Origin of the sequence: Superficieibacter sp. 1612_C1, assembly GCF_015234305.1 — a bacterium.
GTDB lineage: Bacteria > Pseudomonadota > Gammaproteobacteria > Enterobacterales > Enterobacteriaceae > Superficieibacter.
Genome location: NZ_JADGMI010000010.1, coordinates 1 through 57,671, shown reverse-complemented (window position 1 = coordinate 57,671; position 57,671 = coordinate 1). Strand labels below are relative to the sequence as shown.

The window sequence follows — 57,671 nt, the reverse complement described above, 5'->3', positions numbered from 1 at the left end:
GCACTTGCCAGTCTGCCCCGATTTTTGGGTTGAGGTAGATACCCATACTCTTTGCTATGACAGGCAGATTATCACTCATGCCGTTGAACATGCGCTGAATATCGGAGATGGTAGTCGCTGATCTTACCCTGCAATAGTAAACACGCGACTAAGTGAGTAAACTCTTAACCAGAGGTGCCTCACATGACAAAGCCTGTATCGACTACCAAAAAGCCACGCAAACAGCACACGCCTGAATTTCGTCAGGAAGCCTGAAACTGGCTGAACGTATGGGTGTGGCCGCAGTCGCCCGCGAACTTAGCCTGTATGAATCACAGCTCTACAACTGGCGAAGCAAACAGCAAAGTCAGCTCTCTTCTTCTGAATGTGAACAGGAGATGTCCGCTGAGATCGCCCGTCTGAAGCGTCAACTGGCAGAACGGGATGAGGAACTGGCCATTCTCCAAAAGGCTGCGACATACTTCGCAAAGCGCCTGAAATGAAGTATGTCTTCATCGAAAAACATCAGGCTGAGTTCAGTATGAAAGCCACGTGCCGTGTACTTCAGGTTGCCCGTAGCGGGTGGTACGTCTGGCATCAGCATCGTCATCAGATAAACCAGCGTCAGCAGTTCTGCCTTGTCTGTGATAACGTCGTCCGGGAGGCATTCAGTGACACAAAACAGCGCTATGGTGCGCCACGCCTGACGGATGTCAGTGACTGGTGTATAACATATAAACCGTGGCGGCCAGCCTGCGCTGGCAGGGACTGCGGGCGAAAGCCTCCCGCCGGTTCAGCCTGGTCAGTTATCATGAGCCTGGTCTGCCAGTATCAGAGAATCTGCTGAAGCAGGACTTTTACGCCAGGGGCCCGAATCAGAAGTGGGTGGGTGATGACATCACGTATCTTCGCACTGGTGAAGGCTGGCTTTATCTGGCCGTGGTTATTGACCTGTGGTCGCGGTCAGTCATTGGCTGTTCGATGTCCTCGCGGATGACAGCACAGCTTGCCTGCGATGCGTTACAGATGGCGTTGTGGCGGCGTAAACGTCCGGAAAATGTCATCGTGCATACAGACAGAGGTGGTCAGTACTGTTCAACGGATTACCAGAGCTTAATGAAACGCCATAATCTGCAGGGCAGTATGAGCGCCAGAGGCGATTGTTACGACAATGCCTGTGCGGAAAGCTTCTTCCACACGCTGAAGGTGGAATGTATCCACGGAGAGGACTTTGCCAGCCGGGAAATAATGCGGACAGCAGTGTTTAATTATATCGAGTGCGATTACAACCGGTGGCGTCGTCACAGTGCCTGTGGCGGTCTCAGTCCGGAACAGTTTGAAAACCAGAACCTCGCTTAGGGTTGTGTCCATATTACGTGGGTAGGATCACATTTTATACGGCAATCAAAAGCCGGGAGGCTGGCAGGTAATAATTTTCCCCTTAACGTGTAATCTCCGCATCGTCTGGAAAAAACTGGAATTCCTTACAGAACACCCCAGCTACTATACACTCATTTAAAATGCTGCGATATATAACCCTTAGGATTCGTATGAATTTGGCTGATTTTTGACAAAGTTTAACAGGAAAAATTATGACAATAGTATCGCCTTGTTATTAAACACCACAGCCGCAGACAGTCTGCTTTATCTTACATTAAGAAACCACGCAGGCACAAAAAAAGCCGCCAATGGCGGCTTTCCATAGATATCAATGTGGTATCTCGGCTACTTCTCTGACGTCGGTTTTGTTAATTTGTTGTTTCACACCGTTGGCATCAGTGTATCCGAGCAGGCCAGTTTCAGACTCACTGGGTTTCCCGTCACTGATGATCGTGCGTCCGTCATTGGTATGTATCGCATAACTGGTACGTGTACAACCAGTCAGAGCAGACAGAACAATCGTTGCCGCAAAAGCCGTAAGTAAAAACTTTTTCATAGCACTTCCCCTTTAATTAGTTGTCCAGCTCACTCATATTAGTAATTTTGTCGCGGTTGATCTGCTCATTTCTGCCAGTCTGAGCATCCTTATAGGAAACCAGACCAGTATCATCGTCAATCTGAGGTTTTCCATCGGTCACGATAGTCCGCCCGTCAGTAGTTTTAATGGCCTGATTAGACGAACAGCCGGAAGCAATGATTGCTATGAATACAACCATAACTATCGCTAATGGGTTTATTCTGTTCATGGTAATTCCCTTATGTAACAATTTTAACGATAATAAACAGTAACTTTTGAATTATAGACTATTCCATTCAGTTAGCCAGATTCTTAATCAACAGGGCTTTGTTGAATAAATCGAACTTTTGCTGAGTTGAAAGATCAGATCACGCATCATCCTGACAATGCAGGCAGTTCCGTGGCAAAGCAGAAGTTCAAAATCACCAACTGGCGCAACTACAACAAGGCCCTGATTAATCGTGGCTCCATCACTTTCTGGCTGGACGACGAGGCGATTCAGGCCTGGTATGAGTCAGCAACGCCTGCATCCAGGGGACGGCCTCAGCGCTATTCAGACCTTGCCATCACAACCGTCCTGGTGATTAAACGTGTATTCCGGCTGACCCTGCGGGCCGCTCAGGGCTTTATTGATTCCATTTTTGCCCTGATGGATGTCCCGCTGCGCTGCCCGGATTACACCAGTGTCAGCAAGCGGGCAAAGTCGGTTAACGTCAGTTTTAAAACGCCCACCCGGGGTGAAATTGCGCATCTGGTGATTGATTCCACAGGACTGAAAGTCTTCGGTGAAGGTGAGTGGAAAGTCAAAAAGCACGGCAAAGAGCGCCGTCGTATCTGGCGAAAACTGCATCTGGCTGTTGATGCGAGTACGCATGAAGTCATCTGCGCGGACCTGTCACTGAACAACATCACGGACGCTGAAGCATTCCCGGGGCTTATCCGGCAGACCCACCGAAAAATCAGGTCAGCGGCGGCGGACGGCGCTTACGATACGCGGCGATGTCATGACGAACTGCGTCGCAAGAAAATTAGTGCGCTCATCCCTCCCCGAAAGGGAGCGGGCTACTGGCCAGTCGGGTATGAGGACCGAAACCGTGCCGTTGCGAATCAACGACTGAGCGGGAGCAATGCACGGTGGAAATGGACAACAGATTACAACCGTCGGTCGATAGCGGAAACGGCGATGTACAGGGTAAAGCAGTTATTTGGGGGTTCGCTGACGTTGCGTGATTACGATGGTCAGGTTGCAGAGGCTTTGGCCATGGTGCGTGCGCTGAACAAAATGACAAAGGCAGGTATGCCAGAAAGCGTGCGTATTATCTGACAGTTGCAACTTACTACGAAGATGCTTGCCCCAAATCTGATTTATTCAACAAAGCCCGTGATCGCCTGATGCTGAAATATTTTCAGTCACAGATTGTGGAAGACCATATTCTGCGTTCCCTGAAAGACTCCTGGTTAAAATACCCCGGTTCACAAATAGGCAAGGATTATATTAAGGGGATAACCATTCTTCCCTTTTCTACTTCAAGCAAAAAAAGTATGGACTCAGTTAAATTCCATATTCAGGACCATATGGGAATCAGCGATGTTAATCTTCGGCCTCTGTATTATCTGTTACGCCAACTGAAACCCGTACAGGATAAAAATGGCTCGCTTATTATTCTTCCGTCACTGGCGAAAAGTGATAACACAATAACACTACTTTCCTCAACTGACGTGATTGTCCCATGGTGGTGGACTTTCTTTTTTAAACGATGTTTTATAAAGGGTCCTCAAAATAAATGGAAAGAGTACAGACACATCACTCGTGATTTTTATGGTGAGGTTTATGATGCAATGGAAGACAGAAATATAAGTACCTTTACCAGCGCAACAGACAGGCTGATTGAAACATTTTCAACGCTAAAAAAAAGCTTCCGGTACGCTGACGGAAACTATATTGATGAATGTCTTGGATCAGGTATGGCCTTTACATTCAGCCAGTCATTCTATCATGATTTTTACACTTTCAGTCACGAGGCAGTAAAGACACTGGAAACAACGGGAGAATATTTTCGCAAAATTATTGATGTACCATTCTCTGTATATCGTTATTCAGACAGCCGTGAAATCGGCGATTTTCAGCAGTGTATTGAGTCTCTTTTCTATGTCTGGCACGCGTTGAACATCTGGAAAAGGGGGTACGCAGAAACTCTGTCGGTCAGCCAGGAGCAGCGTCACAGGGAAATTGTCAAAGATTTTATAGGAGAATGGGAAAGCTGGTACATGTGGCGACTTATTAGGGGGCGTAGCGAGAACAGGTTTGATGTTGACTCGGCTGAACTGCTTTATCATCTTTATCAGACAGCCCAGATAGTCATGGCGGCTGTGATGTCAGACGACCGCTATGCTTCAGATCACAGTACAGATATGCTTTTACTCTGGTTCAGCCGGAATCGATTTGAACAGCTCTTTGAACAATACCGCTGGCACAGCTTCTTCCTGACGCCGTCATATCTTACTCAGGCCTCTGACAAACCGGCCTGGCAGACTGTTCTTAGAGGAAATGAATATTCAGAAAAAGCTGCACAGGCAATGATTTTTTTCAATGCCCTGACAGATATTCGCCTGCTCACTGCCGGATATATTCTTTCGCATGTTCAGCAGAAAATGAATGTGCCTCTGAAAAACGTTTTAAAACGACTTCTTAATTCTGAACTTGTCTATCCGACAGGAGCACACGATCTCATGACGACCTCGTTGAGGTCTTCTACTGATATTATTGACATTATTATCAGGCTGGAATGTCGCCCGTGCGACGGTGAAGATTCCTGGTACAAAAAGCTGTCAGATCTCGTAAAGGCTTTTTCATCGTTTAATGAAACCGAGATCATATCCGGGCGTATCTATATGGGAACCTATGAAGATGCCAGGAATATTTACGCCAGTTATGCTGATATTGCTTTTTATCTTTCAGTCAAGCCCCTTCCTGTCACGCAGCGCGTAAGGATGGCACTGAACGATAACCTGTTTTCGTATCACCAAAAGGAACAAATTATTAATCAACTCCATAGAATTAAAATGCGGGAAGACAGGCCCTCGGATGGTTATTTAATGTCTGATAAATCCTTTAAAGATAAGATTGTTTGTTTTAATGAAACCCTCGACGCCTATATTCAGGCTTTCAGCCAGAGCATGCATTCCGAATTGCTTAACGCTGAGATTGATACTGAGCGGCTGAAAAATACCGAGCTTACTCTTACCAGCGAACTACCCACTATGCTTGCCCGGGATGCATTGCTTTCCCGATTTTCTTACATCATCTCAAAGTGCGGGGAGATAGCGTGGACGACCAGATCAGTTAACGGAACCATACCTAAAAATATCATTGCCCGTGGGATCAACAGCACTATTTCCGTAGAACTGACATCGATTTCTGACGTCAAATTATCTCTGCTTCGTGACGTTTATCATGGACTGACTCAGTTGCTGCCCCTCCGGACAATCAACATCCGCGACGAATACGAACTGCTGAAGCATTTACGGGAGATGACTGCCGATAACGAAGACTATACGCTTATTTTCTTTGGAACCCATCTGGGAAGCGAGTTGCGTGAACTGAGCTACCATGCAGAAAGGTTTGCGGAATTGGGGATCACACTGGACATAAAGAGTGATTCCGATGGCCTAATGCCAGTCAGGATCAACAACTGTGTTATATATGAGGTATGGGGTAAAAATGAAGGATTTTACTCTCTGCTTGTCCGGAACAGTGTCTTTGGCGTTCTTCACATGCTAAGCGATTCCGACGGGAAACTTTTCAGTTCCTCGTGGCATGCAAGTGACGAAGACCCTCTGTCGGGCAGGGTGACTACCGGCTGGAAACAGGAACTCGGGATTAATGGTTCCGTCGTGGCACGATTTAATCATCTCTGACCAGTCTGACTGAACGGCTCGGGTATGCCGTTCAGTTATTATTATTGCTGTAGTATTAATTTTAACTACTAATATAACTAAAACAGCAAAAATCTGTTTATAGCAACAATCTTCTCTTATTAATGTCTTATCAGCATCAATCTCTTGATTTTTCTGCTGAGATCCGAAAAAAGGTAAAGTCGGAACAAGTAATGTCTGCCTGTCAAAACCTCTGCTCTAGATGCCAGACTTTTTTCCTGAATTAAGGTAAAATATTTAGGATTAATTTGACTATTGGCATACAAAGGAACCGATCAGAATGGCAGCCAGGCAAAACATTCCAGCACAATTACGCTTGAAGGAAATACAGATTCAGAGCCTCAAAGGCATTTCAAACTGTACAATCACATTTCCTGCTGACAGCAAAGTTACTGCCATTATGGGGATGAACGGCTCCGGTAAATCGACGATTATTCATGCCCTTGCCTGCTGTTACAAACCCCGGGATAAAACCTCAAAGGAAAATAACAGATTTTCAGATTTCTTTACTCCTCACGATGATAACAACTGGCGTGACAGTGGCTTTACAGCCCATTTTTACGCAGGAAGCCTGAACAATCAGGGCAACAAAATTTCATTTGTCCCCACAACAGAACCGAATGATACCTTTACTCAGGTGTATGCCAAAGTCAGTCGCTGGCAGCCAGTATATGCACGACGTCCAGTCAAGGAGTCGCTCTATCTGGGTCTGCAAACGCTTGGCACTTTGTCCGACGATCTGGCTGCTTCACGTCATGCGAAATATGTAAGCCAAAGCTTCGAACCCGCAAATATTAAACAAAAAATACTGGAATCTATGTGTCGCGTGCTTGAAGCGGATTACACAGATCTGATGACCTGTACGACTAGCAGTGGCTACACATTCAGTAAATTTACCAAAAACGGAATTACCTACACTGAACACACAATGGGAGCAGGAGAGAAACGAGTTTTTGAAGTGCTGAAAGCCGCTCATGACCCCCTTCTTAGGCCCAATGGTTTACTGCTGATTGACGAACTGGATGTACTTTTGCATGAAAAGGCTTTTAAAAAGCTGATTGAAGAATTGATTTCCATAGCCGAAAACGCTCTGCTTGAAATTGTCTTCTCAACGCACAGGGAATCTATTGTTCAGTTCAGAAGGGCAATAAATATTGTTAGTATCTTCAATATGGGCTCAGGGATCTCTGCTTTTCCTGGTGTTTCAGCTGATGCACTACGACAGCTGACCGATATTCAGCCTGAAATGGTCAGTGTTTTCGTTGAAGATGAACTGGCACGCACGGCTATCAATGTGTTTCTGGAACGTGAGGCTCTGACCGATAAGGTGAATGTTGAGTTGTTCGGTGCAGCTGAAAACTCGGTGGTCGTTCTGGCAGGGCTAATGCTTGCCGGCAAGGATATTAAAAAGGTTATGTGTGTTCTTGACGGCGATGTACACCGAACTGTCTCTGAGAGACATAAAATAGTAAACAAGTGCCTGACAGGAACAGATAAAAGAGAACAACGTCGTGCGGTTATGACCCGGATTTTTGAGTTTAGTCTTGCTGATTTCCCTCAAAAAGGTGCCCCGGAATATAATCACAAACGCTGGTTTGAAGCGATAGATCCTGCCACTATTTCGGCTGAAGAGTCTGCTGAATACATCAAGCTAAGAGGGTTTTCTAGGTCGATCAACGGACTGGCAGACTGGCATGAATACTATGAAAAACTGAATCATTTTGCCAGAAAATCCAATATAGAACATACCGTCCTGAGCTATATCAGTAAATACTCACCGGCTTGGGATAATTATATTTCAGCGGTACGTCAGGAGATCATCGACCGGGCTGAAGAACTCGAATGAGAACATGCAGGGCAGCAATTCTGTTGCTCTGCTACCTAACTTCTCTGTCGGGTGGTTTTACTCTTCCTCCGGATTGCAGTTACTGCAATGCTCCTCCAGTCGATATCCTCCGCATTCGCACGGTTCCATAGGAACAAACCCGCCCTCTTTGCTGTAGTAACAGGTATGGCAAAGACAGACTCCTGCCCTATATTTAGGTACAAAGATCACTGAATACCAGTCGCATTCAGGGCACCGCTGAAATTCCCATATTTGCAAATTATTCAGACTGAAGTTACAACAGATACAATGAGAGCTGACCGGATAATTTTCACCGTCATAGACAATAAAGTGCGACCAGCTTTCGCAAACGGGACAAAGTGCAAGCACATATTCATCCGGGGTTGTAATCTCCATAAATTGAGCCTCCAGATCAATAAATTGTCTGCGTGTGGCTGAATTCCAGGAATTATGCTCTTCATCGGCCTGTAGCAGGATGAACGCTGGCCGAAAGATCAATTTGTACAATTCAGACAGTTGCATCGCCAGACTTTGCGGGCTGACTTCCAGCGCAAAATGCTGAAGATTATTCCTCATCTGTGCTACAGCACTCATCAACTTAAACCCATGATCCGAAAATTCACTACGGTGATGTGTTTTTATTAGTTCACATAATTCACTAATCTTCACAGACTGACATCGGTGCAGCTCACTTTCTGTGGGACATGCAGGATCTCTGCAATGCTTTTTTAAGGATTTTTGCGTGAAAATTCTTCCGGCATCCTGACGCGAAACGACAGCCTTCAGCAGCAATTCTGCTGCCTGGAAGAGATTCAGGAGGCATTGTTTATAATCACGCCGGCTCTGGCTTTCCCGGGATTTGCTGAAATATTCCAGTCCGATTTCTACAGAGTCCAGCGCATTTTCCAGTAAGGTAAAACGTACCATGTCAGACATCCCCGTACAGGCAGCGCAGCCCGGTCAGGGCCTCCGCCAGCGTGCCTTCCGCGCATCGCGTGCTGAGCTCTAGGACCAGTGCCTCAAAGGTCTCTGCCGGTAAAAAAATTCGTAACCCGTCGATCCCGAAAAATCCCTCTTTCGTGACGTGTCCGGGCGGAGAGAACATGATGCGCTCACCCTGATGGCCGTGCGCCAGGGCTTCCGGATGTCGGGTATACAGCGTGAACAGGCCCAGCAGTTCAGAGAACGCTTCCCAGCCATAAGGCACCACGAAGTCCTGCCCGGTGATGAGCAGATGCAGACGCGGGGTGTTGTACCAGGCTCCCGGACGCTCGCCGGGGTCCTGACCTTCAATGCGGATCTCGAGGCGCAGCGTGCCGGCTTCAATGGTCTGCGTTACGCCCGGGATCACCGGGCGCATCTCCTGAGCCAGGGTTTTGGCCTTCTCCTCGCTCCAGTCCAGCCCGCGCAGAACCAGCGGAAAAACGGCTTTCAGCCGCGGCAGGGTGAAGATTTCCGCCAGCACGGCGTCCGGCACCTCCGCAAGGTCAAAACAGTCGCTCCCGAGCGGGCGCAGCAGGTGCTCGGCATACATCTGATCCACAACGGGGCGCAGCTCCGCCAGGAAGGCGTCAAATTCCTCCGTCCAGTTTTCTCCGGCCAGGCGGAAAACTCCCTTCAGCCAAGGGCCGTCCACCTGGCGGTCATGCCCCACCTGCCAGGCCAGCAGATCGCGGGTAATGTCCAGCAGGTTACTCAGGGCCGGGAGGGTGGACAGCCTGTTATGTCCGCGCAGGAAGGCCTCCCTGGCATGAACCAGAATGAAGCGCAGCTCGTCGCGGGAGAGCGGCGACGTGCCGAAGCTCTGCCCGAGAACGATATGCCGGTACAGCAGCCGTACGGTGGCCTCCGGATCGGCGATCAGCTGAAACCAGCCGTCGCCGGCAGCAGCCGTTTTCAGTCCATCATCGAGGAAGCGCTCGGCCAGGGCGTTGACCGAAACATTTTCCTCCCCTGCCCTCACCTTGAGGGCCCCGATCAGTTTTTTATGAAAACGCAGGTTAAGCTGACTGAGCATCATCATTCCTTTCATCTTTGATTTTACTTTTATGCTAGCATAGCTACAAGAACATCACTTACTAAAGAAAATTTTTTTTATTAATTTAATGTGATGGGCAACTAATTTTTTATGTGATGTATTTGATGCTTTATCTGCATCCTTTATCTCTCCTTTCAGCGGAGATCCGAAAACCCTGAGTTCCGGATCTTCTTCCTCCCCTCCGGGGCGCAGCGGCACCAGAACACAACATATGCCACTCTTTTAGCGGCGTTTCTCCTGTATGTTGTGTTAATTATCCGTGCCGTGACCCGGCGCGCGGCGGCAGATATTGCCGCTTTGCTTATTCCGTCGCCGTGGTACACTTCCGGAAAGTCGTTATACGCTAAAAAATCGGATCTCACCGGAACGGCCATCCGGTAATTTACTGGAGTGGCTATATGGCTGCTTATTATATGTATGAAAATGATAACAGCATGGGAAAATCATTCAGGTGACAGACACAGGGTTGTGCGCAGCTGATTGTGCTGCGAGTAATATTTACTATTAGTGACTATTTTAATTAAAAGGAAGTGTCATGGACTATGAAGAACTGATAGATACGCTCATTAAGGATGGCCATCAAAAGGTGACGCTGTGCTCCAACCATCTGCGCACCGATGATGGATCTGTGGAGGTGTATTTTATTACCAGCGAAGATGGCGATATTGTTGCAAAGAATTTTCGTGAGGCGGGAGGACACAGCGGGTGGACATTGTGCTACTGGCCAGTTTCATATCCTGCAGATGCTGATTTAAAGGAAATCTGGCCGCTGGATTTGAGTAACCGTGAAGAGTCCATTGCGCAACTGTGCATTTTTATCTCACTGTAGGCGGGATTTCTCATTCACATAACCATACAGAGAGGTTCTGGGCTATGGGAATCATGAAAGACATGATGATTGATATTGAAGCTGAACGATTTAATGAATGGCTTGTGGAAAATTACCCGGATGTAGTCCCCGAGTCTGAAGAATGGGAGCAGGCCGCGAACCTGTATTACTGGGAGCAGGAGGCGCTTGCTGATCAGGCTCAGTGGGATCATGAACACGGGCTGTTCGTGATTTCCCTGAACGATGTTCATCAGCGTTACCAGCACGCAAGACAGGAGCTGAAGAAGCTATATGCCCTGCTCGATAGAGAGCAGCCTGAACTGGTGTACAGGATGTCTTTCGTCCATGCTGTGACGGTCATGGAGGCGTACCTGATGTACTGTGCCAGGGCTCTGCTGGAACATGACTGGCCCCTTAAACGCTTCAGGGATGAGTATTACCTGAAGTCCGAACGCGTCAAAAAAAACGAAAAGCAGTCAGCGCGTGAGATGGAACTTGATATGTTCAGGCCAGCCGCACGCAATTATGTTTCCCGAATGACGTTTCATAACGTTAAAACCATTGAGCGCTATTTCAGCGCCGTGCTGCGCACTCAGCCCGTCTGGCCGGTTAAGCCGCTGGGCATTATTGCAGACTGGCGAAACGACCTCGTGCACCGTAACGGCGTGAATGAGCATGATGTGCCAATAGAGATATCAGCTCAGCAGCTACAGAATGCTCTTCAGAGAGTGTCTGACCTTATAGAGGCTGCACACAGATCCCTGTGCCAGGAGGTGGACTATTTCGGAAACTGGCGTAGTGAGGAAAACCGGGAAATTATTGCTTCGGCGCTGAACATATCAACAGACAGAGATGTATCCTGATGACCGGACTCGTTACCCTGGGGCCGCAACCAGGAACTGCAGCGCAGCTGCCGGTGGCTATCGACTACCCTGCCGCCCTCGCCCTGCGTCAGATGGCCCTTGTACAGGATGAACTACCGAAATACCTGCTGGCGCCGGAAGTGAGCGCCCTGCTCCATTATGTGCCCGATCTGCACCGCAAGATGCTGCTGGCGACGCTCTGGAACACGGGCGCACGCATTAACGAGGCTCTGGCGCTCACCCGGAGTGATTTTTCCCTGGTGCCGCCCTACCCGTTCGTGCAGCTGGCCACACTCAAACAAAGGACTGAAAAAGCCGCCAGAACGGCCGGCCGTGCGCCCGCCGGCAGTCAGACTCACCGGCTGGTACCGCTTTCTGATGCGAACTATGTCGGTCAGCTGGAGATGATGGTGGCCACGTTGAAAATCCCGCTGGAGCGGCGCAATAAGCGCACCGGCAGAACCGAGAAGGCGCGAATCTGGGATATTACCGACCGTACCGTCCGTACCTGGCTCAGTGAAGCGGTGGAGGCTGCTGCAGCCGACGGGGTAACGTTCTCCGTGCCGGTGACCCCTCATACGTTCCGCCACTCCTACGCGATGCACATGCTGTATGCTGGTATACCGCTTAAGGTGCTGCAGAGCCTCATGGGGCATAAGAGCATCAGCTCGACGGAGGTTTATACCAGGGTGTTTGCACTCGATGTCGCAGCAAGGCACAGGGTACAGTTTCAGATGCCGGGGTCTGAGGCAATTGCGATGATAAAAAAAATTTAAGATAGCAGAAAGATACGGGAGATAATCGTTTGATGTTGTTTTGATATCAAAACAACATCAATGAGCAATTGCTTTAATAGTTTTTTGATGTTGTTTACTCGCTGGATTTCTTCTTGCCCGCAATTTGCAAACCATAGTCCAGTATGTTGATGCATGACATATTAATGAAAGCAGCGCGCGACTGACCATTCTCTGCAGCTGCTTCATCAATACGCTGAATCAGTTCAGGGTCCATTGTGATTGTGATCTGCTGTTTTCTACCTTTAACGACTCCCTTCGAAGCGGGGATTTTTGCATCGGGGGCTGAGTTTATGAAGTTCTCTACTGCCTCATTTTTTGAAACAGGGAGCTGAGTTTTGGGTTTTTTTTGGATTGCCATTTCATATCACCTATACATTACTTTAATATTATTTTGATTTCGTTTTACTATTTAAATAGCATTGATATGAGAGCATCTAGCTCTTGCGCTGCAATCTTTTCATGCGAACGTAATTTCAGTTCACTTACGGTTCTGCCACTACCTGCGGCATTTGCGTAAACTTTTCTTTGATAGATTATTTTGTCGAGAATTGGGATGTCCTCTTTGTACTCTTCCATCATTTCCAGCATATCTCTGTTGTCGGAAGATCTGGCTTGAGTATCTGCTTTGTTCAAAAGCGAATAACAGACCAACCCATCTCTTATGCTTCGCGCTTCTTTTATTAGATCGGCGTTGGCATCCATGGCCCAAGCTTCGAAACTCCCAGGTGCTGAAGGAACTAAAAGGACGTCTGTGATTGTCAGAGCAGCCCTCATAGCAGTGGAATCTCGGCCTCCACATTCGATGATGATATCGTCAAAGTTATCTTTTTGTTGTAGAACCTGGCTCCGTAACACCGGGCCTTCTGGGTAATGCGAGCAAGCAATACCTGGCTCAACACCGTCTTCTGAACGAACCAGAATAGCTGTTTGTGACGACCCCTGTTTGTCACCATCAACTAACCATATTTTCCTGCCTTGTCGGGCTCTTGCCACTGCGATGTTAACCGCGAGAGTAGACTTACCTACTCCTCCTTTCGTATTCGCTATTGTTAGTATCATCTTAATCTCTTTTTAATATTAAAAAACTATCAATATAGTAGTGACTGAAGTTCACTGCTGTCAAGTAAGTGTAAGTTTATTTTGAAGGTAAAGCAATATCCATATGATTGCATTTTAATATTAAAATAATATCATAATAATAGTTATGCGATAGTAATCATGAAAATGATACTTACATGGCAGCATGTGCAGAAGCCTGACGAATGCTCAACCTCATTTAAAGATAGATATGACACCGAGTTTTAAGGGAAACAGCTCAAGTTCGTATCAAGCCAAGTGATGCCCTGCAATATAGACGACGTAGATTTGTGGGAGATAGGTCAAGTATGTGCAGGGATTAGCGAGACGTGAAAGGTAGGCTGTAACTGGCGACTTATGGGAAAGAGGTCAAGTCCGTCGGATTCCCAAACTATGGGAAAGAGGTCAAGTCCGTCGGATTCCCAAACTATGGGAAAGAGGTCAAGTTCGTCGGGTCCCTAAACTGTGGGAAAGAGGTCAAGTTCGTCAGGCCCCCGAATGTGGGAAAGAGGTCAAGTTCGTCAGGCACCCGAATGTGGGAAAGAGGTCAAGTTCGTCAGGCACCCGAAATATGGGAAAGAGGTCAAGTTAGTCGGGTTCCTAAACTGTGGGAAAGAGGTCAAGTTCGTCGGGTCCCTAAACTGTGGGAAAGAGGTCAAGTTCGTCAGGCCCCCGAAATGTGGGAAACAGGTCAAGTTCATCGGGGCACGAGCTGTGGGAAAGGGGTCATGTTCATCAGGTACTGAGCCGTGAGGTAGGGAGCAAGTTCGTGGTGTGCCCCAAATGTGGGAAACAGGTCAAGTTCGTGGTATTCCCGAGTTAAGGGAAAGGGGTCAAGTTAGTCGCTTTCTCAAACTGTGGGAAAAGGGTCAAGTTGAGAGGTTTCCCAAAATGTGGGAAACAGGTCAAGTTTTTCTGAGATGCTGCTCCCCTGAGATACTTCTAAAGGAGGGGGGTATGTGTTTATTTTTTATCAAGAAAGTTAAACAATAAACGTCCATCTTCTTCGGTTTTATAATTAACCTTTAATGGCGTCTTATCGTTAATTTTCTTCAAGGCAGGTTCAAGGAAAGTACGCTTCATTTCTGCAATATTGCTTTTCTGCGAGGCAGGGAGCATAAATCTTTCACATAACCATTCGTGTGAGGTTATCCAAACGCCAGTGCTTCGGAACTGACAGAGGCTTTCATAAAGTCGGATCACTCGGACACTATTAAGCTGGCCACAGTCGTACAAAGAATATGTAGTGAACTGGGAGGTCAAGCCGACAAGAAATGGCATGACTTTGTAGTTAAATTCAATCTGCCAAGAGCCACGACCTCTCTTCATTCCCGCTTCAGCCAGCCAAGGACGTTTTACTTCTTCAAACTCACCTTCTTTTGGGTAGAAGGTTACCGTCGACTCACCCAAAGCATTTACGCCTGCCTTAACATCTCTGCTTGCTACAGAAGTTGCGACGTTGAAGTATTTGACGTAATCAGCAACGCTGATTTTGAAAAGAGGTAATACATCGGAATCATCATCTTGGGTATCACTAAAATAAGCCTGCATGAGGCATAACCACAGTACACGCTTTGCCTGAAGAGGCAGATAATACGCAGCTTCGGTCAACTCGTTAGATTGCTTGATACTGGCGCGTTTTTTGAACGTTTTAGTAGCTGGCAAAGGTGCTTGAGAGTCCATTTCAATGCCTGTGGGTAAATTAATATTCACCCATAATGACAGTAAAAGCAGAAATTGCAAGAGTATCTCGATACTTATCCAATGGGAAAATATGGAAATTATCCACAAGTGAATAAGTAACGACTGAACTTGACCTGATTCCCATAGCATGTTGATGCATATCCCATCTTATATTGTGCCCGCTCCCATACAAAAATGACGTATAACCCATAACATCTTTATCCATCTCCCATAATGAACCTTGCTGAGGCAGGTCATAGCAAGGCTTACAGGCTGACTAAAAGAAATTAAAAAGCATAAAAATCATAAAATGATCTTTGAAAAAATACGCTGTGTATAAGTGGATAAATCCTTCTGCGGTCTATGTAAGATCGGCGCGTAAGTGGATCGTATCAGCATGGGCAGTCCTGGTGCTTCCTCGACCGTTCGCGGGCTACGCCCGGTCACTTGTCTGCGGCGAGCACTGCCAGTTCCTTCTGAAAAGCAGATTTTAGCTGATTCTGGCAACAGGAATATCTTTCCAGCGGGTAGTGTAAGCCGGACTCAGCATATCGCGTTTCATCTGCCATTCAGGCGTCATGCCCCGCCCGGCAAACCAGACCTGACCCAGGCCGGACTGGTTAATCCCGTCGAGAACTTTCATCAGTTGGGTACTGTCAGGACGAGGAGCCTGTTCATCAAACAGGAGCAGCTGAGCCACGCCACTGGCGGTAAAATCATTCAGCATTACACCTGCTTTGGCGTAACGATAACCATCCAGCCAGATACGCTCCAGAGCGCGTATGGCAGCTGCAATAACATCACGGGTATCCTGGGTGGGGGTAAGCAGTTTTTCCGTTGCCACGTTGCCGTAGTACGGCTCGTTGACCGCAAACGGGGATGATTTAATAAAAACCGAGATATGCCGGCAGTACTGGCGCTCGCCACGTAACTTTTCTGCAGCCCGCTCAGCATACTGGCAGACAGCCTGACGCATTTCCTCATGAGTGGTTATGCGCTGGCCAAATGAGCGGGAGCAGACAATTTGTTGCTTTGCCGGCGGGGCTTCTTCCAGGGCAATACAACTTTCTCCGTTCAGTTCTCTTACCGTGCGCTCCAGTACTACCGAAAAATTTTTCCGGATAAAAGCGGGATTCGCCCTTGCCAGCTGCAGGGCAGTGGTGATCCCCATTGCGTTAAGTTTTTTTGCTGTACGTCTGCCCACCCCCCAGATCTCCTCCACGGGCTGCAGGGAAAGTAGCTTTTCGGTTCGCCGTGGATTTCCGGAAGTCAGTGCAAGGACTCCCCTGAACTGTGGCCACTCCTTTGAGGCCCACTGTGCCGACTTGGCCAGTGTTTTAGTCGGACCCATGCCGGTACCGATTGTCAGCCGCGTACAGGCAAAGACATGCTCCCGCAACTGGCGGCCAAAAGCCTCAAAATCCATGCAGTTGTCGATCCCGCGTATATCAAGAAACATTTCATCAATGGAATACTGCTCCACCCGTGGTGCCAGCTCTTCCAGGCAGGACATCACCCGGGCTGACATGGAAGCATAGAGCTCATAGTTGCTGGAGAAGACATGGATCTTCTCCGGAAAAAGGGCATTCTTCAGCTGAAACCACGGCACCCCCATTTTGATCCCGTATCGTTTCGCCTCCGCGGAGCGGGCAATCACGCAGCCGTCGTTGTTACTCAGTACACAGACCGGTTTTCCCCTGAGATCAGGCCTGAAGACCTTCTCACAGCTTGCATAGAAGGAGTTCACATCCGCCAGGGCAAACATCAGAGCATCTCCCGGGGACGGTGAATGATATGCGTGACCACGCCGAAGATATCCAGCTGATCCGGATCGGGATAGAAGGGCGGAAATGCCGGATTCATGGGCTGTAGCGCAAGGCGGGGACGCAACAGCAGACGTTTAACGGTAAAACCGCCATCAATACAGGCCACAACAATATCACCGTGGTCCGGCTTTTCCGCGCTGTCCACGACGAGCAGATCGCCGTTGAACAGACTGCCATCCTGCATACTGTCGCCGCTGGCCCGAAGGTAGTACGTCGCACTGCGATGACGTACACAGTAGTCGTTTAAATCAAGTTCCTGCTCAACGTAGTCCTGGGCCGGGGACGGAAACCCGCACGATGCCCTGTCGGCAAATAACGGAAATGCCTGCGGTGGACAATCACTGGCAGGCAATAACATAACCAGTTTCATCTCGTTCACTCTTATTTTAACTGTATTTATATACAGTATAAACAGGGTTTTTTCATATTGTGAAGAGTGTTTTGAGTTACTCAATCTGAGAATTACATAAAAATAGTGTGTTTTTCTCATGTTAGAGCTTTTAATATTCTCATATTGAGTATTTATGGTTGACATTTATGCGCCGAAAGATATTCTTTGTTCTCATTTTGAGATATTTAAAAGGTGCATTATGATGAATGTTTATTGCGATGACGGCTCCACTAATGTAAAACTGGCATGGTTTGATGAGAGGGTGTTACAGACTGCTGTTTCAGCAAACTCTTTCCGGCATGGCTGGAAAGTGGCTGCGTTCGGCGCGAAAGCATTTAATTACCAGGTCGGGGCGCTCAAATATACCTGGGACAGGGTCAGCCGTGATGCGGTGCCTACCACCAACGTGGAATATCAGTATGGAGATCTCAATCTCCTGGCCGTGCATCACGCCCTGCTTACAAGCGGTTTATCGCCCCGGAAGATCACCCTGACGGTGACGTTGCCCCTCAGCGAATTTTATGACCAGGACTGCCAGAAGAATGAGGTAAATATTCAGCGCAAGCGGGAAAACCTTCTGCGTACGCTGAAGGTAAACAAGCAGGAATGCTTCACCATCACGGATGTCAGGGTGATGCCTGAGTCCCTGCCGGCGGCGTTCAGCAGGCTGGCTGAGCTGAAACCGGGGCCGGAAGAAACGTCCATGATTATCGATCTCGGGGGAACGACGCTGGATGCGGGGATCATTGTGGGGCAGTTTGATGATATCAGTGCCATACACGGTAATACGGGCGTGGGTGTCTCTGTGGTGACGCGTGCCGCGCAGGCGGCCCTGCGCACAGCTGAAAGCGAAACCAGTCCGCTTATGGCAGACAATGTGATCCGCAGGCGAAAAGATCGTGCATTTCTGAACAGCATCATCAATGATGGTGACAAAATTGATTATGTAACAGACAAAATTGAGGAAGCAATATCTGCCCTGGGCGCGCTGGTTGTCAGCGAACTGGCACGTTATCGCAGCGTGAACCGGATATTTCTGGTTGGCGGAGGTGCTCCCCTGATTGAGGATGCAGTACGCCAGGCATGGCCGCTGGCAGCGGAGCGGACAGAAATCATCTGCGATCCACAGCTGGCGCTCGCCAGGGAGATTGCCCTTTATTATAACGAGGACTGACTGTGCCTTCCGGCAAATACACTTTCTATCTGCATAATGACGACCGGACGGATTTGCTGGTTGCCGCCACGTTTGATGGCATATCACAACCGCTGCGGGGAGATTTTCTGCGCACGGCAGCCATCGCCGGGGGCGTACTGTACCGGACAGACACCCGGTTGCCGGCGCTGATAACGGAGCTGTTCAGCGGGAAAATGCATGCCGCGCAGATAATTTTTCTGACGGCTGCGCTGGCCGGGGGGAGACCGGCCGTTTCATCAACGGGTGATGCCCGCTGGCCATTATGTCGCTGGCAGGAAGAAGAGCATCCGGAGCATTATGAGCGTCGCCGCATGACGCTACAGCTGCCTGCGGAGGATATCACTGTCACCCTGCTTGAAACGGTGCCCTCCCGGCTGCGCGGGCAGGTTATCCGGCAGTTTATCACCACCGGGTGCGCGCTCCATACGGTGGATCAAAGACTTCCGCGCCTGCTTGCAAATCTGCCGGTGCCTCCCGAAAGCCCGGAGGCTCTGGTCGCCCTGCTGGAGGAGATGGCCGGTCAGCCAGAGACGCAGACGCCGGCCTGTCCTTCACAGGAGGGCTCCGCTCACGTCCCCGTGAATAAGCAGGACAGCACGACAGCGTCTTCTGACAGGCTCCGGCAGAACATGAAAAAAATATTCTGAGAGGAGGAGGAATATGCAGCATTTTAAGTCACGTATTAGGCAGCTGGCTGAACAATATCTGCAGCGTGCAGGCGTGCCGCAAATGCAGATTACGACACAGCTTAAAAAAACCGGCGGCTGGCTGATTCTGGGCAGTTCGTTGCTGATAGTTCCTCTTCTGATCTTCGAACATATGCCCCTTGCCGGCAAAATACTGCTGCAGCTCGGCTATGCCGGAATGATGTGTGTGGGCGTTATTCTGGCGTTTGAGGAAGAAAATCCATCCTGATCCGGCGGCTCTTTCCATTCTGAAACCTCCCTGTGGACGGTCTTTTCGCCCCTTTTGGTTCCGCAGTTTCACATCAGAACGGCCTGTTAACCCTTGTCCGTTTAAAAACCTGCGTAATGCATCTCCCGTTTTTCAGGTGGCTCCGGTAAGGAGGTCGGTACCCTCCACGTTTATGCCGCCTCACCGGCGGCGGAATTAAACGCCGTGCCTTCACGCTAACCCGGCCGCTCCGGCCGCAAGGGTTCGCTTCGCCTCCGTCCTTGTATGTTTAGTATCACAATGAGAAACGTATACACTCATTGTGTCTTACCTGATGTTGCAGCACGTCCTTCGTCCAGGGATATGAACCCGTGGGTGAGCATCTTTGCGTAACATCAGTATCAGTATTAGCCCGAACAATTGCCGGGGCGCGCAAACAGCCCGTATCTGCAAGGATGGGAGAACTGAACATGAGTGATAAAACCACGATCGGTATAGATGTAGCCAAAAACACTCTGGAAGTATTTATCGACACTACCGGGCAGTTACTACATCTGGAAAATTCAACTACGGGAGTTCTTGAGTTGCAGGAAGCACTAAGCGGGTTTGCTGTAACTGGAATTATAATGGAAGCAACAAGCCGATATCACTGTACTGCTGAACTAATGCTAACTGCAGCGGGTTTGCCTGTTGCTGTAATTAATCCTCGTCAAATAAAGAACTTTGCCAGAGCTATGGGTAGGGTAGCAAAGAGTGACCCAATCGACGCGAGAATTATTTGCGAATATGGTCGACGCATGACGCCACAATTCAGACCGGCAAAAAGCGAGAAGCAACAATATCTTGCCGTACTTTTGACCCGTCGGCGTCAATTGATTCAAAGCCGTGTGATGGAAACCAACCGTCTCAAAGAACGATGCGGGGCTTATATTGAGCAAGGAATTAAACGCCACATCGAATGGCTCGGTGTTGAGATTGATATGCTAGATGCTGAGATCAAGCAACGGCTTCGCCAGGATGAAACTCTGGCTGAGAAACGCCGGTTGCTTGAAAAGGTAAAAGGTATAGGGCCCATAACGCAGGCCACACTTTTGATACAGCTTCCAGAACTAGGATCCCTTACACGTCGGCAGGTTTCAGCTTTGGTTGGCGTTTGTCCTTATGACAGAGACAGTGGACAACTTCGAGGGAAAAGGGCGATCTGGGGTGGAAGGTCTGGTCTGCGCGCTACCCTTTTTATGGCCATGTTGTCAGCGGTGCGCTTTAATCCACAAATAAAAGCTTTCTTTAACGGACTGTTAGCAAGGGGAAAACCAAAAAAAGTGGCTCTTACTGCCTGTATAAGAAAGTTCATTACGATACTAAATGCCATGTTTCGCGATCAAAAAGATTGGGATTATGGGGATATGAGCGATCAACACATGACCTAATTTTCAAACTTTCACGCTTGGTTGCATGACTTTATCAGAGCGCTCCCTGATAGTTTGCTTATTTTCCATCAGCAGATGTTATGGGTTGCCCCCTCTATAGTAAGCTCTAAATCCAATGTTGAACTCTTGCCATTAACGGCCGATGATAAGAAAAGAATAAAGTAAAATCGCTCAGAACCTTCGCTGTTAAATTTTATGAGCTTTTTGCCAGACAACACCTTTCCAAAGCCTATGTAATGCATTTAGAGGGAGTTTTATGTATTTATCAAAACTCGGAATCCGCAACTTTAGAAATTTTGAGGCGGCTGATATTCCCCTGGCAGGTAATGTTGTGTTATTGGGGGAAAATCGTGTCGGTAAAAGTAATCTGCTTTTCGCAATTCGACTGGTTATTGATCCCACTCTGCCTGATTCAGCCAGGCAGCTTAAGCTGTCAGATTTTTGGGATGGCTGCGACCTTGAATCAAACCCTCAAATTGAGGTGCACCTTGAATTCGCCGATTTCGACAGTAATCCTTCCCTCTCAGCTCTGTTGACCGATTTTCGCATCGCAGAGGATCCTACCGTAGCAAGGTTGAGCTACATTTTTCGTAAAAAGGAAGAAGTCGATGGGGCTCCACGTTCGGGTGAGGACTGTGAGTTTATTGTTTTTGGCGGAGGTCAGGAATCGCGAGCCATTCCTGGACGCGTCAGGCGGCGGATCTCCATTGATATGCTGGACGCGTTACGCGATGCGGAAGCACAACTTGCTTCCTGGCGAAACTCTCCGCTACGCCCCTTATTGGAAGATGCATTCTCTTCACTGAGCCGAGCCGATTTGGATCGCGTAGCAACTGAGCTTCAGGCAGCAACGGAAACCATGGAGAAGTTCCCATCAATTAAGGATCTCGAAGATTCTCTTCGTGGTGGCATTCTTGACCTGGCTGGAACTGCTCATGATTTAGATGCCCGCCTCCGTTTTGCACCTGCTGACCCGCTCAGATTGATGCGTTCTATCTCTATGTTCATTGATGATGGAAAGAGAGGCATCATTGAAGCCAGCCTGGGTTCTGCGAACGTGGCTCTGATATCACTCAAGCTAGCAGAGTTTGCATGGCGACGTGAAAAGAATGAACGTAATTTCTCCCTGCTTTGTATTGAAGAACCCGAAGCACACCTTCACCCACAGCTTCAGCGCGCTGTTTTTGACAAACTCTTCAATAATGCCGCCAAAGATCAGTCTTTGATTGTAACGAGCCATTCTCCCACGCTGGCAACCATTGCTCCTCTCCGTTCTGTTGTTCGCATTTGCAGGGATCCTGAAGGGCGATCTCGAGCTTTCTCCCTAGCCGATCTGCCAGTAACCAGTGAAGAACTCGACGACATTGAACGATATTTAACAGCAACCAGATCGGAGTTGCTTTTTGCTAACGGTGTAATATTTGTTGAAGGCGATGCTGAGGAGGTTTTACTTCCAGGTTTCGCACAGGCCATGGGGATCAATCTCGACCAGCTTGGGATTACGGTATGTAACGTAGCGGGAGTTAATTTTGAACCATACGTGAAGCTGGCAGCCAGCCTCGGACTACCTTTTTCCGTCGTAACCGACTGGGACCCACTGGATGGTACGAAACAATCGATGGGTAAAACCCGTTCAATTGGTATCTGGCAAGCATATAGTGATGTATCGGAAAAACTGGGAAAACTAACCCCTGAAAATATTAATTGGTTCAATAACAGTTCTTATGAAGTCTGTAAGCCTGTATTTGAAAGGATTGGCATTTTTTTTAACGATCAGACATTTGAAGTCGCCGTGGCCAATACGACTGGCCTCAAAGAAGCGCTGCTGGATATCCTCGATGAACAGGGATTTGGTGTGTTACGTTCATCAAGGATTGCTTCATGGCGTGCCGGTATGGTTCCAGACCCGACGCAACTTCTCGCGATGATATCTGACATAGGTAAAGGACGGTTGGCTGCCAAGCTGAAGCAAAAAGCACCTGGGCTTGCGCCGCCGGAGTATATCGCTTCAGCTATTCAATATGTGGTGTCGAATGTCTGACCGGCGCGCACTTTCGGAGGCTCTGAATGAGCTATTGCCGAACAGAGAGCAGTACGCTGCGGCCACATACCCCCGCCACTGCGTAGTTATTGCTGGGCCAGGCAGCGGGAAAACCAAAACACTTACGACCGCCATGGCACGTGCCCTGATTGAAGAGGTCGCTGACCCCCGAGGCGTGGCCTGTATTACTTACAACAATGAATGCGCTTCTGAACTTGAAGGACGTCTGGCATGCTTTAACGTCATTGGCGATGATCGGAACTTTATTGGTACCGTGCATAGCTTTGCATTAAATCAGGTTTTAATCCCCTACTCACGATGTATACCTGGTTTGCTGCCGGATGATTTTCGTGTGGCGACCAGAGATGAGAGTCGCGCGGCTGTTGAAGTGGCTTACCAGGCTAGATTCGGAGCTGTCGGAGATCCTCATGCACGGTGGAAATTTGCAGAAGAGAAACGACGCCGGGATGTGAACCGACTCCTACCGGCTTGGCGGAATAACAATCCGGAGCTGGCAGATTTTATTGAAGGTTATGAGGCAGAACTTCGGCGCTTAGGACTGATTGACTTTGATGATATGCCACTCATCGCTTTTCGTATTATTAGCGAGCATGAATGGATACGTAATGCTATCCGGTCGCGCTATCCTGTTTTGTTTGTAGATGAATATCAGGATCTGGGGCACGCTCTTCATGAGTTGGTTCTGCTGCTGTGCTTTAACGGTGGAATACGATTGTTTGCGGTCGGTGATGCAGATCAGTCCATTTACGGATTTAATGGTGCAAATCCAGGGCTACTGGACAGTCTTGTTTCACGGGCAGATGTAAGACCGTTCCGTCTTCGCTTCAATTATCGATCTGGCGCGAAAATTATCAGGGCATCACTAGGGGCGCTGGGAGAAGACCGCGATTATGTTGGCCCCGATGGTAATCCAGAGGGAGAGTTAGGATTCCATGGGATTAATGGCGATTATGACGCACAGGCGCATTTTATCGCTCATAATCTAATTCCCTCGTTGTTTGAAAGAGGGTTTCAGCCTGAACGCATCGGGGTTCTTTACCGGGCAGCCTGGCTTGGCGATAAAGTTGCGGATGAGTTCAAGGCCAGAAATATTGCCATAATACGTGCTGACGGTAATGCTCTCATTAAGCGCAATTCTCGTCTTGCCCGTTTCATCGAAGCCTGCAGTCAGTGGGTAACTGGGGGATGGAAAGAAGCCTCTCCACCATTTAACCTCTTACTGGGTCAGGCGCTCTTTCTTGTTTATGGCCGCCGCGCAAGCCGTGCTGAAGAACAATTACTGACCGTACAGCTCATCACTTTTTTACGAAACGGAATTGATAAAGCGGAAAGTGCTCACGAGTGGCTGAGACGTTTAAATGATGAGATCATCACCGGCTGGATGGGTATATCACAGAACACTCAGCAGGAATGGGATGTCATCTCTGAGTTACTGAAACGAACCGATCCCCTCAGGGGACTGGATATGGCTCTGGATGTATTCGCTGGGAAAGTAGAAGGAACTGGGCGCATCACCCTTAGCACTCTTCATAGTGCAAAAGGCCGAGAATTTGATGTAGCCATAATGTTTGGGGTAAATAAATATGACTTCCCGAGTAAGCGAGATCTAGCTTCAGATAATGCCCTTCGCGAGGCCCGTCGCCTCTTTTATGTAGGCGTCACCCGTCCTCGAAAAGAGCTGCACATGGTTTATGAAAAGGGTAAACATTCACCTTGGATTGCCGAACTGTATCATCGCAGCCAGCAGATATAGAACCTTATGCTCCTCATAGCCTTTAGAAAACAAAGTGGGGGTGATTTATCAGTCGGCAGGAGAACCACGCAGTGGATTGATAAGCACCTCCTTGATCGGCATACGAAACCTCTGCATCCTATTTCAGGGTAACCGAAGGGTTAAATGAGGCCAGCACTATGGTGACATTGTTATTTCGGGGGAGGCATAGTACGTCAATTGCACGTCTTTTCGTGTAGATATATAGCGACTCCTGTCAGGCATACTTCTTCTACACATCGTCTACTGGCTGCTTCTGCATAACTATGAAAAAATGGTAGCTCGAATTTCAGAGTAACAGATACAGAGGGATGCTTATGTCGGTTTTTCATGACTGGTTGCTTGAGATCGCTGGCGGGAATTACTTTGTCTACATCAAGCGCCTATCAGCCAACGATACAGGCGCAACAGGTGGCCATCAGGTCGGGCTTTATATCCCTACTGGTATAGTTGAAAAACTGTTTCCGTCCATCAACCATACTCTTGAGTTGAACCCTTCGGTCTTTCTCACTGCGCACGTGTCGTCACATGATTGCCCGGACAGCGAAGCACGAGCAATTTATTATAACAGTCGTCATTTTGGTAAGACCCGAAACGAAAAACGCATCACGCGCTGGGGAAGGGGAAGCCCACTACAAGACCCTGAAAATACCGGAGCCTTGGCGCTTCTGGCCTTTAGACTCGATGAACAGGGTGGTGATTGTTCTGAGGTAGATATCTGGGTTTGCGTGAGTCCTGATGAAGAGGACATTATAGAGACCGCTATAGGCGAAATTATTCCCGGCACTTTTATCTCCGGGCCAGCCGGACAAATTCTGGGCGGGCTGTCTATTCAGTATTTACCGGTCAATCATACATATGATATTCCTGAAGACTGGAAGCGGCGTTTCCCTTCTGGAAATGAAATTATTCAGTATGCTGGCATTCATTACATTCAAGACTCTGAAGACCCGGATGAGCAGCTCATTGACCGTCGGCGCATCGAGTATGATATCTTTCTACTGGTTGAAGAATTTCACGTTCTGGATATCATCAGGAAGGGATTTGGCTCTGTGGACGAATTTATTGCGCTGGCCAACTCCGTCAGTAATCGCCGTAAATCTAGGGCCGGAAAATCACTAGAGCTGCACCTTGAGCATCTTTTCATTGAACATGGGCTTCGGCACTTCGCCACGCAGGCAGTTACGGAAGGCAATAAAAAACCGGATTTTCTGTTCCCTTCTGCGGAGGCTTACCACGACGATGAGTTTCCCGGGGAAAATCTACGTATGCTGGCGGTCAAGACCACCTGCAAAGATCGATGGCGTCAGATACTGAACGAAGCAGATAAAATCCATCAGGTGCACCTGTTTACGTTGCAGGAGGGAGTTTCTCAGGCACAGTACAGGGAAATGCAGGATGCGGGGGTCAGGCTGGTCGTTCCGTCGCCATTACACAAAAAATACCCGGAAGCTATCAGAGAGGAATTGATGACGCTTGGTGCGTTCATTGCTGAGCTTACTGGGCTTTACGCTGAACTTAACTAGGGAAGCTCCCGGCATATAATGCCGGGAAGATTACTCAGGCCCGTTCACCCTCATCAGCGTTAGCAGAAACAGCTTTTAGAATGTAAGGTTCCAGCAATTTGGCAACGGCTTCAAACACTGGTACAACGACAGAGTTACCGAACTGCCGGTACGATTGAGTATCAGAAACCGGGATACGGAAAGGTTTGCCGTCTGGTTTCTCAAATCCCATAAGGCGTCCACACTCGTGGGGAGTCAACCTGCGAGGACGACGAGCCTGGTTTTCTTCGTTTGCAAAATCTGTTTCACCTGTGGCCATATCCCAGCCACGATCTATCAGAATTTCAGACCCGTCTTTGTGATAGCGTGCGGAAAGCGTGCGGGCAACGCTTTCCTTGTTTTCAGGGTTGACGAGACCAAAACCGAAGCCATTCCCTTTTGCCGCGTGCTTTTTTGCGTAGTTGTACAGATACTCCCAGAGCTTCGGCGTTAGGATATATTTACTGTCCACCACGGGGTCCAATAGATCGCCAAATGATGGACGTCGTTCCGGATAAAAACGACTGATATCGCGCAGGGTAAAGCCACTATGGATATTCAGGTCGCGGCGGAAACCTACCAGAACGATACGTTCGCGGTGCTGAGGCAGGAAGTGCTTTCCGTCGATGACTTTAGGATCGTTTTTACCTACATCAGCCGAATCTGCAACTTCATAGCCCAATTCGTCAAGGGTTTCCATGATGACTTTAAAGGTTTTGCCCTTGTCATGGCTCTTCAGGTTTTTGACGTTCTCCAGAACAAAGATGGCCGGTTTTTTTGCCCGTATAATACGTGCTACGTCGAAGAAAAGCGTTCCCTGCGCCTCACATTCAAAACCATGTGCACGACCAAGAGAATTTTTCTTGCTCACGCCAGCAAGACTGAACGGCTGGCATGGGAAGCCGGCCAGAAGTACATCATGATCCGGTACATGGTCATCAATGTATGCGTAGGCATCAGTTTCCGACACTTCAGGTTTATCACTGAGCGTTATTTCCCTGATATCAAGATTGAACTTGTGTGCCTGCTCATCGTTAAACCAGTTGGCTTTATAAGTACGCACCGCCTCTTTATTCCATTCACTGGTAAAAACACACTGTCCACCAATTGACTCAAAACCTTTTCGTATACCGCCAATACCAGCAAACAGGTCAATAAACCGAAAGGCATAGTTCGGATGATGTGCAGGCGGTTCTGGTAGCATTTTCCGGAGAAGCGTTTCTTCTGCTGAAGTCAGCGACTTTGGTGGGCACTTGCCATTAATCCAGCGGTTAAGGGTTTCTCGGCTCCACTCGTTTTTGCCTACTTTTCTGAGTAACTCGGCCACGTACTTTTGATCATAGATTTCCAGTACCTGCTCGATCAGCTTCTTATCATTTTCCTGTCGCAGCTTTTCCTCCGTACCTGCTTTCTCGAGCAGGTCCTGCGCCAGCAATTCAAATTCAGACATAATGCCTCCTGGGGTCTTATGGGTGAAACTGTATCACTCATCTAACCCAGAGGGAATTCTTTTGTCTGGATATTTAAACAGTACCTCTTGTTGGTGTCTATCAGCACCTAAAGGATATTAGAGAGTACTTTTGAGAAGGGAGGTAATTAGCAAGGCAACTTTGTTTGTGATACGGAGATTAAGAAAACGTTATAGAGCGGACTCTACACCGCCTAAGTTCCGCCTGCCAGTATACGGGCATTTATCTATTACTGCTGCTCGTCATCTATTACAGCCACTGATTGACATCAAACACAACTGCTCACCCGTTCGCACCCTTCACGGTGCATTCAGCCCGTGAAGGCTTTGCGCTGCGGCTTGCGGCGTCGCCCCTGCGTCCTCCGCTTTTCGCCGGTCTGTCGTGTCGTCACGGCGATGCCGGAACCGGGAATATGTTAACAGTGGAGGATCTATGAACCAGACCGTAATTTGTGATGCCGTGCGTCTTGAAGGTGCGCAGCGCCTGACGTTTTTACCTGATTTGTTTGGTGGCGATTTCATGATGTCTGAGGCATCCATGTATGCCTACGCACACCGCTACTGCCCCGACTATACGGGAGGGTTCTGGCAGTTTTATCGTCTGCCGGACGGTGGCGGATTTATGGCACCCGACGTGGAGAGTCTGACCCTGTGCAATGCGGATATCGAGGGTTTTAATGCTTTGCTGAATATAGCCATGATGCACTATGAGCAGGAAAACGGAGGGGAAAGCGGAGGGGAAAGCGGAGAGCTGATCTGATCTGCCGCACAGTGCCCCGGTGCCGATCATCGGGGCAACCGCAAAAACATCCTTCCCCTCCGGGGAAACGGGAAGGGCAAAAGCGCCTCCGGCGCTCATGCCGTTTCCCGCTGTAGTGTTTATCCTTCAGCCGTGTTTCCACGTGGCATCAGCCATGTTCTTCGGGCTGTTCGTTTTAACCGGTGTTTTGTGTGTTAACTTTTTCACCTGCTGCTCAGTGATGACCATAACCAAAAAAACCTTCAGGGCGATGGCCCCCTTCGGCTCCCGGGCAGCGTTGCTGCCCGGTCGTCAAGCCCCACTCCGCCAGGCAGCTGCTGCGCACCCGCCAGTCTCCGCCGAACCCCTGCGGGTTTCGGGCCTTGCGGCTAGGGTCTGATGGCGAAGGTCAACCCCGCGCTCACAGTGACCGTTCCGGTCACGTCGCTTTCACCGCGCCGCTGGCGCTCTGTAGTCGCCCCGTCGTTCCGACGTGTCGGGTGTGTTCATCCTGCCCGTTTTCCGTGCGCCATCCATCGCCCCGGTCGTTCTCACGCGGGGGGCCTGTCGTAGCACCGTCATCCCGTCAGTTGCAAGGGTAAACAGAGCGCCTGCGGCGCCCTTGCAACAGCCGTGCTGCCGTCGCTCCTTTGCCCCTGCCGCGAGAGAACTCACCAGGGAGATGGATAACCATCACCACAGGAGAAAACCAGGATGAACACACAAAACGTCAACGTCAAAACCGCCGCTCAAGAATCTTCCGGAAGATGTGAAAAAACATCAGGCATTCCTGTGCCCCTGACGGTCGATCAGGTGGTGGATTTATTCTGCCTTGTATTACGGATTACAGAGGGTAAGCCCCAGCCTGAAATCTTTATTCCGCCCGCGGGCAGTTACGAAATCACTGTAATGAATGATAACTGCCCTGATTATTTTTCAGTGTGGATCATGAATAGTTATCCGGTAGCCGCAACGCTTCCACTGGAAAACTTTCACCGTGTCATTTCCGCATAACCATATCACTTTTAACTGAGAGGAAAATATTATGGTCAGCTTTGCAAATCGTTATCGTATGCCGTCTTCAATTCGTATGAACCGCCCTATTACTAACGATGAATTACAGCGTATTGTTCCCAGCGCGTTTTCCGTTGAAAAACATGAATCCCGTTCAGAGCGTTATACCTATATTCCCACTATCGTATTACTTGACCGTTTGCGTGATGAAGGCTTTCAGCCATATTTTGCCACGCAGTCGCGTACGCGTAATGCTGACAAACGCGAATTCACAAAACATCTGTTGCGTCTTCGCCGCCACGATCAAATTCAGGGTAAAGAGGTGCCGGAAATTATTCTGCTGAACAGTCACGACGGATCGAGCAGCTATAAAATGATCCCCGGCATGTTTCGCCAGGTCTGCTCTAATGGTCTCGTTGCCTGGAAAGATTTTGGCGAAATCAGCGTGCCACACAAAGGGGATATTGTGGGGCAGGTTATTGAGGGCGCATTTGAGGTGCTGCGGACATTTGAAAACGTTGATCAGAATATTGACCTGATGCGCAGTATACAGCTCACCGGGCCGGAGCAACATTTACTGGGTGCGGCAGCGCTGGAATATAAGTATGAAGGAAAACAGGCCCCGATTACGCCGGAGCAGGTAATACGCCATCGCCGGTTTGAGGATAACCGTAATGATTTATGGACCACATTTAACCGCATTCAGGAAAATGTCATCAGGGGCGGCATTTCCGGCAGAACGGCGAAAGGCAACCGGACAAGAACGCGCGAAGTTACAGGAATTGACGGTGATATCAAACTTAATCAGGCGTTATGGAAAATGGCTGAGGAATTCGCGAAGCTGAAAGCCTGAAAATTAAGCCGCTCCATTGAGCGGCTTTTTACTGCGTGTTATTCAACGCTGCCGTTTCTGTTAACTTTTCCTTGCTTGCCTTTTCCGCAGCAGGTGCCGGACGTTGTGAAAAGATCGTTTTTCTTGCCAGCAATACGCGGTATATATTCCTGATATCTTCAGCATACGCCCGACGCTGTACGATGAGTTTTTTGCCCGGTCCTGTATTATACATTCCCACGCTGTCCCAGTTTTTTCCATATGACCGGAAGTTGTGCGCCAGAACCCACGCTCCGGTATAGACACAGATACACGGATCATTTAACAGGCGCTCACGGGTAATATTAAACTTTTTAAGTTTCCCGTAATGGGAGCTGTTGACCTGCATCCCGCAGACATCTTCCGTTCCGTTCCGGTTTGATCCATTTATCGCGGCCGGTTTGAGTCTGCTCTCTTTAATTGAAATTGACATGAGCAGCAGCGGATCAATCCGGTAATCCTTCCCTGCCTGGTCAAAGCACATCTGGGGTGCTGCACCCGCTGAAAGTGAAATGACCATCATAGCGGCAGGCAGTAGTGATATTTTCATTTTATGGCCTTAAGCGAAATATAAGCCCGTCCGGGAGACGCTGTAAAAAATACCCCGGCGGATCGTCTTAATCAAGTTTATTCACTACAAACGCGCGTGAACGCTCAGCTGCATGTGTTTGCTCCTCTGCCGGAATATTCGAGCCTGACCAGATGCCGGTATTTACCAGCCGCTCTTTACCCACCCCTTAAAACATCACACCCCACGCAAGACTTCGTCTTGCAGATTTTTTCTTTATATTCATCTGGATAGCGTTAAAAATTGTGCGTAATTAAGTAATCTGACCCATTTTTATCGTACATACCGACACTATACTATCGTAGCATTATGACACCTGTTAGTGTCGGTATGTGGTACATGTGTCGTATAATTGTAGATATTCATAAATAACATTGAATTAGATATCACACAGTGTCACACTGTCTCACATCCTGGTACAGGATTATACTACTGTATATAACTGGAGCTGACGGGAATTCAAAACCATACAGTACAATCTGACGATATCACTGTCGCCAGAAATATTCATGCGTAGTGTCGGTTCCGACACTAACATAAAAAGGTCTGAAATATGGGAAGAGTAGGTATTTACCTTAAAGATAAAATCGAACGAGAAGTACGCGACATTGTCCTGCATGACCTGCAGAACGGAGCCAATCCGGGAGAGGCAAATATCTCGGCAACATGCAATGAGCTAATTCGTCTGGGGCTTCTTGTTTATAAGCGGGATGGTGAAGACGGACAGCAGTTCGACCTTGAGGGCTACAGAAGGGACCTTATCAGAAAGGCAGCCGGCTCAAGGGAAGGAACTGTACTTATTGCTACACTGCTCTCTGAAATGTATTTAAAAATGACAGGGAAAGAAGGCGAAAGCCAGCTTGAAGAGACGCTCGATATGATTATCAGCGGAATTAACGCTGCCGAGCAAGAGGCCGAAACAAGACATTTTGTCAACGGCGATAATTGATTGTTTGTGGCCGGAACCATACGGCCACAATCGTCACAGAACGTCGCTTTTATCCCTGGAAGAGCCAGCCTTCTCTACTTCATTTAATTTATCTTTAAGGAATAACTCAAACTCCATACATAACACTTTCAGTGCCTGTGCATCCTCGTTCTGGTCAAGTATACGCCCGGTAAAATATCCCAGAGTATTCATCAACCTTGTCAGCATTTCATCATTCAGGCTGCGGTGATGGACCTTCGCCATCGCCTTGATTTCTTCTGCAAGATTTTCAGGAATACGCATGCTGTACCCTGTAGTTTTGCCCGGAAGTAATACCCGCTCCCCCTCGCGCCACATCCAGAGCTGCTCCTGACGAGGCAGTGGCTTCTTTTTTTCTTCAGTCTTTTCAGACTCATCATCGAGTAAGTTTCCCAGCCATTCCTCGAACCTCACCGCCAGTGCAATGAGTCTCTCACCTTCAGCGGTTTTTATTACTGGCTTACCAGGTTGATAATTTAGAGTTAATAATAACCGCGAAATTATTTCGTCATTTACGCTTCTTTTTCCTGCCCGGGCACAAATGCGAAGCTCCATCAGCAAATTATCCGGCGCACGAAGCCGCCATTCCACGGCTTCGCCCGGCCGGAACTTTCGTGGCCTGCCGCGCTTTTCCCACATATTTTCTTTTACTTTCATATCGATAAATTCCTGATACAGCAGGTCGTATACCTGCACATACAGGGTACGTTTACCTGCTGGTCAGATAATTCCTAAACAATCCACCAAAACGTGACGCAGATCACAGTTTTTTTTTTTTAGAGTCATGAGACAATAACGTACGCGTAAACAAGCACTTACGCGCACACCTTTTGTTTACTCAAGGAAAAAATAAACATGAACCATTCAGGCAATGCCCTTGCTGTCAAAAAGGGACGGGCGGTAGCGTCTTATTTCCGGCGCACCTCCGCTAAAATTAATTTAAGTAACGTCGCACGGTTTTTAAGTGCAATTATGCTTACGCTGCTTGTGACAAAACTGGCGCACGCAACCGGAACCGATTTGTTATCCTCCCAGAACACAACCGTTAATTCCACCTTTGGTTCCGGCTCTTCCTTGGTTAAGTGGTTCTATATCGCTGAAATCATCATGGGCTTATTTATTTATATTAAAGCCCGTTCACCTCTGGTTTTCGTTGGTATCGTTATGGCTATCATCTTTACCCGCGTTGCCTTTGGTATTGCGAGCTGAATGATGAGCGGGGAAGAGGATAAATACTACTTCCCGGAAACACTGAATCAGCAGGAACGCTATTTAGGTTTGCCTGTCGATGAGTTAATTGTGACCGCACCTCTTGTTGTTCTGGGGGTGCTTAACAATATGTCCGTCGAGCTGTCAGTGATAGCGGGGATCCTCTGGTTTGCAGTCAGGTATCTCAAAAAGGGGCAGGGGTCTTACTGGTTACTTAATTTCTGTTACTGGCACCTGCCATCTCTGTTATTTAAAGTAACCTTTCGCCTGATACCTGATTCAAGTTTCCGGCACTGGAGAGCGTAATTACCATGAAGCTGAAAATTAAAGGAGAGCGGGATAAACAACTCAGTTATGCGTTTATTGGACTTTCTTCCCTGGCTTTAGTTATGGGCGTGGGAAATGTATTAACCGGTTCGCTGGCATGGCATTTTGCCACCACCCAGAAAACCATCACCACCCCGATGACATATAACCACCCTTTTACTTCTGACGCCGTCAGTGCAGATACAACCGGCATGACCATGTTCGCCACGTCCTTCATTTACTGGCGGCTGAACGTCAGCCCGGAAAATATCGACAACAACCAGAAAATGCTGCTTGGATTCGTCCCTTCCGCCGAACGGGATGAACTTAAAAAAGTCCTGGATGTTGAAGCTGAACGTATCAAAAAAGGGGGCATCACCACCCGGTTTGATACGACTGAAATTCGCGTCATGAACGATAACGCTGTGATGTACAGCGGGGTACTGAAGTCTTCCACGACCAACGGCGCCATCACCACACCACTGAAAGACCAGGAAAAAACCTACCGACTGAAACTGAGTTATGAGAATGGTGTGATTAACCTCCACAGCTTCGAAGAACTCCGGTCGGTATCCACCACTAACTGACAGGACTGCCAATGAAATTTCGCATTTCACCGGTAGCTGCTGCTGTGTTTCTGGCAGCGGGATTCTTTACCAGCGGCCTTTGGGCCGCACCCGCAGCCATTCCGTTCGAGAACGACGCCGCCTTTAACGTCACTCTCAGCAACACCAACCCGAGCAAGGTTGTGGTTGACGGAGAATTAATTACCAGCATCAGCGGACCATCCGGTGCCTATGACCAGAGCACAACCGACAACGGGGCACTCATCCTGTCTCCGCTCGTCGGCCAGAACTTTACGCTGTTTATCCAGACTGACCGCGGCTCCGCACTGAGCCTGAATGTCAGACCACAACCTGGCAGCGGCAAAACGCTGCGCTTCACCCCAATGTCGCCACCACTTCGCAGGAATGACGACGCGAAGGCATGGGAAGAAGGACAGACTTACGAGAAAACCCTGGTCGCACTGTCCCGCACCGTGGTCAATGGCCAGGTGCCGGATGATTACCAGGAATACCCGGTCAGCCGAATGCCGGCGTACACACCCGCCAGTGATATACGCCTGACACCGGAACGCCAGTTCGTCGGTAACCACCTGCGCATCGTGCGTTTCCGGATGAGTAACCCGGGCAACATTACCCGCAGCCTGCGCGAGCGCGACTTCTGGCGCAGGGGGGTAATTACCTTTGTCAGTCAGGTGAATGCGATGAGTCAAACGGCGCAGGTGACAGCGGCTTTGACACGGCTGTGGCAAAACTGGCCGGGCTGGCCTCGGCAGCAGAAGATGCGCGGGGTGACTCAGTGGATGTCAGGGCGTTTACCGGCGAGGCGATGAGCTGTCGCAAGGCGTTTGCCGGCTTTTCCAACTGTTGCAAGGACAGTGGATGGGGTCAGGATGCGGGGCTGTCCCAGTGTAACAGTGATGAAATGGCGCTCGGCAAAGCCAAAGCCAAAAAAGTGACTGTAAGTGTCGGCGAGCGCTGCGATCACAAGGCGCTCGGCGTGTGCATACAAAAAAGCAAGGTCTACTGCGTGTTTGGCGGTAAGCTGGCACGCATTATCCAGGAGCAGGGCCGCCGTGACCAGCTGGGCGTGCGGTTCGGCAGCGGTGACAGCCCCGACTGCCGGGGCATTACGGTGCCGGAGCTGCAGAGCATCGATTTTGACAAAATCAACTTCTCAGACTTCTATGAGGATTTGATGAATAACCAGAAAATCCCCGACACCGGGACGATGGTGCAGCAGGCTAAAGACCGTATCGCCGCCCAGGTGAACCAGCAGGGAGGGGGGAAATGAAAACCTTTCTTTACGGTCTGATCCTGGCTTTGATCAGTCATACAGCCCTGGCAGAGGAGATACTGACGCCGGCATCGCCGTTCACTGGCTGGTCCTGGTACAACGAACCGAAACCCTCCCCTGAAAAGCCGGCGAGACCGGAACAGCCTGCACCGCAGTCTGTTCCGGACCTGAGCAAAATGTCCGCGCAGGAGCAGGCAAAGGTGTTACGCGGGTACACAATGGAGGCGCTTAACCGCGCCATTCTGTATCCGACACGGGAAAACACAGCGACGTTCCTGAAATGGCAGAAATTCTGGACCGATCGCAGTTCCATGTTCAGTCAGTCTTTTGCGGCCGCACAGCTGTCGCATCCGGAACTGGACTACAACCTGGAATTTCCACATTACAACAGCACAGCCCCCTTCGTGCAGACGCGTGATCAGCAGCAACGGCAGGACGCCATTACGAAACTGTCACAGCAGTACGGCATGTTTTACTTCTACCGTGGCAGCGATCCGATTGATACGCAGATGGCGGGTGTGGTGGCTGATTTTGCCCGTACTCATCATATTTCGCTCATCCCGGTTTCTGTCGATGGCCAGGTGGCGCAGTCGCTGCCGGACAGCCGCCCTGACAGTGGCCAGGTACAGAGGATGGGGGTCAGCCATTTCCCGGCGCTGTTCCTTGTGGACCCGGCCAGTCACAGCTTTAAACCACTGGCCTGGGGCTTTATGACCCAGGATGACCTGGCCAAACGATTCCTGAACGTCTCCACCGGTTTTAAACCTAACTTCTGAGGAAGTCTCCCCGTGAACAACTTTAAATACATGCGCTCCATGCGTTCATTTCAGCGTGCCCTGTTTTTCAGTCTGGTGAAGGTACCGGCGTTTTTCCTGTTTGCCTTTTTTCTTGTGTTGTCATTTAACGCGTCGATCAGCGGAACCTTTCTGGACAGTGCCCGGGACCTGGTCGCCGGTGCCCCGGCGGGTAAGGTATGGGTCTGTGAGCGTCCGCTAAAAAAAGCGCCATTAGATCTGAATAAACCATCGGTAGCGCCTTTTGAACTTCAGAAACCAGCGGTAACAGCGGTTCCCTGTAAAAAGACTCTCGTCAGTGCTGAAGTCTGGCAGACAACGGTCGATAAGACAGTCCGCAGCTTTTACGTAATAACGGTACTGTTTTCACTGTTCTACTGGATAGCGATGAATGAGCTGAAGCTGCCCTCCCTGCCGGTGAAATGGTTCCGGAGGAAAAATAATGAACATTAATCTTTTTGCCGGACTGTTCTTCTGGGGCATGGTGGTGCGCAGCCTGAGTCAGCTCATCACCGTGTCCGTTACCTTAACACAGGGCCTGCTGACGTGGATAAGTTACGGGCTTTGGGTGAGTGCCGGAGTGATGGCTGTGTATGCCGGCGTGCGGCATCTCAGACCAGGAAAGCATGACAGGGTTAATACGGAGGCCGGTCATGAAGAGTAAAGAATTCTTCTTTCTTCTGATGATGCTGCCTGTGCTGGCCATCGCCGGCACCCGTGAGGAACTGGCGGCACTCGAAGCCGGTAAAACGGGCCTGTCGTTAAGCCGTACCCCGGCCGGGAAAGCGCCTGTTCCCGTGACTTCTCCGGCCAATCTGATGGCGCTGCCGGACGGCCGCCGGACTGATATGAAAAACTACGCCGTGGTGCTGTTCATGCAGTCCCACTGCCAGTACAGCGCAAAATTTGATCCCACCCTGAAAGCCTGGGCTGACCAGCACGGCATTCGCGTCTATCCCTACACGCTTGATGGCGGAGGTGATGTCGCCTTCCCGAATCCGATGATACCCAGAAAGACTGACCGCACTTCACCCCTGGCAGATGAAATTATTACCTTTTTTGGCAACGGTCTGCCGATTGCCACTCCCACGGCGTTTGTGGTGAACGTCAATACGCTGAATGCCTATCCGCTCACCCAGGGCGTTATGGAAATCCCGGCGCTGGAAAACCGCTACGCCAGCCTGATCCAGGCTGATATGGACCAGACTGACCCGGCGCTGTTGCCCCCCATGCCATCTGGCCTTCAGGCCACACAGCAGTAATTCACCCGGACTACATAATGACTAAAAACACATGTCTGTCGCTTAACCATAACGGCAGCGGTGGGGAGATCCCTCATGCTTAAGACACTGATGACGGCAGGCACCCTTTTTATGGCGGCGCTGCCGGCACAGGCCGACGTCAACGGCGACCTTAACGGCTTCTTTGGCAGCCTCGGCTACAGCGGTAACGTCTCTCAGGCGCAGGCCTGGCAGGGACAGGCGGCCGGCTACTTCTCAGGTGGTTCGGTCTACCTGCGCAACCCCGTGAAAAACGTCCAGCTTATCTCGATGCAGCTGCCCTCCCTGAACGCCGGCTGCGGCGGAATCGATGCCTATCTGGGGGCATTCAGTATGATCAGCGGGGAGGAAATTCAGCGGTTCGTGAAACAAATCATGAGCAATGCCGCCGGCTATGCCTTCGACCTTGCCCTGCAGACGATGGTTCCGGAGCTGAAGCAGGCAAAAGATTTTCTGCAGAAGCTGGCCAGTGATGTGAACAGCATGAACATGAGTTCGTGTCAGGCCGCCCAGGGCATTATCGGCGGGCTGTGGCCGGTGACGCAGGTGTCGCAGCAGAAAATCTGTCAGGACATTGCGGGCGAAACCAATATGTTCTCTGACTGGGCGGCATCGCGTCAGGGCTGTACTGTCGGGGGACAGGGGAACAACGTCACGTCCAGAGCGGGAGAAGCCGAAAAAGACCAGGTGCTGAAAAACAAGAACCTCATCTGGGACACGCTCAGTAAGAACGGACTGCTCGGTAACGATCGCGCGCTGAAGGAGCTGGTCATGAGTACCGTAGGCTCCATCATCTTCAACAAAGACGGAGATGTCACCATTCTGACCCCGCTTGTCGATAACCGCGACCTGATTAAAGTACTGATGCGCGGAGGAACGGCGAAAGTCTACGGATGCGATGAGGCTGATCTCTGCCTGGGCCCCGTCGTTACTAATCTGACCATTTCGGAATCAAACGCCCTGGTGACACTGGTGAAAAACCTGATGATTTCCATGCAGAACAAGCTGGTTGATGACAAGTCGCTGACCGATCAGGAAAAAGGCTTTGTGAACACCACGTCCGTGCCGGTACTGAAGTACCTGACCAACGCCCAGAGCATGGGAATGAGCGCGACGTATTTGCTGCAGGTGTCGGACTTTATCGCGCAGGACCTGATGATCCAGTATCTCCAGGAACTCGTTAAACAGGCAAGTATGTCACTTGCCGGAAAAAACTTCCCGGAGGAAGCTGCTGCGAAGCTACGTGATAACGTCATTCACGCGCAGGGACTGCTGGCCGACATGAAGCTGCAGTCAGCCGCTGACCAGAACGCGCTGGACGGTATCGACCGTAACATGCAGTACCTGCAACAGCAGGTCTCCACTATCGTTTCAGGCTCCTATCAAAGCAACTATCACTGGGGTGATCGCTGATGCTTGAGATATACACTATCTATGGCGGGGGGATGTGGAAAACGGCGCTGGACGCCGTTGTCACTCTCGTCGGTCAGAATACCTTTCACACGTTAATGCGTATTGCCGGCACCTTCGGGGTGCTGGCCGTGTTGTTTACCTTCATCAGACAACGTAACCCGATGGTTTTTGTCCAGTGGCTGGCCATCTTCATGGTTATTACATCCATTCTGCTGGTACCGAAACGTTCCGTGCAGGTCATCGACCTGTCCGATCCGGCTGCGGTGTGGGAAACAGATAACGTGCCGGTGGGGCTGGCGGCCATCGCATCGCTGACGACCAGTATCGGGTACAGGATGGCGTCGGTGTATGACATGCTGATGGCCAGGCCCGACTCGGTGACCTACAGCAAGACCGGGATGCTGTTCGGCTCGCAGATTGTGGCAGAAACCAGTGACTTCTCCACGCAAAACCCGGAGCTGGCGCAAATGCTGCCGGACTACGTGGAAAACTGCGTGATTGGCGACATTCTGCTGAACGGTAAATACACGATTAACCAGTTGCTGAATTCGACTGACCCGCTGACGCTTATCACGAGTAACCCGAGTCCGCTGCGTGGCATTTTCAAAATGACGTCCACCACGCGGCAGTTTCTGACCTGTCAGCAGGCCGCAGCAGAAATCAAGACGCTGGCCACTACCGACGTGAATCCGGGCAGTCAGACCTTTACCTGGCTGACGCGGAAGGTTTTTGGCAACAAGGTGAACGGCGCGGCATTACTTTCAAATGCGATGGGTGAGAGTTACGGGTACTTCTATTCCGGCGGCATGACAGCCGCGCAGATCATGAAGAACAACATCACCAACAGTGCTGTACGGCAGGGGGTTAAGGGTTTTGCCGCACGTTCATCCGATACGGCCAACCTGCTTAATCTGGCCACTGAAAACGCCGCGACAAAACAACGCCTCAGCTGGGCGGCGGGTAACGAGCTGGCGACGCGGACGCTGCCGTTTGCGCAGTCCCTGCTGATGCTTATCCTGGTGTGCCTCTTCCCGCTGATGATTGCGCTGGCCGTGTCGAACCACACGCTTTTTGGCCTGAACACCCTGAAGATTTACGTCGGTGGATTTATCTACTTCCAGATGTGGCCGGTGATGTTCGCCATTCTTAACTACGCCGCTAACTACTGGCTTCAGAGTCAGTCCGGGGGCACGCCTCTGGTACTGGCCAACAGGGATGTCGTGGCGCTGCAGCACTCGGATGTGGCGAACCTCGCGGGCTATCTGTCATTGTCCATCCCGGTTCTGTCGTTCTATCTGACTAAAGGGGCTGCCGCGATCGGCTCTCAGGTGGCAGGGAGTATGCTCAGTTCGGGAGCGTTCACGTCGGCCGGTGTGGCTGCCACCACGGCAGACGGCAACTGGTCATTTAACAACATGTCGATGGATAACGTCAGCCAGAACAAGATGGACACGAACCTGGTGCAGCGTCAGGGCCAGCAGACGTGGCAGGCGGATAACGGCTCAACCCAGACACAGACCGCCGGTGGCCACACGGTTATTGACGGCTCCGGTGCGATGTCGAATCTGCCGGTGAACATGAAGCTCAGCCAGCTGGCCAGCAGTGGATTCCAGGAATCAGCCCGGCAGTCACAGGTTCAGGCTCAGACGGCGCTTGATGGCTACAACCACAGCGTCACCAGTGGCTGGTCGCAGCTCTCACAGATGTCTAACCAGACCGGTAGCAGCGACAGCCTGACCAGAGGCAGTGAAAACAGCCTGGCGACTAATGCGTCGCGCGGTGCCGGCATGATGATGTCGGCGGCTGAGAACTATGCTAAGGCAAACAATATTTCTACGCAGGAAGCCTATAACAAGCTGATGGATATCAGTAATCAGGGTTCCCTGTCCGCAGGTGTAAAAACCACGCTGGGCGGTGGTATAAATATCGGCGTTGCCAAATGGGGCGCAGAAGGAAATCTTTCCGCAGATGCTCGCCACACGACAGGAAGCTCACGGGGCGTTCAGGATTCAGGATCGCACACGCAGGATATGCGACATGATCAGAACAGCCAGGCGGTTAATGATTTCCGCCAGGGGATGGATATGGTTACCAGCAGCCGCGTAAGTGATGGTTCCAGTCATACCGAGAATGCTGCCAGCAGCAATGTTCAGCAGCTGGCGGCCACGCTCAATGATGCTCAGAGCCAGTACCATCAGTACACCACCAGTTCGACCCAGAGTAATGAGTTCAGCCGTATGGCCACGATGGCCCAGAACCAGAGTGCCAGCCTCGACACGAACTATACCCAGGAGTTTGTGGACTGGGCGGCAAACAAATACGGTGACAGGGCTCAGTCCATGCTGACCAGCGCCCCGTCGGCGCGCGAAGCAGCGATGGAGTTCGTGAATGAGCGTCTCAAGCCTGAAATTATGGGCGACTATCAGCAGGGACGGTCAGATCTTGCCAGCGGTAGTGAACATGCGGCATTCAGTGGTGAGCACATTGTCCAGCCAGCTAACAATAGTCAACAGGTAGCAGGCTCTGCAGGTAATGATGGCGCAACTCGTTACAGCCCTGTCAACGGCTCTGATAGCCAGGCTGAAGCAGGCAACGCCCATGCCACTGGTACTTATCAGTTTACGGAACAGGGGAGCCTGCCGGGCGGACAAGTCCCATCAATAAGTGAAAGTGCACCTGTCGGATCAGCCGGTTCTGCTCCTGCGGGGACAGGGCAAACATACAGCAGTGAGCCATCGGCTGCTCCGCAAACGCATACTGAAAGCCATTCCTTTGACGGGCAGCGCGAAAACGGTCATTACGGAAGGTATTCTGAATACGATCGGTCTGAACAAAATGCCGAAGGTGGTCCTGCCAGAGCCGGAGGGGAAAGAAGCGGGCAGGGTAGCATCGTCACGTCAGCCAGCGGAAATGATACCGGAGGGCAGGCTGCTGAAAGGGAACGGTCCGACCCTGCTGCTGAGACGCATCAGGACTTCCGCCATTCCGGCACCATACGGGCGCAGGGGACGGCAACAGGCCCGGCGGGTGAAATGACCTATAGCCGCTCAGGCGTCAATGCCGAAGGGCAGCGGGTGCCTGGCAACGCCATGCAGGACACTTTCAGGGACAATCAGGCAAAAGTCACCGCGTCAGCCAGCGATAATGATACCGGAAGGCGCGCTGCTGAAGGGGAACTGTATGGTCCTGCTGCTGAGACGCATCAGGACTTCCGCCATTCCGGCATCATACGAGAGCAGGGGGCGGCAACAGGCCCGGCGGGTGAAATGACTCATAGTCGCTCAGGCGTCAATGCCGAAGGGCAGCGGGTGCCTGGCAACGCCATGCAGGACACTTTCAGAGAAAATCAGGAGAAATTGCATCAACAATCAGGGCAGGGATTTGGTCCGCAAAATGAGTTACAGCGGCGTGTAGCGGAACAAAGATCTGAAAATGAGCATAAAATCAACGAATCTGCTGGAGAAATTGGGAAAAAACAATCCACTGTTCAGACATCCAGTGATATATTAAAGGGAGAACTTGATAATTCACAAAGTTCATTCTCTTATGGTTTAAATAAAGAGAGAATGAAGCAAGGGGAATCATCTCCTTCTGAACATGATGAAGAAATGAAACGTAGGTTAGAAGAGCTAAGATCAAGGAAGGTTGGCTGATGAGGAGGGTATATGGCATTCTCAAATGGTGATGTAAGAAAAGAAATAGCAGAAATTATCTCAGGGATAGGTAGTGATGAACGCCCTGTTTCATCGCCTAAAGAAGCTTTCAAGATTGTAGCTATATACCCTGCAATGATGATCCTTACTGTAATTCTGTTGTGGTTTTCTTTTTATGCCATGATGGTAATGACAGGAGATAATACCGGGCAAAAGTTAGGATTTTATTTTGAAGCAGCTCAGCTGATTATGGGATATGAGGGATGGATATCTATCGGTGTGACAACCGTAGTAGCAATATTTTTTATACTCATAAGCTATTCGACAGCATTGATATATCTATCTATACCTGAGGACATTCGAAGTCGTTCCAAAATAATCGCTTCTATAAAATCTACGGTTAAAAAAACGTTTTTGATACTGTGGGGGATTGCGACCTTGTTATCTCTAGTGGGGATGTTCTCTGATTGGATGATCTTATTAGCTGGAACTATTCCAGTCGTTTTGTTCATGTCAATCTTCATAATCAATGGGTATCTCGGCATACAGAGCGCTCGTTACGGCCTTGGGCCATTGATGTCCACGGCTAACAAGTTGATTAGTAGATAGTCATCATTAAATGTTTTCCCTTACCTAAATTTAGCCTTTTAAGAAATAAAAAAACCGGTACTGCTTCTTAGTTTCGGTTTTTTATACACACCATTAATATAAATTTCTCAGCAAATCAGCCAATAACGTCTCTGTTAGCTCTGTCTCGCTAACGGGGACGTTTTTCTATGCACAGGATGAACTCATGAAATTAAAACAATTAGCTGTCGTGACTCTGGTCGCTTCTACTTTTGCACTCTCAGGTTGTGGTGCCATGTCTACAGCAGTGAAAAAGCGTAATCTTGATGTCAAAACCCAGATGAGTGAAACCATCTGGCTGGAGCCGTCATCAGAGAAAACGGTCTATCTGCAAATCCGCAATACTTCCGATAAAGATATGTCAGGCCTGCAGGCGCAGATCACTAATGAACTGGCGGCTAAAGGCTACCGGGTTTCCAGCTCTCCGGACACCGCCTACTACTGGATTCAGGCAAACGTGCTGAAAGCCGAAAAGATGGACCTGCGTGATGCACAGGGGTTCCTGAAGACCGGTTATGAAGGCGCAGCAATGGGCGCAGCCCTGGGTGCCGGTATCACCGCCTACAACTCCAGCTCTGCGGGGGCGACCCTGGGCGTAGGGCTGGCCACCGGATTGATTGGTATGGCTGCAGATGCGATGGTTGAGGACGTCAACTATACGATGGTGACCGATCTGCAAATCTCAGAACGCAGCAAAGCAACCGTTACTACCGACAACATAGCGGCGCTGAAGCAGGGAACGTCCGGTGTTAAGCTGCAGACCAGTACGGAGCAGGGCAACCGCGCCAAATATCAGACCCGGGTGGTGTCCAACGCCAACAAGGTTAATCTTAAGTTTGAAGAAGCCAAACCGGTGCTTGAAGCACAACTGGCTAAATCAATTGCCGGCATTATGTAATTTAACGGGACGACGCTGGTCGTCCTGATTTCTAGCTTCCGGTAATGAGAAAATCTACTGCGCTGACGATCATATCCCTCATCTCAGGGCGGTAACTGTGAATATCATCTTCATCCAGCTGATGCAGGTATACGGTCTGAATGAGCTGCGTCATCAAAATAAACCGCTCATCGTCAATCGTAATTGTTGGGTTAATTTTGTTCATTCCCGGCAGGGACGGGTGCCAGCGTACCAGCGGGATTATGACGCGGGTGTTGAGATCGTCAAGCTGACCAGACTGAGCAATAACAAAGTACGGATAGTCCTGGTTATCCGGGCGCCGGAAAATTGTTCCCTGAATCATTTGAACACCCTTAACCCGTCGCTACTTCCCGGTATGGCATGTTCTTCCGTAAACCGGTTCATCGCGGCAATCGCTGCCTGATTTTCTTCACGCCAGCGGGCCTGACGTTGCGCCCTGACAACATTCTCCAGCGCTGAGTTAAGCGCAGCGGAGAGGTTGATGTTAAGGGCTTTTGCTTCCTCGACCAGTGCCGCATCAAGCGAAATATTAGTGCTTTTCTTTCTGACTCGCGTGGCGGTATTCATGCGCATCATCTCCCGTGCATCTAGTATGCGCATAATCATAGCGCATGATTAACATGCCTGTACAACATGCATCCTGTTGTGCAGCTACAGTGCAGGGTTTCAGCAGGTGATATATCTCTGCCGGTGCTTAATTTTCAAAAGAAGTGACAGACACTCTTTACCGTATCGCTTCCCGTAACCTCCAGACCCTGAGAGTCAAATATTTAACCCGCTCTGTCCGTACCAATCGGTACGGGCGTTCACTTTATTCACCCTGCTGTAAGTCAGGGAGTTGAGGAATGACGAAATGAAATCACATGTACGCGAAGGTTACTCTGCTGAATTCTGGTCACTTGCCGTCGCTGATGATGAACGCCAAAGCTATGAGCAGGAGCTCACTACTTTCGAAAACCACGAAGATAACAACAGAATGACACTGTATGGCACAGCTTTCAGAAAAATCAGTGGCTCACCGGAAGGCTCTGACGGCTACGTCTGGATTCAGGAAGACCTGCCGCCGGGTACCCACTACGATGTCCGCCGGATGTACAACAATGAGGAAACCATCGCCATATTCAGCCATAAAGGCGATGCGGTCTCAGCGGCTCGTTATGCCGCATCCCATGACGGCGGATACGGAGATGTTTGTATTATCACGACAAACCTCCCGGTTACCCACATCTCCTGTGAAGACTGGATCTTTGGCTGAACTGTTACGACATTCTGCTTTTTTACCGCCATAGCCGCGGCAACCATTCTGTTTATCCCAACCTTCCTGATAACCCCCATCACCGTACCGGTGATGCGATAACGGCCGGACATTATCTATGAGTTTTGCAGGTAAAAACCTCACCCAGGGCGGGCAGATGACCGCCTACCGCTGGCGCATGTTCATTCAGGTCAATAACTGGATAGGATTCTGGATCTTCATCCTGTTTGCTGTACTGACAAGCGTCATTTTTCTCTGGCGTATTCCCCGGGAAGCTGTCGATAACGGCTCTCTGTGGTGGTTCGCCAGCATCAACAGCAGTTTTATCGACCTGATGCCGGCAACGGGCACGCCAAAAATCTACGACGTTCACTACTGGTATGCGCCGACCGCGACGGCAATGGTACTTAAAATGACCCTGCCGCAGATTTACGCTGACCCGTACATGCAGGCGATGGGCGACCTGTTGCTGCGTGAACTGCAGTGGGCGGCCGGTGCCAGCGGCATCTTCAGTATGGTGGTGTTTATGGGAGTGACCTGGTTCATTGCCGGTATTGGCCGCAGGGAGAGTGAGGACGAGTACATCTCCGGCATGCAGCTGACCGACAGGCCTGCTGAGGTAAACAGGCTGCTGCGTAAGAATAATGAGCTGTCTGATTTGCGTGTGGGTGATCTGTACATGGTCAGAATGGCGGAGGTGCTGAATTTTCTGATGCATGGCACCATCGGGGTGGGTAAATCAACCCTTATACGCTGGCTACTCGACTACATTCGCAAGCGTGGTGATCGCGCCATCATCTACGACTCCGGCTGTACTTTTACCGCAACCCATTACAACCCGTCCACCGATTTCATTCTTAACGCCCACGACGAACGCTGCGCCAACTGGCAGATGTGGGGGGAGTGCGTCGACGCGGTCGATTACGACAACCTGGCCGCCAGCCTGATTCCTGTGGAAGGGGAGTCCGATCCGTTCTGGGTCTCCAGTTCCCGCACCATCTTCGCTGATCTCGCCATACGCATGTCAGTTGACCCGGAGAAAAGCATAGAGAAATTCCTTAAAACTCTGCTGTCCCTCAGCATGAAAAGTCTGCGCGACTATCTGGCCAACACCCCTTCAGCCAACCTGGTTGAGGAGAAGATTGAGAAAACGGCCATCTCCATTCGCTCGGTGGTGACCAACTACGCCAAAGCCCTTCGCTATCTGCAGGGGCTGGATGACGGGACGAAGCCTCCGTTCACCATCCGCGAGTGGATGACGCAGGAGCGTTATGACAACAGCTGGCTGTTTATCTCGACCCAGGCCCGTCACCGCAAGAGCGTGCGGCCGCTGATCTCACTCTGGGTGTCACTGGCCACGCTAATGCTGCAGAGCATGGGGGAAAACAGCGATCGCCGCGTATGGTTCATTATTGATGAAGCCCCGAGCCTGCAGCGCATTCCGGAGCTGGCCGAGACGCTGGCCGAAGCACGTAAGTTTGGCGGCTGCTTTGTACTGGGCATGCAGAACATGGCCCAGCTGGTTCACGTTTACGGTCGCGAGCTGGCCAAAAGCATCTTTGACCTGATGAACACCCGTATGTATGGCCGCTCTCCGAGTGCGGAGATGGCCAAAGTGGTTGAAGAGGAGCTGGGCAACCAGCGCAGGCGCAAAATCCGCGAGCAGAACAGCTACGGTTTGGACCAGGTGCGTGCCGGCGCAGACGGTTAAATCCTTTCTGGTGGAGCACGATCAACTGGTGACGGCAGGGGAGAAACCAGACTACCGCAACCATCTTTTTCTTATTGATGAATCCTCGATGAGCGGAAACCAGGATACGGCGGCGCTGTTTCAGGCCATCAGCGACGGCGGTGGACGCGCCGTCTCAATGGGGGATGTCGATCAGTTTGAGGCAATTGATTCCGGCTCACCTTTTAAACTGATGCAGGAGCGAAGCCCGATGGATGTGGCCGTGATGAAAGAAATCGTACGGCAAAAGGACATGCAACTGAAGGGGGCAGTACATGACATTATTGATAATCGTATCGATGCCGCCCTCAGACGTATTGAAGCACTGCCGGTTGACAGGGTACCCCGCGAACCCGGCACCACTGTGCCGGACGCCAGCATTGTGGAAACCGCTGCGCCGGTCAAAAATATTGTCAGGGACTGGATCGGGCGCACGCCGGACGCACGCGGGCGGACGCTTATCATCACCCAGCTGAATAAAGACCGCCATGCGGTGAATGCGGGAATTTATACCTCGCTCTCGAAACGGGGGGAACTGGGGGACGCTGAGATCACCGTTCCTGTGCTGGATAAAATCAGTCACACCCGCCACGAATTTAACAGTATCAAAGCCTGGGAAACCGGCATGGTCGTCAGACGCGGCGATCGCTATCAGGATGTGGTTGCCGTTGACAGAAACGGTGAAACAGTGATTGTGCGGGATGAGGAGGGAAAAACGGGAATGTATTCTCCCCGTCAGCTCATCACCGGCGACGTTGAATTGTTCACACGTGACTTCCGTCAGGTCCGGCCCGGCGTCGAGCTGCGCTTTACGGCGACCGATCGTGAACGGGGGCAGACCGGAAATCAGCGATTTACCGTGCAGTCCATCAGCGATAAAGGGGAGTTAGTGCTTAAGGGGCCCACCGGTAGCCGGATTATCAATCCGGTTGACGTTCGTGCTGAACAACATATCGACTATGCATGGGCCGTGACCGGATACGGTGCCCAGGGGGCGAGCAGTGATTATGTTATCTCGCTGGAGGGGACAGAGTCTGCCCGTGAATATCTGGCCACCCGCCGTGCCTTTTATATTTCGGCCTCACGTGGCCGGGAGCATGTGCAGATTTACACTGACGGGCTGGCCGAATGGGCAGGGACCGTTAAAACGCCGGAAAGTGATGTTAAAACTGCGCACGATGCGCTGAAGCCTGAAACCCGGCGACAGCAGGCCAGAGCCATCTGGGCAATGGGGCAGTCAGTCTCATCCACCGCCATCGGCCGCACCTGGTCACGTCATCAGTCGGTGGATGCACGCAGCCTGACGGCAAAAATTATCCCTGCCACCCGTCGTTTTCCGGAGCCGGCACTGGCGCTGCCACTTTATAACAATAACGGGAAAAGCGCTGGCCTTGCCCTTATCTCTCTGGTCCCGGGAGCCGACGGGCGGCTGACGCAGGGCGACCTGCGCATGGTGGCCACTGAGGAGGCGCGGGGCGGCGTACTTCAGCGCAGCAGGACGGGAAATACCATTGTGGCCAGTGACCTGGCAGCCGCGCTTGATGCGCTACGCAACAATCCGGAGGACGGCGTGGTCTGGCAGACCGGCGATGAACCTCCCTCATCATGGCTGCTTAAGGTCAGCGGAGGGATCAGACAGGATGCACCGCAGAGTATTGTCACCACGCTTAATGACAGTCAGAACGCACTTCAGCAGCGGGAACAGATGCTGGCAGAACAGATCCGCAATGAAGAGGCCGGGCGCAGTAAGCAACCGGAGACAGGGCTGAAAGATGTGCCCCAGGAAGAGGTGGTGAAACTGAAGCCGGAGGACGTTTATCCGCGTAAACCGGGTTCACTCACCCCGGATGCGGGGGTGATTGCCCGTGTGAGAGAGGGAGAAAACGCTGAGGAGCGTGAAATGACGGCTGCGGTACAGGTGCGAAGTGAACTGGCCGGTGCTGATAAAGCTTCCGGAGAGCTGGCGCGGGCCTCACGCGTCATAGCCGACCTGGCAAATGCAGAGCGCGATATAATCAGAATCCCGGATAACGCAGAGCGCGGCCGGATGCCGGAGCACGACGAACAGACGCTCAGCCGGACCATCCAGAAAGAACGTTAACCGCATTTTAAAGAGGATAATACAGAGATGAAAGCAAACGCCGTAGCGGTCTTAATAGTTACAACATACATTGGATATGGATTAACTGCACACGCCTCAGCACCTCAGCCGGTCTTCAGCCCGGCGCAGGAGGCCAGAATAGGTGAAATCGCCGCAGAGTACCTGGTGGCGCATCCGGAGATTCTGGTGACGGTCAGCAACAGACTGCAGGAGCAGCAGAAGGCCCGAAAGCAGATGAAATACGCCCTCAGCGTCCTCGAAAATCAGGCTTCCCTTCTGCACGACCCGGATACGCCGGCTTTCGGGCCGGAAAAAGCGAAAGTGGCCGTGATTGAATTCTTTGATTACCAGTGTGTTTACTGCAGCAGACTGGCCCCGGGGATGGCGCAGGTAATGAAAGCCCGCCCGGATGTGCGTTACATCTTCAAGGAATGGCCAATATTTGCCTCAAAATGGGATGCCTCATCCAGTGCAGCGCAGTATGGTATTGAGGCCTGGAAGCAAAAAGGTACAACGGGATATATGAAGTACCACAACAGCCTCTGGAGCACCCGGCATATTGAGGGAGACCTGACAGCAAAAGATATTGAGGCGGCGGCTGAAGCCGCCGGTATGGCAGAGCTGAAACCGGTGGACCACACCGTCGTTCTTGAGAAAAATGACACGCTCGCACGAACGCTGGGCCTGTCCGGTACACCAGGGCTGATTGTCATGCCGGTGAATAATCCAGAGCCCGACGCTGTCACGGTGTTTGCCGGGCTGGCTTCCCCACAGCAAATAATTTCCGCGATAGAAAAAGCTCAGCGTTGACGCATACCATTCTGACTGACTTGTCCAACGTTACAGATGGTAAAGATTAAACGAATGTACAATGATGGAAGTCATTCAAAAAAAGGATGCCCGTAAAGACATCCTTTGGCTCTAGTTTGGAGATAGGAAATCATTGTACGTTAAGTCTGTTTTTTTGAGCTGAACTATCTATAGCACTAGGGAGAACTCCCACTTTATATGGCGTTTCGCTTACATGAATGGCAATGTGATAAAATACGTTTTCTCATGAAAGGAGACTCCTGATGACGATTACGGCCTACTCCAGAACGTTTAAGCGTGAACTTGATGCCAGGCAGTTGGAAAGCCTTTTTGATGAAAATAATGCCGATCCAGCGCTGAGTTTTCGAGATTTTGTGAAAGCAGATATTGAATGCCCAGCCTGCAATGTTTCAGGCGGACATTACGTTGCAGAAGCTAAATCCCAGTCGAAAGGCAATGTTGTAAAGCAGGCTCATTTTGCGTTTCGCGACAGCCAGGGAAAAGATACTCATCTTCCTTTCTGTGATTTTTACACCGGTTCAGACAAGCTAAATGTCGTTGCTAACGACGGGCGTGTTGATTTCACGCGTTCTGGTTCTGAAGCCACGCAACTGATCGGGGTGATGGTCTGTGCCGGGATTGAAACCAATATATTCACTCAGCAAGACATTCGGAACATGCGACAGTGGTTCTTGGGCTTGCGTGAGCAAGGTTCGTTTATCTTTAATCTGAACCCACATATCGTACAGATTGCCAGAGCATCTCTGATAAGAGACAAAAGAAACAGAGAACAGTACATTGTTGATGTCAGTGAAACTAAAAACAGTTGGTTTGATATTGATTATGAAGTTTATCAGTCGTTGTATTTCAAGTTTCCCGAACTGCTTCTGAATTATCGGGATAATCACGAACTATGGGATATAAGGCTCAAAGGGGTGGCCAGTAAAGCTAAAAGCATTATTGTGAAAGATTCGGGTACGGCCACATTCGATAGAACAATCCTTTCTGAAAAATATCAGCTGGCAACACAAGTTGCGTCACTGGTTAGAGATGCTCATCCACGGTTGCGGGTACTGTTGGGCCACTCGTATAGCGCTCTTAGAGGTAGCAATCCACTTATGGCATTTGCAGCGCTTATGCTGTTTGTATCTGATTGGGATATTGCAGCCGCTGTAAAGAAGATTGAAGCGATACTGGCCGTAAAATCAGTGAACGACATTACCGCTGGTAATGTGGTTGGCCTGAACCCTTTCATTCACTATAGCGCGTGGGTCTTGGTTAAAGCCCTGCATGAATTGCAATCTGAGCTGGAGTACGACGTTGATTTTGACGCTGAGTTTAACTCCGAAAAAGAAAGACTGATAAAACTTTATTTTCCTAGCGAGCCATAAACGTTTCTGAGCTGAGTGGAAAATCTGCCACCACTGGCGAGAGACAAGTTTCTCGCAGTGTAAAGCATCGCTAAGCGTTAACAACTGAGTTGGTTTGGGGAGCGGAAAGCTACTGTTAAGACTGTCCCAAAACAGGCTTAACGTATAATAATTTCCGATCTCCAAACTCACCCCAGTTTCAATGGTCTTTACAGTACTCCATTCTAGAATTCCAAAAAGCCTACGGCGCGAATTCTATGAGTTGACCGCAGGGAAGAAAAACCTACATACTTCACTACTGCCAGTTTCTTTCTGAAGCATTCGCTTTCTTCGATTTATTTGATCCTTTCACCATATTCATGATCCTTTTCGACTGGAAAACCCGGCACCAATTGGGTAGACTCGTTCCGGTGTGAAAGCCCTGTGGTGAGGCGTTTTCATAAAATCATTTGTGGATTATGACTTATCTCAAATCAGCATGCTGACTGGATCTGACGTCTTGTGGTGGGACCGGCGATTCAGGGAGACCGGATTAATTCATGCTTTCAGTCGGCACATGCGAGCAGGCGGAAAGCATTAAGGATTCATGGATGGGGCGTATCCAAAAACGCCCGGGAGAAGGCTTCTGCTTGTTCGCCGGAGCCTGAATGCAGAAACCCCCTGAGAATCCCTCTCGAACTTGGCGGAACGGAGGATAATCAGGGGGTCATAAAGCAGGCGCGTCGCCTGTGAAGGATTATAACGCATGCACCATATAACACAACACCCGGCCGCCATAAGAAAAGGCCGGCGTGAATGACAATCTGAATCCCCGCGTCGATCGACGCCACCGTGGTAGCCACTCCACGGCCTGCAAATGCCCTGCGCCTTTCTATCAGCGCCCGTCGCAGCATAAATCGCTCAGCGGTGAGCACGGCCGCGTAATGCGTAATCTGATGTGGAAAGATAAAACTACCGGCCGGGTAATGCTCCGCCGCCGCGTATCCACCGATCCGCTCTTTGTTTTTTTACGGGAAGCCTGCGGGCGCCGCCGGGCGTTTCGTCCCGAGCGGGCGGCGCTGCTGGATATGCTGTATGTCCTGATGATTGATAAAGTCGATCTGGCCACCTTTATCGTGACGCTGAACGTTTCTGCTCTGTCCGGTGCGCTCAGCCCGCGGGACAGCGCCGGAAAAATTATTCCTGAACGGCGAGTGACAGCGTCACGTGTGTCACGGTTGCTGTTCATGCTTGCCCGGTTTGGCATTATCGAACTTCCGCAAACCGAATGGGACAGAACAGAGGGATGCCGGTTCCCGAAACACGTCATTCTGACAGAGACCGCCTGGCGGCTGGGCGGGGCCAGCATGGATAAACTGCGGGCTGAGCAGCAGCTGCGTATAGACGCAACTGCGGACGGTATACTGGAGCCCGGGGAAGTCGTCTCTGTTAAAACCCTCCGGAAGCGCTGGTACGAAACCTGCCGGCACCGCACCATACTCTGTCGCCGTACCCGCGCAATGGAAGGCAGACAACGGCGTCAGCTGAAAAAACTCCCCTTCGATGAGCGTAAACAGCAGGTGGCAGAACAGCTTTTCCGGAGCCTGCGCGGCAGCAGGCATACGCTGACCCCACGTCAGTTTGAAAAAATGGTCTGGCAGCAGCTCTACCAGCTCGAACTGGTGAATCTCGATCCCCCGGGGAGGCCTCAGCCTCATTAGCCTGGTTTTTAAACATCCGCCTGACGGCGGAGGCCTCCCCGCACCCGTCCCCCCGTACTGCCTGTAAAGTGTCCACTTCAGCCTCATATCTTCCCTGACGCAGGGCCGATCTCCCCCGTTTTCTTATGGCCCGGAACGTTATACACAATTACCCGCAAACAGAAACAGAGGATTAGCTGCAAGCTGCTCCATATTTAGCCGCAATACATTCAGGATTTCATCCTTACCCTTATTCATAAAAGATCACCTTATTCGGAACTCAGCGCCTGTGAATAACGGGGACAGAATATAAAGTCCCCCCCACCGCAGGCGGCGGGTCCCTGACGGAAGTTGTCACGCCGACCCGTCCTGACGGTAGCCTCCTCTGAGCCACCCCGCCCCGGGCCTGCCCGGAGCAGCGCGCCTCAAGGAGGATGTTGTAACTACAAAAAAGAATGTACCCTGGCAGTATCCGGCGATAAGCTGGTTTTGCACGCCCGTAACCCGCTGGCACCCGTGCGCGGAGATACAGCCGCGCAATGCAGCACCGGTGTGGTTTCAGGCGGGTATGGCTTTGCAGGAAGAAGGACCTGACAGATAAAACCTGTCAGTACAGTGATCAAACGCCGGCACCTCATCACCCGGGCCAGCTGGCGCCATTATTCAGGGGACTAAAATGAACGGTTCTGAAGAGTGGGACAACCCTTATGCGCTTATCGGGGAAGCAGCTGTCCGTCTTTTCCTGCGTAAAGCGGTAATCAGTCATGCTTCACTGCTTGAGTGCATGGAGGAGATGGTTATGTATGCTGAATTTTCCAGAAATCAGAGGATGCGTATCGGTTTAATGATGGCCATGCAGGAGTTGCGTGAAATCACAGGGACATAAGTTGCCCGGTACGCTGACGGCCTGACGCGCCCGGATTTTCCGGGCTTGTCCAACCTGAACGGAACGGACAGTGAACAGTCCGTTCCGTTCAGGTTCCTGTTAAAGGGCATAAACTCCGGCGAACGGTCAGCGCCGGTTATCCTGCCGTGGATAAGGCAGACATCATCAGCCCGAGGAGCACCAAATGACCGGTGTAGGCGGCACAGAAAAAGCCTCCCGGCATAAACCGGGCGCTGCCGGCAGGCATCAGTTGTCTGGCTGCCCGGAGCACCACAAACGGCAGCAGTACCGTCGGTAATGTGGCAAACATGAGGGTCTCTGCCGGCCGGGCTGCAATATGCGTTATCCCGTTGAGCGCGGACAATGATACGAGGGCGATAATAACCGCCGGGAGACGTAACCGGTCTGCTCCGCTGAAAATGATGGCAAGAGAAAGGGCCAGTAATATTCCCGGCAGTCCGTAACTTGCCGGACGCAGGGGGCAAACCATCGCGGCCAGCAGCATCACTCCGGCAATTGTTCCCCGGATGCCGGCGTGATGTTTCAGGGCCAGCAGCTGCGTTACGCCGGCGAAAACGAACAGGATATTCAGGGCCCACCAGGGATGGTGCTGTCTGAACGCCAGCGCAAAGACCGGCTGGGTCACTGCTGCCCAAATCCAGAGCCGCGTCGCCCTGTGCTGAAGCCTTTCCGGTGTCCGGTTTACATTGACTGCCCATACCAGCACGAACAGGGGAAAGGCCATCCTTCCCGCCATATACAGCTCCGGTACAGGAGGGTGAAGAAAGACGGTGTTGATATGATCCGCCAGCATGGCCAGCAGTGCTGTCACTTTTATCACATCCAGGGCACCCGGACTCAGCGCCGGGGTTAAACGGTTTCTCTCCGGCAGGATCACCGGCAGTGCTTTCGGGTTCATTATTATCATCCTGCTTCTGACATGCCGTAAAAATATAGTTCTGCACCCAGACCCAGAACTGCCGCCCGGTATATCAGGGTACTGACACGCCTGTTTTTCTGAGAATGCTGCGTACGACATTTTCTTTTTTGTCGCGGATAACCAGCATTGCCTGATGCCGGTTCTTTTGGGCCAGGCTGACTGAAAAATGATGGAATGAATTCATAAATAAAAGCCCCTTCTGTTAAAGAAGTTATCGGCTTCAGCAGAAAAAAGTTTAGCTAATTGTCTGTTATATATGATATTTCTACGATTCTCCCCCGGAGCAGAATGCTGTTACTGATTATTTTTATATCCGGCCATATAAGTGGCAATATCCAGACCTGATTCTCTTATACTCTCCGTCAGCGACTGATACTGTGATCGCCATGCTTTCGAACACCGGCCTTCCAGGACAATCTTACAGGCCACGCTGTAGGGCGTTCGTCCCAGCTTTTCAGCCAGCCAGACGACCTGCCCGTCTATGGCGTCATCAGGGAGCTCATCGATGATACCGTGCAGAAAGGACTCGTCTTCCCCGGTCCAGGGTTTGCCGGCATTCGGAAATCGCGGGTCCGTGACGCGGGGGATCTTTTCTTTATTCTCTTTTCCGGGTTTTTGCGGTGAAGCCTGAAGGCGAGCCTTTACTGCGCCGGCAACAGCCACTGCCTTAATCAGCGTGCTCCTGTCGTCGCGATCCAGTAGACTTTCCTCACATATTAAATCGTTAATAATATTTATCAGCTCTTCTATTTTCTTCCCGGTCAGGCTCATCTGTTTTTTCCTTAATATGTGGGAAACATACCCTGATACTGTGGCGTCGTTAAAAAGATATCACCAGACGTCATTTAAAGTCCGCGTCGGTTTTATTTTTCCAAAGGCTTCTGGCGGGATCTTCTTCACTCATCAGCGGCCAGCGGATGCGGTGCCACTGAAGCTCCTGCACCTGGCTGGCGGTGAACCCTGTGCGGGCCAGCAGGTCAGCCAGCGCGGCTTCCGTGTCTTCTTCATACAAGGATGCCGTGAGCGGGAACGCCTCCGGGATTTCACGCAGCACGTGCAGCAGCCGTGCCGGTGCCGGCAATGAACGAAGTGCCTCATCGGGCATCACCACGGCCTGGCGTATGCTGTCCGTCAGCCCGGCGATCCCCGCCGACTCAAGGGCAGCCTCCAGCTGGCGGAACCAGGTGTCCGTCCGGTCCGCCGGCGCAGTACCGTTTACCGTGCCCTCCTCCGGCGTGGTGCTTTCATTGATCTGCATCCGGACCGCAATACCCGCATCGTGGCAGGCCTGCAGCCAGGTGGCGATCTGCAGGGGATCGCCGGCCAGGCGCGTTACCTGGGCGGCCGCATTCCACAGCTGCAGGCAGGTTGTGCCGTCGAGACGAATAACGTAGTCGCCCCGGCACGCCAGGTGCCAGCGACCGCCCAGCTCCACCGGCCGGTCTTCATCCTCATCAGCCTGGCTGCCCGGGGGCAGAACCCGGACCTCGGTCGCGCGGCGCTCCGCCAGGACGCGCGCCTGTTCACCGGCCAGAAACGGGGCGGCCAGCGCACGGCCGGCGTCCGTCAGCTCGACGGCCAGCTGCAGGTTCCTGGCGCGCAGCGTGCGCAGCCAGCCCGCGGCTTCCATACGCCGGCAGGAGGCGCGCAGGTTCGGCCCGTACACCGGGGCGTCCCCGCCCTGCTCCAGCACCCGCTCTATATCCCGTGTCGCCACCGGCCCCGGACGTTTCGCACCGAGGGCGGCCAGCACAATCAGCACCCGCCGCTGCAGCGGTGACGGCCGGCGTGAGGTTACTGCCGGCATGCATGCTCCTCCTCTGAAGCTGTGCGCCAGATCATTTCGGTCATTCGCAGACGATCAGCCTCCACCACAGCATCCTGTGCATTTCCGGCCTGTGTAAGCAGATACCAGTAATCCAGGGTGGCGCGTGCCCAGTCCATTTCGATCTCTGCCTCACGCCCGGAGGTCCCGGTCGCATTCTGAATACATGTTTTGATGTACTGTTCAGTGATGGTGGTCAGCTGTTCATAGCTGAGTGAAAACGTCACTTCTTTATCCATACCGCACGCTCCGTTTGATAATTCCATGTTAAGTAAAAATCATACTTAGAATGATTTATGTAGATTCATATAAACATCATATCAGATATGATTTTATGATTAATGATAAATATCACATTTAGTATGTTTTATGCATATGGCTTACTAATCATATCCACTGCGGATTTCCCGCCGCGCAGATCCGGAAAGATGCTAATGAGGAAATACTTTTCAATGTTCATCAATAGACCAGACGGATTTTTGAGGTAATACCTTACAAACTGGACGTATGATGGGGGATAAATCGATCATCTAGATATCAGGAACGCTATGTCTGGCATACTGCTTAATCGCCTCACGTTTAAATTGAAAGCCGAACTCAAACGCAACCTCAAAGGCAATAAGACATATAAGAAGCATCGCTGGAGCTTTGTTGAGAGGGCACAGGTTTACTGCTCCACGCATTATCTGAAGGCCATGTTTTTGCTCTGGGCTATGGCAGGCAGCGCTGTCCTCATAGCAATAGGCTTCCGTGCTGAATTTAGTAGCTTTGCGGCCACTCATCTGAAAAATGTCACTAAACTTCCTGAATGGATGTCAAACCTGCTCGGCAGCCAGCTGACGATTATCGCGATTGTGTTTCCGCTTGTTGTCGGACTTATCAGCGTGCTCTTCCAGAAAAAATCCTCGCGGATTCACATTCAGAGCGCCTATCAGTTGCACTCGGGTTATATGTTTGCCGGACTGAGCGGACTATCACTTGCTGCATTTATACTGATTAGTGGGTTGCTTTCATCCGCAGGTGACAAATATCTTGATACAGCCTTTGCGGTTACGGCATTAATCTGGATGCTTTTCAATATCTTACTTTCGATATGGTTTTTTATTACCAGTCTGAACATTCTTGATGACAAGAAGCGTGATCGCGGCTTTGTTGAATAAATCGAACTTTTGCTGAGTTGAAAGATCAGATCACGCATCATCCTGACAATGCAGGCAGTTCCGTGGCAAAGCAGAAGTTCAAAATCACCAACTGGCGCAACTACAACAAG

At 50.6% G+C, this 57,671-nt stretch carries 53 protein-coding genes and 6 pseudogenes (1 of these 59 running past the window's edge); 40 read left to right on the top strand and 19 right to left on the bottom strand.

From position 1 onward, the window contains the following. Positions 1-40: pseudogene (locus tag INT84_RS23700) on the bottom strand (IS630 family transposase) (its annotated part extends 451 nt beyond the left edge of the window); the annotation flags it as partial. Between the two features lie 143 nt (positions 41-183). Between INT84_RS23700 and INT84_RS23695 the strand changes: the two are divergent. Then, positions 184-1,338, top strand: a pseudogene (locus tag INT84_RS23695) (IS3 family transposase). 349 nt (positions 1,339-1,687) lie between these two features. Here the strand turns inward: INT84_RS23695 and INT84_RS23690 are convergent. Continuing rightward, the gene (locus tag INT84_RS23690) at positions 1,688-1,915 is read right to left on the bottom strand and encodes a YgdI/YgdR family lipoprotein (protein ID WP_032636835.1); all 228 of its coding nucleotides are present in this window, start codon (positions 1,913-1,915) and stop codon (positions 1,688-1,690) included. 16 nt (positions 1,916-1,931) lie between these two features. Next, the gene (locus INT84_RS23685) at positions 1,932-2,135 is read right to left on the bottom strand and encodes a YgdI/YgdR family lipoprotein (protein WP_369797681.1); all 204 of its coding nucleotides are present in this window, start codon (positions 2,133-2,135) and stop codon (positions 1,932-1,934) included. 156 nt (positions 2,136-2,291) lie between these two features. Here INT84_RS23685 and INT84_RS23680 point away from each other — a divergent pair, with 156 nt between their 5' ends. The 3 genes from INT84_RS23680 (at position 2,292) to INT84_RS23670 (ending at position 7,718) form a co-directional block, all read left to right on the top strand. Further along, positions 2,292-3,260, top strand: coding sequence for an IS5 family transposase (locus INT84_RS23680; RefSeq protein WP_072204051.1), 969 nt, complete (start codon positions 2,292-2,294; stop codon positions 3,258-3,260). 95 nt (positions 3,261-3,355) lie between these two features. Continuing rightward, positions 3,356-5,854: a hypothetical protein gene (locus INT84_RS23675; protein ID WP_194208733.1), complete on the top strand. Its 2,499-nt coding sequence runs from the start codon at positions 3,356-3,358 to the stop codon at positions 5,852-5,854. A 298-nt stretch (positions 5,855-6,152) separates the two neighbouring features. Beyond that, positions 6,153-7,718, top strand: a complete 1,566-nt coding sequence (locus tag INT84_RS23670; RefSeq protein WP_194208732.1) for an AAA family ATPase — start codon at positions 6,153-6,155, stop codon at positions 7,716-7,718. 57 nt (positions 7,719-7,775) lie between these two features. Here the strand turns inward: INT84_RS23670 and INT84_RS23665 are convergent, their stop codons facing one another. Beyond that, positions 7,776-8,645, bottom strand: coding sequence for a hypothetical protein (locus INT84_RS23665; protein ID WP_194208731.1), 870 nt, complete (start codon positions 8,643-8,645; stop codon positions 7,776-7,778). A 1-nt stretch (position 8,646) separates the two neighbouring features. Next, positions 8,647-9,735 (bottom strand): transcriptional regulator, encoded by a 1,089-nt coding sequence (locus INT84_RS23660; protein WP_194208741.1) that lies wholly within the window; start codon positions 9,733-9,735, stop codon positions 8,647-8,649. A gap of 556 nt (positions 9,736-10,291) precedes the next feature. Between INT84_RS23660 and INT84_RS23655 the strand changes: the two genes are divergently transcribed. Genes INT84_RS23655 through INT84_RS23645 form a run of 3 tightly spaced genes read left to right on the top strand, consistent with a single transcriptional unit; the run spans position 10,292 to position 12,224 of the window. Beyond that, positions 10,292-10,585 carry a hypothetical protein gene (locus INT84_RS23655; RefSeq protein ID WP_194208730.1) on the top strand — a complete coding sequence of 98 codons (294 nt, stop codon included), beginning with the start codon at positions 10,292-10,294 and terminating at the stop codon, positions 10,583-10,585. Positions 10,586-10,629: 44 nt separating this feature from the next. Continuing rightward, positions 10,630-11,448 (top strand): hypothetical protein, encoded by an 819-nt coding sequence (locus tag INT84_RS23650; RefSeq protein WP_194208729.1) that lies wholly within the window; start codon positions 10,630-10,632, stop codon positions 11,446-11,448. Then, positions 11,448-12,224 carry a site-specific integrase gene (locus tag INT84_RS23645; protein WP_194208728.1) on the top strand — a complete coding sequence of 259 codons (777 nt, stop codon included), beginning with the start codon at positions 11,448-11,450 and terminating at the stop codon, positions 12,222-12,224. Before INT84_RS23650 ends, INT84_RS23645 begins: the two co-directional genes overlap by 1 nt. Positions 12,225-12,318: 94 nt before the next feature. Here the strand turns inward: INT84_RS23645 and INT84_RS23640 are convergent, their stop codons facing one another. The 5 genes from INT84_RS23640 to umuD all read right to left on the bottom strand — a co-directional run bounded on the left by INT84_RS23640 (position 12,319) and on the right by umuD (position 17,201). Beyond that, complete coding sequence (locus INT84_RS23640; protein ID WP_194208727.1) at positions 12,319-12,603, bottom strand: ribbon-helix-helix domain-containing protein; 285 nt, start codon at positions 12,601-12,603, stop codon at positions 12,319-12,321. A 47-nt stretch (positions 12,604-12,650) separates the two neighbouring features. Then, the gene (locus tag INT84_RS23635; RefSeq protein ID WP_194208726.1) at positions 12,651-13,304 is read right to left on the bottom strand and encodes an AAA family ATPase; all 654 of its coding nucleotides are present in this window, start codon (positions 13,302-13,304) and stop codon (positions 12,651-12,653) included. A 981-nt stretch (positions 13,305-14,285) separates the two neighbouring features. Continuing rightward, a complete protein-coding gene (locus INT84_RS23630; protein WP_194208725.1) occupies positions 14,286-15,005 on the bottom strand; it encodes a replication initiation protein in 720 nt (239 codons plus the stop codon). 490 nt (positions 15,006-15,495) lie between these two features. Continuing rightward, a complete protein-coding gene (locus INT84_RS23625; RefSeq protein WP_194208724.1) occupies positions 15,496-16,770 on the bottom strand; it encodes a Y-family DNA polymerase in 1,275 nt (424 codons plus the stop codon). Beyond that, positions 16,770-17,201, bottom strand: coding sequence for a translesion error-prone DNA polymerase V autoproteolytic subunit (umuD, locus tag INT84_RS23620; RefSeq protein ID WP_194208723.1), 432 nt, complete (start codon positions 17,199-17,201; stop codon positions 16,770-16,772). Before umuD ends, INT84_RS23625 begins: the two co-directional genes overlap by 1 nt. A 223-nt stretch (positions 17,202-17,424) precedes the next feature. Between umuD and parM the strand changes: the two genes are divergently transcribed. The 7 genes from parM to INT84_RS23585 all read left to right on the top strand — a co-directional run bounded on the left by parM (position 17,425) and on the right by INT84_RS23585 (position 26,100). Then, positions 17,425-18,396, top strand: a complete 972-nt coding sequence (parM, locus tag INT84_RS23615) for a plasmid segregation protein ParM domain-containing protein (protein WP_228066442.1) — start codon at positions 17,425-17,427, stop codon at positions 18,394-18,396. 2 nt (positions 18,397-18,398) lie between these two features. Beyond that, the gene (locus tag INT84_RS23610) at positions 18,399-19,064 is read left to right on the top strand and encodes a plasmid partitioning/stability family protein (protein WP_194208721.1); all 666 of its coding nucleotides are present in this window, start codon (positions 18,399-18,401) and stop codon (positions 19,062-19,064) included. Positions 19,065-19,077: 13 nt separating this feature from the next. Then, positions 19,078-19,332: a hypothetical protein gene (locus INT84_RS23605; protein WP_194208720.1), complete on the top strand. Its 255-nt coding sequence runs from the start codon at positions 19,078-19,080 to the stop codon at positions 19,330-19,332. Between the two features lie 449 nt (positions 19,333-19,781). After that, positions 19,782-20,741 carry an IS110 family transposase gene (locus INT84_RS23600; RefSeq protein ID WP_194208719.1) on the top strand — a complete coding sequence of 320 codons (960 nt, stop codon included), beginning with the start codon at positions 19,782-19,784 and terminating at the stop codon, positions 20,739-20,741. 256 nt (positions 20,742-20,997) lie between these two features. Then, complete coding sequence (locus tag INT84_RS23595; RefSeq protein ID WP_194208718.1) at positions 20,998-22,782, top strand: ATP-dependent endonuclease; 1,785 nt, start codon at positions 20,998-21,000, stop codon at positions 22,780-22,782. Next, positions 22,775-24,556 carry an ATP-dependent helicase gene (locus INT84_RS23590; RefSeq protein WP_194208717.1) on the top strand — a complete coding sequence of 594 codons (1,782 nt, stop codon included), beginning with the start codon at positions 22,775-22,777 and terminating at the stop codon, positions 24,554-24,556. Before INT84_RS23595 ends, INT84_RS23590 begins: the two co-directional genes overlap by 8 nt. A gap of 329 nt (positions 24,557-24,885) precedes the next feature. Continuing rightward, the gene (locus INT84_RS23585) at positions 24,886-26,100 is read left to right on the top strand and encodes a type II restriction endonuclease (RefSeq protein WP_194208716.1); all 1,215 of its coding nucleotides are present in this window, start codon (positions 24,886-24,888) and stop codon (positions 26,098-26,100) included. Between the two features lie 34 nt (positions 26,101-26,134). Here INT84_RS23585 and INT84_RS23580 read toward each other — a convergent pair whose 3' ends face one another. Continuing rightward, a complete protein-coding gene (locus INT84_RS23580; protein WP_228066439.1) occupies positions 26,135-27,568 on the bottom strand; it encodes a DNA cytosine methyltransferase in 1,434 nt (477 codons plus the stop codon). Between the two features lie 451 nt (positions 27,569-28,019). Between INT84_RS23580 and INT84_RS24360 the strand changes: the two genes are divergently transcribed. The 3 genes from INT84_RS24360 (at position 28,020) to INT84_RS23565 (ending at position 30,192) form a co-directional block, all read left to right on the top strand. Then, positions 28,020-28,346, top strand: coding sequence for an antirestriction protein (locus INT84_RS24360; RefSeq protein WP_194208715.1), 327 nt, complete (start codon positions 28,020-28,022; stop codon positions 28,344-28,346). Between the two features lie 693 nt (positions 28,347-29,039). After that, positions 29,040-29,339: a hypothetical protein gene (locus tag INT84_RS23570; protein ID WP_228066438.1), complete on the top strand. Its 300-nt coding sequence runs from the start codon at positions 29,040-29,042 to the stop codon at positions 29,337-29,339. A gap of 31 nt (positions 29,340-29,370) precedes the next feature. Then, positions 29,371-30,192 carry a DUF932 domain-containing protein gene (locus INT84_RS23565; RefSeq protein WP_194208714.1) on the top strand — a complete coding sequence of 274 codons (822 nt, stop codon included), beginning with the start codon at positions 29,371-29,373 and terminating at the stop codon, positions 30,190-30,192. 28 nt (positions 30,193-30,220) lie between these two features. Here the strand turns inward: INT84_RS23565 and INT84_RS23560 are convergent, their stop codons facing one another. Beyond that, positions 30,221-30,760: a lytic transglycosylase domain-containing protein gene (locus INT84_RS23560; protein WP_194208713.1), complete on the bottom strand. Its 540-nt coding sequence runs from the start codon at positions 30,758-30,760 to the stop codon at positions 30,221-30,223. Positions 30,761-31,331: 571 nt separating this feature from the next. On the opposite strand from INT84_RS23560, the gene INT84_RS23555 reads away from it, so the two are divergent. Further along, positions 31,332-31,727 (top strand): conjugal transfer protein, encoded by a 396-nt coding sequence (locus tag INT84_RS23555; RefSeq protein WP_194208712.1) that lies wholly within the window; start codon positions 31,332-31,334, stop codon positions 31,725-31,727. A 33-nt stretch (positions 31,728-31,760) separates the two neighbouring features. Here INT84_RS23555 and INT84_RS23550 read toward each other — a convergent pair whose 3' ends face one another. Further along, the gene (locus INT84_RS23550) at positions 31,761-32,402 is read right to left on the bottom strand and encodes an Arc family DNA-binding protein (RefSeq protein WP_194208711.1); all 642 of its coding nucleotides are present in this window, start codon (positions 32,400-32,402) and stop codon (positions 31,761-31,763) included. A 198-nt stretch (positions 32,403-32,600) separates the two neighbouring features. Between INT84_RS23550 and INT84_RS23545 the strand changes: the two genes are divergently transcribed. The 13 genes and pseudogenes from INT84_RS23545 to traT all read left to right on the top strand — a co-directional run bounded on the left by INT84_RS23545 (position 32,601) and on the right by traT (position 43,785). Beyond that, the gene (locus INT84_RS23545; RefSeq protein ID WP_194208710.1) at positions 32,601-32,954 is read left to right on the top strand and encodes a type IV conjugative transfer system pilin TraA; all 354 of its coding nucleotides are present in this window, start codon (positions 32,601-32,603) and stop codon (positions 32,952-32,954) included. A 3-nt stretch (positions 32,955-32,957) separates the two neighbouring features. After that, positions 32,958-33,260, top strand: a complete 303-nt coding sequence (traL, locus tag INT84_RS23540) for a type IV conjugative transfer system protein TraL (protein WP_194208738.1) — start codon at positions 32,958-32,960, stop codon at positions 33,258-33,260. Positions 33,261-33,265: 5 nt separating this feature from the next. Beyond that, positions 33,266-33,847, top strand: coding sequence for a TraE/TraK family type IV conjugative transfer system protein (locus INT84_RS23535; protein WP_194208709.1), 582 nt, complete (start codon positions 33,266-33,268; stop codon positions 33,845-33,847). An 11-nt stretch (positions 33,848-33,858) separates the two neighbouring features. Further along, positions 33,859-34,656, top strand: coding sequence for an F-type conjugal transfer protein TraK (traK, locus tag INT84_RS23530; RefSeq protein ID WP_228066437.1), 798 nt, complete (start codon positions 33,859-33,861; stop codon positions 34,654-34,656). Then, positions 34,551-35,117, top strand: a pseudogene (locus tag INT84_RS23525) (conjugal transfer protein TraN); the annotation flags it as partial. The gene traK and the pseudogene INT84_RS23525, both read left to right, overlap by 106 nt. After that, positions 35,114-35,896, top strand: coding sequence for a type-F conjugative transfer system pilin assembly protein TraF (gene traF / locus INT84_RS23520; RefSeq protein WP_194208708.1), 783 nt, complete (start codon positions 35,114-35,116; stop codon positions 35,894-35,896). The pseudogene INT84_RS23525 and the gene traF, both read left to right, overlap by 4 nt. Positions 35,897-35,908: 12 nt before the next feature. Continuing rightward, positions 35,909-36,367: a hypothetical protein gene (locus tag INT84_RS23515; RefSeq protein WP_194208707.1), complete on the top strand. Its 459-nt coding sequence runs from the start codon at positions 35,909-35,911 to the stop codon at positions 36,365-36,367. After that, on the top strand, positions 36,357-36,578 hold the full coding sequence (locus INT84_RS23510) for a hypothetical protein (RefSeq protein ID WP_194208706.1): 222 nt from the start codon (positions 36,357-36,359) through the stop codon (positions 36,576-36,578). The genes INT84_RS23515 and INT84_RS23510 overlap by 11 nt, the downstream gene beginning before the upstream one ends. Then, complete coding sequence (gene trbB, locus INT84_RS23505) at positions 36,568-37,176, top strand: F-type conjugal transfer protein TrbB (protein ID WP_194208705.1); 609 nt, start codon at positions 36,568-36,570, stop codon at positions 37,174-37,176. The genes INT84_RS23510 and trbB overlap by 11 nt, the downstream gene beginning before the upstream one ends. Positions 37,177-37,251: 75 nt before the next feature. Beyond that, positions 37,252-38,607 (top strand): conjugal transfer pilus assembly protein TraH, encoded by a 1,356-nt coding sequence (traH, locus tag INT84_RS23500; RefSeq protein ID WP_194208704.1) that lies wholly within the window; start codon positions 37,252-37,254, stop codon positions 38,605-38,607. Continuing rightward, a complete protein-coding gene (gene traG / locus INT84_RS23495) occupies positions 38,607-42,260 on the top strand; it encodes a conjugal transfer mating-pair stabilization protein TraG (RefSeq protein ID WP_194208703.1) in 3,654 nt (1,217 codons plus the stop codon). The genes traH and traG overlap by 1 nt, the downstream gene beginning before the upstream one ends. 12 nt (positions 42,261-42,272) lie before the next feature. After that, on the top strand, positions 42,273-42,869 hold the full coding sequence (locus tag INT84_RS23490; protein ID WP_194208702.1) for a hypothetical protein: 597 nt from the start codon (positions 42,273-42,275) through the stop codon (positions 42,867-42,869). A 184-nt stretch (positions 42,870-43,053) separates the two neighbouring features. Beyond that, positions 43,054-43,785, top strand: coding sequence for a conjugal transfer complement resistance protein TraT (gene traT, locus INT84_RS23485; RefSeq protein ID WP_194208701.1), 732 nt, complete (start codon positions 43,054-43,056; stop codon positions 43,783-43,785). Between the two features lie 31 nt (positions 43,786-43,816). On the opposite strand, the gene INT84_RS23480 is transcribed toward traT, so the two are convergent. Then, positions 43,817-44,128: a CcdB family protein gene (locus tag INT84_RS23480; protein ID WP_194208700.1), complete on the bottom strand. Its 312-nt coding sequence runs from the start codon at positions 44,126-44,128 to the stop codon at positions 43,817-43,819. Beyond that, entirely contained in the window at positions 44,125-44,406 is a 282-nt protein-coding gene (locus INT84_RS23475; protein WP_228066436.1) for a type II toxin-antitoxin system CcdA family antitoxin, read from the bottom strand. Before INT84_RS23475 ends, INT84_RS23480 begins: the two co-directional genes overlap by 4 nt. A 253-nt stretch (positions 44,407-44,659) precedes the next feature. Between INT84_RS23475 and INT84_RS23470 the strand changes: the two genes are divergently transcribed. The 7 genes and pseudogenes from INT84_RS23470 (at position 44,660) to INT84_RS23440 (ending at position 53,636) form a co-directional block, all read left to right on the top strand. Next, positions 44,660-45,061 (top strand): hypothetical protein, encoded by a 402-nt coding sequence (locus INT84_RS23470; protein WP_194208699.1) that lies wholly within the window; start codon positions 44,660-44,662, stop codon positions 45,059-45,061. 118 nt (positions 45,062-45,179) lie between these two features. Further along, a pseudogene (gene traD / locus INT84_RS23465) lies at positions 45,180-46,760 on the top strand (type IV conjugative transfer system coupling protein TraD); the annotation flags it as partial. Beyond that, a pseudogene (locus tag INT84_RS23460) lies at positions 46,753-48,891 on the top strand (conjugative transfer relaxase/helicase TraI domain-containing protein); the annotation flags it as partial. The pseudogenes traD and INT84_RS23460, both read left to right, overlap by 8 nt. Positions 48,892-48,918: 27 nt before the next feature. Further along, on the top strand, positions 48,919-49,701 hold the full coding sequence (locus INT84_RS23455; RefSeq protein WP_194208697.1) for a thioredoxin domain-containing protein: 783 nt from the start codon (positions 48,919-48,921) through the stop codon (positions 49,699-49,701). Positions 49,702-49,964: 263 nt separating this feature from the next. Next, complete coding sequence (locus tag INT84_RS23450) at positions 49,965-51,092, top strand: hypothetical protein (RefSeq protein WP_194208696.1); 1,128 nt, start codon at positions 49,965-49,967, stop codon at positions 51,090-51,092. A gap of 770 nt (positions 51,093-51,862) precedes the next feature. Then, complete coding sequence (gene repA, locus INT84_RS23445; protein WP_194208695.1) at positions 51,863-52,771, top strand: plasmid replication initiator RepA; 909 nt, start codon at positions 51,863-51,865, stop codon at positions 52,769-52,771. A 655-nt stretch (positions 52,772-53,426) separates the two neighbouring features. Further along, on the top strand, positions 53,427-53,636 hold the full coding sequence (locus INT84_RS23440; protein WP_194208694.1) for a hypothetical protein: 210 nt from the start codon (positions 53,427-53,429) through the stop codon (positions 53,634-53,636). 136 nt (positions 53,637-53,772) lie between these two features. Here the strand turns inward: INT84_RS23440 and INT84_RS23435 are convergent, their stop codons facing one another. The 4 genes from INT84_RS23435 to INT84_RS23420 form a co-directional block, all read right to left on the bottom strand. After that, a complete protein-coding gene (locus tag INT84_RS23435; RefSeq protein WP_194208693.1) occupies positions 53,773-54,555 on the bottom strand; it encodes a TraX family protein in 783 nt (260 codons plus the stop codon). A gap of 315 nt (positions 54,556-54,870) precedes the next feature. Beyond that, entirely contained in the window at positions 54,871-55,347 is a 477-nt protein-coding gene (locus INT84_RS23430) for a DNA-binding protein (RefSeq protein ID WP_194208692.1), read from the bottom strand. 70 nt (positions 55,348-55,417) lie between these two features. Further along, on the bottom strand, positions 55,418-56,383 hold the full coding sequence (locus tag INT84_RS23425) for a hypothetical protein (protein ID WP_194208691.1): 966 nt from the start codon (positions 56,381-56,383) through the stop codon (positions 55,418-55,420). Beyond that, on the bottom strand, positions 56,371-56,640 hold the full coding sequence (locus INT84_RS23420) for a hypothetical protein (RefSeq protein WP_194208690.1): 270 nt from the start codon (positions 56,638-56,640) through the stop codon (positions 56,371-56,373). The genes INT84_RS23425 and INT84_RS23420 overlap by 13 nt, the downstream gene beginning before the upstream one ends. 309 nt (positions 56,641-56,949) lie before the next feature. Between INT84_RS23420 and INT84_RS23415 the strand changes: the two are divergent. After that, a pseudogene (locus INT84_RS23415) lies at positions 56,950-57,546 on the top strand (hypothetical protein); the annotation flags it as partial. Between the two features lie 32 nt (positions 57,547-57,578). Further along, a partial coding sequence (locus tag INT84_RS24505) for a hypothetical protein (protein ID WP_370529704.1) occupies positions 57,579-57,671 on the top strand: 93 nt, incomplete at its 3' end.

Excerpts from the sequence above, each read along its gene's own strand:
- INT84_RS23690 (WP_032636835.1), bottom strand. The coding sequence starts at position 1,915 with ATGAAAAAGTTTTTACTTACGGCTTTTGCGGCAACGATTGTTCTGTCT.
- INT84_RS23685 (WP_369797681.1), bottom strand. The coding sequence starts at position 2,135 with ATGGTTGTATTCATAGCAATCATTGCTTCCGGCTGTTCGTCTAATCAG.
- INT84_RS23670 (WP_194208732.1), top strand. The coding sequence starts at position 6,153 with ATGGCAGCCAGGCAAAACATTCCAGCACAATTACGCTTGAAGGAAATA.
- INT84_RS23665 (WP_194208731.1), bottom strand. The coding sequence starts at position 8,645 with ATGGTACGTTTTACCTTACTGGAAAATGCGCTGGACTCTGTAGAAATC.
- INT84_RS23660 (WP_194208741.1), bottom strand. The coding sequence starts at position 9,735 with ATGCTCAGTCAGCTTAACCTGCGTTTTCATAAAAAACTGATCGGGGCC.
- INT84_RS23655 (WP_194208730.1), top strand. The coding sequence starts at position 10,292 with ATGGACTATGAAGAACTGATAGATACGCTCATTAAGGATGGCCATCAA.
- INT84_RS23650 (WP_194208729.1), top strand. The coding sequence starts at position 10,630 with ATGGGAATCATGAAAGACATGATGATTGATATTGAAGCTGAACGATTT.
- INT84_RS23645 (WP_194208728.1), top strand. The coding sequence starts at position 11,448 with ATGACCGGACTCGTTACCCTGGGGCCGCAACCAGGAACTGCAGCGCAG.
- INT84_RS23640 (WP_194208727.1), bottom strand. The coding sequence starts at position 12,603 with ATGGCAATCCAAAAAAAACCCAAAACTCAGCTCCCTGTTTCAAAAAAT.
- INT84_RS23635 (WP_194208726.1), bottom strand. The coding sequence starts at position 13,304 with ATGATACTAACAATAGCGAATACGAAAGGAGGAGTAGGTAAGTCTACT.
- INT84_RS23630 (WP_194208725.1), bottom strand. The coding sequence starts at position 15,005 with ATGGACTCTCAAGCACCTTTGCCAGCTACTAAAACGTTCAAAAAACGC.
- INT84_RS23625 (WP_194208724.1), bottom strand. The coding sequence starts at position 16,770 with ATGTTTGCCCTGGCGGATGTGAACTCCTTCTATGCAAGCTGTGAGAAG.
- umuD (WP_194208723.1), bottom strand. The coding sequence starts at position 17,201 with ATGAAACTGGTTATGTTATTGCCTGCCAGTGATTGTCCACCGCAGGCA.
- parM (WP_228066442.1), top strand. The coding sequence starts at position 17,425 with ATGAATGTTTATTGCGATGACGGCTCCACTAATGTAAAACTGGCATGG.
- INT84_RS23605 (WP_194208720.1), top strand. The coding sequence starts at position 19,078 with ATGCAGCATTTTAAGTCACGTATTAGGCAGCTGGCTGAACAATATCTG.
- INT84_RS23600 (WP_194208719.1), top strand. The coding sequence starts at position 19,782 with ATGAGTGATAAAACCACGATCGGTATAGATGTAGCCAAAAACACTCTG.
- INT84_RS23595 (WP_194208718.1), top strand. The coding sequence starts at position 20,998 with ATGTATTTATCAAAACTCGGAATCCGCAACTTTAGAAATTTTGAGGCG.
- INT84_RS23590 (WP_194208717.1), top strand. The coding sequence starts at position 22,775 with ATGTCTGACCGGCGCGCACTTTCGGAGGCTCTGAATGAGCTATTGCCG.
- INT84_RS23585 (WP_194208716.1), top strand. The coding sequence starts at position 24,886 with ATGCTTATGTCGGTTTTTCATGACTGGTTGCTTGAGATCGCTGGCGGG.
- INT84_RS23580 (WP_228066439.1), bottom strand. The coding sequence starts at position 27,568 with ATGTCTGAATTTGAATTGCTGGCGCAGGACCTGCTCGAGAAAGCAGGT.
- INT84_RS24360 (WP_194208715.1), top strand. The coding sequence starts at position 28,020 with ATGAACCAGACCGTAATTTGTGATGCCGTGCGTCTTGAAGGTGCGCAG.
- INT84_RS23570 (WP_228066438.1), top strand. The coding sequence starts at position 29,040 with ATGAACACACAAAACGTCAACGTCAAAACCGCCGCTCAAGAATCTTCC.
- INT84_RS23565 (WP_194208714.1), top strand. The coding sequence starts at position 29,371 with ATGGTCAGCTTTGCAAATCGTTATCGTATGCCGTCTTCAATTCGTATG.
- INT84_RS23560 (WP_194208713.1), bottom strand. The coding sequence starts at position 30,760 with ATGAAAATATCACTACTGCCTGCCGCTATGATGGTCATTTCACTTTCA.
- INT84_RS23555 (WP_194208712.1), top strand. The coding sequence starts at position 31,332 with ATGGGAAGAGTAGGTATTTACCTTAAAGATAAAATCGAACGAGAAGTA.
- INT84_RS23550 (WP_194208711.1), bottom strand. The coding sequence starts at position 32,402 with ATGAAAGTAAAAGAAAATATGTGGGAAAAGCGCGGCAGGCCACGAAAG.
- INT84_RS23545 (WP_194208710.1), top strand. The coding sequence starts at position 32,601 with ATGAACCATTCAGGCAATGCCCTTGCTGTCAAAAAGGGACGGGCGGTA.
- traL (WP_194208738.1), top strand. The coding sequence starts at position 32,958 with ATGAGCGGGGAAGAGGATAAATACTACTTCCCGGAAACACTGAATCAG.
- INT84_RS23535 (WP_194208709.1), top strand. The coding sequence starts at position 33,266 with ATGAAGCTGAAAATTAAAGGAGAGCGGGATAAACAACTCAGTTATGCG.
- traK (WP_228066437.1), top strand. The coding sequence starts at position 33,859 with ATGAAATTTCGCATTTCACCGGTAGCTGCTGCTGTGTTTCTGGCAGCG.
- traF (WP_194208708.1), top strand. The coding sequence starts at position 35,114 with ATGAAAACCTTTCTTTACGGTCTGATCCTGGCTTTGATCAGTCATACA.
- INT84_RS23510 (WP_194208706.1), top strand. The coding sequence starts at position 36,357 with ATGAACATTAATCTTTTTGCCGGACTGTTCTTCTGGGGCATGGTGGTG.
- trbB (WP_194208705.1), top strand. The coding sequence starts at position 36,568 with ATGAAGAGTAAAGAATTCTTCTTTCTTCTGATGATGCTGCCTGTGCTG.
- traH (WP_194208704.1), top strand. The coding sequence starts at position 37,252 with ATGCTTAAGACACTGATGACGGCAGGCACCCTTTTTATGGCGGCGCTG.
- traG (WP_194208703.1), top strand. The coding sequence starts at position 38,607 with ATGCTTGAGATATACACTATCTATGGCGGGGGGATGTGGAAAACGGCG.
- INT84_RS23490 (WP_194208702.1), top strand. The coding sequence starts at position 42,273 with ATGGCATTCTCAAATGGTGATGTAAGAAAAGAAATAGCAGAAATTATC.
- traT (WP_194208701.1), top strand. The coding sequence starts at position 43,054 with ATGAAATTAAAACAATTAGCTGTCGTGACTCTGGTCGCTTCTACTTTT.
- INT84_RS23480 (WP_194208700.1), bottom strand. The coding sequence starts at position 44,128 with ATGATTCAGGGAACAATTTTCCGGCGCCCGGATAACCAGGACTATCCG.
- INT84_RS23475 (WP_228066436.1), bottom strand. The coding sequence starts at position 44,406 with ATGCGCATACTAGATGCACGGGAGATGATGCGCATGAATACCGCCACG.
- INT84_RS23470 (WP_194208699.1), top strand. The coding sequence starts at position 44,660 with ATGAAATCACATGTACGCGAAGGTTACTCTGCTGAATTCTGGTCACTT.
- INT84_RS23455 (WP_194208697.1), top strand. The coding sequence starts at position 48,919 with ATGAAAGCAAACGCCGTAGCGGTCTTAATAGTTACAACATACATTGGA.
- INT84_RS23450 (WP_194208696.1), top strand. The coding sequence starts at position 49,965 with ATGACGATTACGGCCTACTCCAGAACGTTTAAGCGTGAACTTGATGCC.
- INT84_RS23440 (WP_194208694.1), top strand. The coding sequence starts at position 53,427 with ATGAACGGTTCTGAAGAGTGGGACAACCCTTATGCGCTTATCGGGGAA.
- INT84_RS23435 (WP_194208693.1), bottom strand. The coding sequence starts at position 54,555 with ATGAACCCGAAAGCACTGCCGGTGATCCTGCCGGAGAGAAACCGTTTA.
- INT84_RS23430 (WP_194208692.1), bottom strand. The coding sequence starts at position 55,347 with ATGAGCCTGACCGGGAAGAAAATAGAAGAGCTGATAAATATTATTAAC.
- INT84_RS23425 (WP_194208691.1), bottom strand. The coding sequence starts at position 56,383 with ATGCCGGCAGTAACCTCACGCCGGCCGTCACCGCTGCAGCGGCGGGTG.
- INT84_RS23420 (WP_194208690.1), bottom strand. The coding sequence starts at position 56,640 with ATGGATAAAGAAGTGACGTTTTCACTCAGCTATGAACAGCTGACCACC.